The 57326-nt window shown below is 70.2% G+C and carries 53 protein-coding genes, 1 tRNA gene and 2 pseudogenes (2 of these 56 running past the window's edge); 26 read left to right on the top strand and 30 right to left on the bottom strand.

Annotated features, from left to right (window positions below; translation table 11 throughout):
- Together OG504_RS31385 and OG504_RS31380 are read right to left on the bottom strand one after the other, a co-directional pair.
- A protein-coding gene (locus tag OG504_RS31385) for an SUKH-4 family immunity protein (RefSeq protein ID WP_405992811.1) crosses the window boundary here: on the bottom strand, positions 1-1215 show its 5' portion. It extends 1623 nt beyond the left edge of the window; only the first 1215 of its 2838 coding nucleotides appear in the window; its start codon is at positions 1213-1215; the stop codon falls past the left edge of the window.
- Positions 1216-1222: 7 nt separating this feature from the next.
- Positions 1223-2227, bottom strand: a complete 1005-nt coding sequence (locus OG504_RS31380; RefSeq protein ID WP_405992810.1) for an SMI1/KNR4 family protein — start codon at positions 2225-2227, stop codon at positions 1223-1225.
- 384 nt (positions 2228-2611) lie between these two features.
- Between OG504_RS31380 and OG504_RS31375 the strand changes: the two genes are divergently transcribed.
- Both OG504_RS31375 and OG504_RS31370 read left to right on the top strand, forming a co-directional pair.
- Complete coding sequence (locus OG504_RS31375) at positions 2612-3151, top strand: YwqJ-related putative deaminase (protein WP_405992809.1); 540 nt, start codon at positions 2612-2614, stop codon at positions 3149-3151.
- A 121-nt stretch (positions 3152-3272) separates the two neighbouring features.
- On the top strand, positions 3273-3767 hold the full coding sequence (locus OG504_RS31370; protein WP_405992808.1) for an SUKH-3 domain-containing protein: 495 nt from the start codon (positions 3273-3275) through the stop codon (positions 3765-3767).
- Between the two features lie 262 nt (positions 3768-4029).
- Here OG504_RS31370 and OG504_RS31365 read toward each other — a convergent pair whose 3' ends face one another.
- On the bottom strand, positions 4030-5352 hold the full coding sequence (locus OG504_RS31365; protein ID WP_405992807.1) for a sensor histidine kinase: 1323 nt from the start codon (positions 5350-5352) through the stop codon (positions 4030-4032).
- Between the two features lie 217 nt (positions 5353-5569).
- On the opposite strand from OG504_RS31365, the gene OG504_RS31360 reads away from it, so the two are divergent.
- From OG504_RS31360 to OG504_RS31335, 6 genes are all read left to right on the top strand, one after another.
- Positions 5570-5641 (top strand) — tRNA-Gln (locus OG504_RS31360).
- Positions 5642-5795: 154 nt separating this feature from the next.
- Entirely contained in the window at positions 5796-7241 is a 1446-nt protein-coding gene (gene glmU, locus OG504_RS31355; RefSeq protein ID WP_405992806.1) for a bifunctional UDP-N-acetylglucosamine diphosphorylase/glucosamine-1-phosphate N-acetyltransferase GlmU, read from the top strand.
- 77 nt (positions 7242-7318) lie between these two features.
- Complete coding sequence (locus tag OG504_RS31350) at positions 7319-8299, top strand: ribose-phosphate diphosphokinase (protein ID WP_019064636.1); 981 nt, start codon at positions 7319-7321, stop codon at positions 8297-8299.
- Between the two features lie 337 nt (positions 8300-8636).
- Positions 8637-9221 (top strand): 50S ribosomal protein L25/general stress protein Ctc, encoded by a 585-nt coding sequence (locus OG504_RS31345; protein WP_405992805.1) that lies wholly within the window; start codon positions 8637-8639, stop codon positions 9219-9221.
- 103 nt (positions 9222-9324) lie between these two features.
- The gene (pth, locus tag OG504_RS31340) at positions 9325-9927 is read left to right on the top strand and encodes an aminoacyl-tRNA hydrolase (RefSeq protein WP_318016797.1); all 603 of its coding nucleotides are present in this window, start codon (positions 9325-9327) and stop codon (positions 9925-9927) included.
- 105 nt (positions 9928-10032) lie between these two features.
- Positions 10033-10533 carry a hypothetical protein gene (locus OG504_RS31335; protein ID WP_405992804.1) on the top strand — a complete coding sequence of 167 codons (501 nt, stop codon included), beginning with the start codon at positions 10033-10035 and terminating at the stop codon, positions 10531-10533.
- A gap of 86 nt (positions 10534-10619) precedes the next feature.
- Here OG504_RS31335 and ppc read toward each other — a convergent pair whose 3' ends face one another.
- The gene (ppc, locus tag OG504_RS31330) at positions 10620-13361 is read right to left on the bottom strand and encodes a phosphoenolpyruvate carboxylase (RefSeq protein ID WP_405992803.1); all 2742 of its coding nucleotides are present in this window, start codon (positions 13359-13361) and stop codon (positions 10620-10622) included.
- Between the two features lie 306 nt (positions 13362-13667).
- Here ppc and OG504_RS31325 point away from each other — a divergent pair, with 306 nt between their 5' ends.
- Positions 13668-14684, top strand: coding sequence for an acyl-CoA desaturase (locus OG504_RS31325; RefSeq protein ID WP_405992802.1), 1017 nt, complete (start codon positions 13668-13670; stop codon positions 14682-14684).
- Positions 14681-15358: a TetR/AcrR family transcriptional regulator gene (locus tag OG504_RS31320; protein ID WP_019064642.1), complete on the top strand. Its 678-nt coding sequence runs from the start codon at positions 14681-14683 to the stop codon at positions 15356-15358. The genes OG504_RS31325 and OG504_RS31320 overlap by 4 nt, the downstream gene beginning before the upstream one ends.
- A 92-nt stretch (positions 15359-15450) precedes the next feature.
- Here OG504_RS31320 and OG504_RS31315 read toward each other — a convergent pair whose 3' ends face one another.
- The 3 genes from OG504_RS31315 to OG504_RS31305 form a co-directional block, all read right to left on the bottom strand.
- Positions 15451-15624, bottom strand: a complete 174-nt coding sequence (locus OG504_RS31315) for a CsbD family protein (RefSeq protein WP_078652648.1) — start codon at positions 15622-15624, stop codon at positions 15451-15453.
- An 83-nt stretch (positions 15625-15707) separates the two neighbouring features.
- Entirely contained in the window at positions 15708-16070 is a 363-nt protein-coding gene (locus OG504_RS31310; protein ID WP_405992801.1) for a VOC family protein, read from the bottom strand.
- A 3-nt stretch (positions 16071-16073) separates the two neighbouring features.
- Positions 16074-16877, bottom strand: coding sequence for a trans-aconitate 2-methyltransferase (locus OG504_RS31305; RefSeq protein WP_405992800.1), 804 nt, complete (start codon positions 16875-16877; stop codon positions 16074-16076).
- Between the two features lie 104 nt (positions 16878-16981).
- Here OG504_RS31305 and OG504_RS31300 point away from each other — a divergent pair, with 104 nt between their 5' ends.
- Positions 16982-17479 carry a MarR family winged helix-turn-helix transcriptional regulator gene (locus OG504_RS31300; RefSeq protein WP_019064646.1) on the top strand — a complete coding sequence of 166 codons (498 nt, stop codon included), beginning with the start codon at positions 16982-16984 and terminating at the stop codon, positions 17477-17479.
- Here OG504_RS31300 and OG504_RS31295 read toward each other — a convergent pair.
- The 3 genes and pseudogenes from OG504_RS31295 to OG504_RS31285 form a co-directional block, all read right to left on the bottom strand.
- Positions 17438-17554: pseudogene (locus tag OG504_RS31295) on the bottom strand (DNA-binding response regulator); the annotation flags it as partial. The gene OG504_RS31300 and the pseudogene OG504_RS31295 overlap by 42 nt on opposite strands.
- A gap of 49 nt (positions 17555-17603) precedes the next feature.
- Positions 17604-17726: pseudogene (locus tag OG504_RS31290) on the bottom strand (DNA-binding response regulator); the annotation flags it as partial.
- A 210-nt stretch (positions 17727-17936) separates the two neighbouring features.
- Positions 17937-18704, bottom strand: a complete 768-nt coding sequence (locus tag OG504_RS31285; RefSeq protein WP_405992799.1) for a LuxR C-terminal-related transcriptional regulator — start codon at positions 18702-18704, stop codon at positions 17937-17939.
- Between the two features lie 261 nt (positions 18705-18965).
- Here OG504_RS31285 and OG504_RS31280 point away from each other — a divergent pair, with 261 nt between their 5' ends.
- The 4 genes from OG504_RS31280 (at position 18966) to OG504_RS31265 (ending at position 22177) form a co-directional block, all read left to right on the top strand.
- On the top strand, positions 18966-19436 hold the full coding sequence (locus OG504_RS31280) for a GNAT family N-acetyltransferase (protein WP_405992798.1): 471 nt from the start codon (positions 18966-18968) through the stop codon (positions 19434-19436).
- Positions 19437-19498: 62 nt separating this feature from the next.
- A complete protein-coding gene (locus tag OG504_RS31275) occupies positions 19499-20410 on the top strand; it encodes a sulfotransferase family protein (RefSeq protein ID WP_405992797.1) in 912 nt (303 codons plus the stop codon).
- A 55-nt stretch (positions 20411-20465) separates the two neighbouring features.
- Complete coding sequence (locus OG504_RS31270; RefSeq protein ID WP_405992796.1) at positions 20466-21695, top strand: MFS transporter; 1230 nt, start codon at positions 20466-20468, stop codon at positions 21693-21695.
- Positions 21692-22177, top strand: coding sequence for a hypothetical protein (locus OG504_RS31265; protein ID WP_405992795.1), 486 nt, complete (start codon positions 21692-21694; stop codon positions 22175-22177). The genes OG504_RS31270 and OG504_RS31265 overlap by 4 nt, the downstream gene beginning before the upstream one ends.
- Before the next feature lie 42 nt (positions 22178-22219).
- Here OG504_RS31265 and galK read toward each other — a convergent pair whose 3' ends face one another.
- From galK to galT, 3 genes are read right to left on the bottom strand one after another with little or no spacing between them, the layout of a single operon-like run.
- On the bottom strand, positions 22220-23362 hold the full coding sequence (galK, locus tag OG504_RS31260; protein ID WP_405992794.1) for a galactokinase: 1143 nt from the start codon (positions 23360-23362) through the stop codon (positions 22220-22222).
- 10 nt (positions 23363-23372) lie between these two features.
- Positions 23373-24338: a UDP-glucose 4-epimerase GalE gene (galE, locus tag OG504_RS31255; protein ID WP_405992793.1), complete on the bottom strand. Its 966-nt coding sequence runs from the start codon at positions 24336-24338 to the stop codon at positions 23373-23375.
- Complete coding sequence (gene galT, locus OG504_RS31250; protein ID WP_390166055.1) at positions 24338-25396, bottom strand: galactose-1-phosphate uridylyltransferase; 1059 nt, start codon at positions 25394-25396, stop codon at positions 24338-24340. Before galT ends, galE begins: the two co-directional genes overlap by 1 nt.
- A 157-nt stretch (positions 25397-25553) precedes the next feature.
- On the opposite strand from galT, the gene OG504_RS31245 reads away from it, so the two are divergent.
- From OG504_RS31245 to OG504_RS31235, 3 genes are read left to right on the top strand one after another with little or no spacing between them, the layout of a single operon-like run.
- On the top strand, positions 25554-27242 hold the full coding sequence (locus OG504_RS31245; protein WP_405992792.1) for a sodium:solute symporter family protein: 1689 nt from the start codon (positions 25554-25556) through the stop codon (positions 27240-27242).
- Between the two features lie 21 nt (positions 27243-27263).
- Entirely contained in the window at positions 27264-27593 is a 330-nt protein-coding gene (locus tag OG504_RS31240) for a hypothetical protein (protein ID WP_405992791.1), read from the top strand.
- 5 nt (positions 27594-27598) lie between these two features.
- Positions 27599-27778: a hypothetical protein gene (locus OG504_RS31235; protein WP_405992790.1), complete on the top strand. Its 180-nt coding sequence runs from the start codon at positions 27599-27601 to the stop codon at positions 27776-27778.
- Between the two features lie 61 nt (positions 27779-27839).
- On the opposite strand, the gene OG504_RS31230 is transcribed toward OG504_RS31235, so the two are convergent.
- Positions 27840-28934, bottom strand: a complete 1095-nt coding sequence (locus tag OG504_RS31230) for a MerR family transcriptional regulator (protein WP_405992789.1) — start codon at positions 28932-28934, stop codon at positions 27840-27842.
- 150 nt (positions 28935-29084) lie between these two features.
- Entirely contained in the window at positions 29085-29498 is a 414-nt protein-coding gene (locus OG504_RS31225; RefSeq protein WP_405992788.1) for an ATP-binding protein, read from the bottom strand.
- 209 nt (positions 29499-29707) lie between these two features.
- On the opposite strand from OG504_RS31225, the gene OG504_RS31220 reads away from it, so the two are divergent.
- Both OG504_RS31220 and OG504_RS31215 read left to right on the top strand, forming a co-directional pair.
- Positions 29708-30559, top strand: a complete 852-nt coding sequence (locus OG504_RS31220; RefSeq protein WP_405992787.1) for a helix-turn-helix domain-containing protein — start codon at positions 29708-29710, stop codon at positions 30557-30559.
- A gap of 8 nt (positions 30560-30567) precedes the next feature.
- Positions 30568-30795 (top strand): DUF397 domain-containing protein, encoded by a 228-nt coding sequence (locus OG504_RS31215; protein WP_405992786.1) that lies wholly within the window; start codon positions 30568-30570, stop codon positions 30793-30795.
- Positions 30796-30980: 185 nt separating this feature from the next.
- Here the strand turns inward: OG504_RS31215 and OG504_RS31210 are convergent, their stop codons facing one another.
- The 13 genes from OG504_RS31210 to rsmI all read right to left on the bottom strand — a co-directional run bounded on the left by OG504_RS31210 (position 30981) and on the right by rsmI (position 48245).
- A complete protein-coding gene (locus tag OG504_RS31210; RefSeq protein ID WP_266857887.1) occupies positions 30981-31673 on the bottom strand; it encodes a response regulator transcription factor in 693 nt (230 codons plus the stop codon).
- A gap of 221 nt (positions 31674-31894) precedes the next feature.
- Positions 31895-33715 carry a PQQ-binding-like beta-propeller repeat protein gene (locus tag OG504_RS31205; protein WP_405992785.1) on the bottom strand — a complete coding sequence of 607 codons (1821 nt, stop codon included), beginning with the start codon at positions 33713-33715 and terminating at the stop codon, positions 31895-31897.
- 46 nt (positions 33716-33761) lie between these two features.
- Complete coding sequence (locus OG504_RS31200) at positions 33762-35489, bottom strand: PQQ-binding-like beta-propeller repeat protein (RefSeq protein ID WP_405992784.1); 1728 nt, start codon at positions 35487-35489, stop codon at positions 33762-33764.
- Between the two features lie 190 nt (positions 35490-35679).
- A complete protein-coding gene (locus OG504_RS31195) occupies positions 35680-37482 on the bottom strand; it encodes an ABC-F family ATP-binding cassette domain-containing protein (RefSeq protein ID WP_405992783.1) in 1803 nt (600 codons plus the stop codon).
- 189 nt (positions 37483-37671) lie between these two features.
- Positions 37672-38712 carry a peptidoglycan recognition family protein gene (locus tag OG504_RS31190; protein WP_405996471.1) on the bottom strand — a complete coding sequence of 347 codons (1041 nt, stop codon included), beginning with the start codon at positions 38710-38712 and terminating at the stop codon, positions 37672-37674.
- Between the two features lie 210 nt (positions 38713-38922).
- The gene (locus OG504_RS31185) at positions 38923-40920 is read right to left on the bottom strand and encodes a nitrate- and nitrite sensing domain-containing protein (RefSeq protein ID WP_405992782.1); all 1998 of its coding nucleotides are present in this window, start codon (positions 40918-40920) and stop codon (positions 38923-38925) included.
- Between the two features lie 428 nt (positions 40921-41348).
- Positions 41349-42128 carry an MHYT domain-containing protein gene (locus OG504_RS31180; RefSeq protein ID WP_033285616.1) on the bottom strand — a complete coding sequence of 260 codons (780 nt, stop codon included), beginning with the start codon at positions 42126-42128 and terminating at the stop codon, positions 41349-41351.
- 192 nt (positions 42129-42320) lie between these two features.
- Positions 42321-43250: a 4-(cytidine 5'-diphospho)-2-C-methyl-D-erythritol kinase gene (locus tag OG504_RS31175; protein WP_405992781.1), complete on the bottom strand. Its 930-nt coding sequence runs from the start codon at positions 43248-43250 to the stop codon at positions 42321-42323.
- Entirely contained in the window at positions 43247-44140 is an 894-nt protein-coding gene (rsmA, locus tag OG504_RS31170) for a 16S rRNA (adenine(1518)-N(6)/adenine(1519)-N(6))-dimethyltransferase RsmA (protein ID WP_405992780.1), read from the bottom strand. Before rsmA ends, OG504_RS31175 begins: the two co-directional genes overlap by 4 nt.
- 112 nt (positions 44141-44252) lie before the next feature.
- On the bottom strand, positions 44253-45554 hold the full coding sequence (locus OG504_RS31165) for a ubiquitin-like domain-containing protein (protein ID WP_405992779.1): 1302 nt from the start codon (positions 45552-45554) through the stop codon (positions 44253-44255).
- 132 nt (positions 45555-45686) lie between these two features.
- Positions 45687-46595, bottom strand: a complete 909-nt coding sequence (locus OG504_RS31160) for a TatD family hydrolase (RefSeq protein ID WP_405992778.1) — start codon at positions 46593-46595, stop codon at positions 45687-45689.
- A 47-nt stretch (positions 46596-46642) separates the two neighbouring features.
- Positions 46643-47080, bottom strand: coding sequence for a hypothetical protein (locus tag OG504_RS31155; RefSeq protein ID WP_405992777.1), 438 nt, complete (start codon positions 47078-47080; stop codon positions 46643-46645).
- Positions 47081-47384: 304 nt separating this feature from the next.
- Complete coding sequence (gene rsmI, locus OG504_RS31150) at positions 47385-48245, bottom strand: 16S rRNA (cytidine(1402)-2'-O)-methyltransferase (RefSeq protein WP_019057513.1); 861 nt, start codon at positions 48243-48245, stop codon at positions 47385-47387.
- A gap of 62 nt (positions 48246-48307) precedes the next feature.
- On the opposite strand from rsmI, the gene OG504_RS31145 reads away from it, so the two are divergent.
- Positions 48308-50047 carry a dolichyl-phosphate-mannose--protein mannosyltransferase gene (locus OG504_RS31145; RefSeq protein ID WP_405992776.1) on the top strand — a complete coding sequence of 580 codons (1740 nt, stop codon included), beginning with the start codon at positions 48308-48310 and terminating at the stop codon, positions 50045-50047.
- On the opposite strand, the gene OG504_RS31140 is transcribed toward OG504_RS31145, so the two are convergent.
- Positions 50044-50937: a calcium-binding protein gene (locus OG504_RS31140; protein WP_405992775.1), complete on the bottom strand. Its 894-nt coding sequence runs from the start codon at positions 50935-50937 to the stop codon at positions 50044-50046. The genes OG504_RS31145 and OG504_RS31140 overlap by 4 nt on opposite strands.
- Before the next feature lie 233 nt (positions 50938-51170).
- Between OG504_RS31140 and OG504_RS31135 the strand changes: the two genes are divergently transcribed.
- A complete protein-coding gene (locus OG504_RS31135) occupies positions 51171-52802 on the top strand; it encodes a penicillin-binding transpeptidase domain-containing protein (RefSeq protein WP_405992774.1) in 1632 nt (543 codons plus the stop codon).
- A 131-nt stretch (positions 52803-52933) separates the two neighbouring features.
- A complete protein-coding gene (locus tag OG504_RS31130; RefSeq protein ID WP_405992773.1) occupies positions 52934-54613 on the top strand; it encodes a penicillin-binding transpeptidase domain-containing protein in 1680 nt (559 codons plus the stop codon).
- Positions 54614-54718: 105 nt separating this feature from the next.
- On the opposite strand, the gene OG504_RS31125 is transcribed toward OG504_RS31130, so the two are convergent.
- Complete coding sequence (locus OG504_RS31125; protein WP_405992772.1) at positions 54719-55072, bottom strand: SsgA family sporulation/cell division regulator; 354 nt, start codon at positions 55070-55072, stop codon at positions 54719-54721.
- A gap of 170 nt (positions 55073-55242) precedes the next feature.
- Here OG504_RS31125 and OG504_RS31120 point away from each other — a divergent pair, with 170 nt between their 5' ends.
- The 3 genes in view from OG504_RS31120 to OG504_RS31110 are tightly spaced (at most 1 nt apart) and all read left to right on the top strand, a layout consistent with a single transcriptional unit that may run on beyond the window.
- Positions 55243-56277 (top strand): energy-coupling factor ABC transporter permease, encoded by a 1035-nt coding sequence (locus OG504_RS31120; protein ID WP_405992771.1) that lies wholly within the window; start codon positions 55243-55245, stop codon positions 56275-56277.
- A 1-nt stretch (position 56278) separates the two neighbouring features.
- Entirely contained in the window at positions 56279-57040 is a 762-nt protein-coding gene (gene cbiQ, locus OG504_RS31115; protein ID WP_405992770.1) for a cobalt ECF transporter T component CbiQ, read from the top strand.
- Positions 57040-57326, top strand: the 5' end (the start) of a protein-coding gene (locus OG504_RS31110) for an energy-coupling factor ABC transporter ATP-binding protein (RefSeq protein WP_405992769.1). The gene runs 475 nt beyond the window's last position; only the first 287 of its 762 coding nucleotides appear in the window; the start codon lies at positions 57040-57042; its stop codon lies beyond the right edge, outside the window. Before cbiQ ends, OG504_RS31110 begins: the two co-directional genes overlap by 1 nt.

Raw genomic sequence — 57326 nt, 5'->3', positions numbered from 1 at the left:
CGGCGGAGGCGACGCAGGCGCACCGCCCGGCCGCGCACCCGGCGTCCCGGGCGCACCCGGCGGAGGGGGCGTGGTCGACCCACCGCCCCGGCGCGGCGGAGGCGCCGCCTTGCTGGTCGCGGCGTCGGCGATGTCCCCGGCGTTGGGCGCGAGGGCCCGCCCCGGCACCCCGGGCCCACCAGGAGGCTGAGGCGCGTTGCCGGCCCCCTGGGGATACCCGTACGACGACGGAGCCGGCTGAGGCGCACCCGGAGCACCGGACCCTTGCGGGTAGCCGTACGAGGGCGGAGCCGGCTGAGGCGCACCCTGCGGATACCCGTACGACGGCGGTGTGTTGCCCTGAGCCGCACCACCAGGTCCGCCAGGCCCCTGCGAACCCCCCACCCCACCACCGGAGTTGGAGTTTGAGTTGGACTCGTCCAGCGCCGGAGACAGTGCCGTACGCGGAAGTTGGCTGCCCCCCGAGATCAGCGCGGTCTTGGCGTCGGACGGGGTGTTGTCCTCGGCCTCCCGCAGCGGCGGGGCGAAGACGGTGGCGGGCAGGGGTACCGAACGGTCCTCGCCGGCATCGGCGTTGGTGTCGGTCCCCGCCCAGGGAGTCGCCCCGGCAGGCACGGCGGGCGCGTCGTCCGGCACCCCGGATCCTCCGGCATCGGGCCAGGCCGAAGCGGCCGGCACCCCCGCCTGGGTCTCCGGAAGCGCACGCCGCGACGAACCGTGGACCGACGGCCCCGGAGCGCCAACTCCCGCACCCGCACCCGGAGTTGACCCTTGCGCCCCAACTCCCGCGCCGGCGGCCGGAGTCGAAGCCGAACCCGACTCCGCCCGCCGGTCCGGGATCCCCAGCTTGTCCGCCGCCTCCTGCAGCCACTCCGGCGGACTCAGCAGGAACGAGGTCTGGTTGAGGTCCACCCGGGCAGCCGGAGCCGCCGGTACCGCGTCGGCGACCTCGTCCGGGCGGCCGTACTCCTCCTCGTAGCGGCGGACGACCTCACCCACCGGCAGCGCGGGCCACAGCGTGGCCTCGCCGCTGTCGCGGGCGAGCACCATGCGTTGCGCGCCGCCGTCCGAACGCGGTCCGTCGGCGCGGTCCTCGGCCCAGATCACGAAGCCGAGTTCGAACTCCCGCACCCGCACCTCGCGATGCTGGTACGACGGCACGTCGCCGTTGATCCACTCCTCGGCGCGCTCCTGCGCCTGTGCGAAGGTCACCATGGTCAGCTCACTCCCCCACCGAGGACGCGGAAGACGCCGGCACCGGAACCACGGTCGCGAACCCGCCGTCCACCATCAGATTCGCCACCGTCTCCAACTCCGGGGGATTTCCCGCGAGTCGGGCCAGGAACTGGTCGAAGTCGTCCCCGGCGGACAGCAGCAGCCGTTCCACACGGTCGGCCGGTGCCTGGGACGGGTCGACGTCGCGGGCGTCGTCATAGGCACAGAACCACACGGAACCGATCTGCTGCCCCTTCACCTTCACGGCGAGCAGGCCGCCCTGGACGAAACCGACGGCCAGGTAGTCCTTGGTGAGGTGGTCGCGCAGGCATTTGTTGATGTAGACGAGGTCGTTGACGGCGGCCTCGTCGCGGACCGTGAAGAACGGCTGGTCGATCAGCAGGCCCAACTCGGCGTCCAGGGCGGTGCCGATGGGCGCGGAGCCGCCGGCCGCCTTGAGGAACGAGCGGTAGGCGCCCGGGAGTCGGTAGCCGAGGTCCTCCTCGACGCCCTGCACCTGCGCCTCGGTCACCGCGACCGTCGACTTCGGCAGTCCGAAGTGCGCGGGGCGGGTCTCCTGGAGCGGGCGGGTGCCGCGCTTGTCGTGGGCGACCGCGGCCGTGGCGATCCCGCCGTGGTGGCGCAGCAGCGCCTTCACGTCGACGGGGACGAGTTCGAGGCGCCGGGTGCCGACCACGTGGTGCCAGGTCCAGCCGTGCGGGGTGGCCACCGCGGGCACGGTGTCCCACAGCTCGTGCCCGGTCGCGGCGAGCGCCGCGTTCGCCGACACGTAGTCCGTGAGGCGCAGTTCGTCGACGCCGAAGCCCTCCGGGGGCTCGGCGATCTCCGCGGCCGCGCGCGCGTACGGCGAGAAGTCGGGGTAGCCGTGCTCGTCCATCCGCACCCCTCTGGGGTGACGGGCCGCCCGGACCGGGTCCGGGAAGTGCACGACCTGCCCGGCGTAGGCCGCGTTCGGTGGCGCGGCTCGCTGCCCGAGCCGACCTGTCGTCATGGCGGTTGCCCCCTGCGGCATTCAGTACGATTCACAGCGGCCGAATGTCCAACTCGCCCCACTGTGCCCCGTATCGACTGTCTCGTCTTCTTGACGTCTTAGTTCGACCGTCTCCCCGCGTGTCTCCACGCGTCGACCGCGTGGATCGCGGTGCGGACAGCCTATGCGGTACGGCGACACCGGTCACCGGCAGCGGTCGGCCGCACCCGCTCCCCGCACCCATCACCGAACGCACCGCACCCGTCACCGAACCCTCACTTCCGTGACCTGCCGTCACCCCGCCGTGACAGCCCGCCGAAGCCCTGGCGTGTCGCACCGCCCCAGCTACCGCACCAGCCACGGCATTTGGCACTCTGTGACCCGCCGGGGGATGCTCGGGAGGGGATGACGATCATGAACGCGACGCAGACGGGACCGCACACCGGGGCGCACACCGGACCTTCAGGCGACCCCCGGGTCGGCTGGAGCGCCACCGAGACCCGGCAGTCGCCGGCCCTCAACCACCGCCGTGACGGCATACTTCCGACCGTCGCCGCCGCCCTCTCCGTGCGCGGCGCCACCACCCTCACCGGCACCGCCGCCCGCGGCGACCAGGCGCCCGCGCTGCACCCGCTCGTGCAGGACTTCCTCGACACCCTCACCAGCGCCCAGCGCGACCGGTTCACCGGCCGCTGCGCGGAGGCGATCCTCATCTCCCGGCACATCACCGCCGCGGACGAGGCCCGCAGCAAGCGCGCCGCGCGCAAGCCGATGACCAACGGCGAGGCCCGCAAGACCCTCAAGCAGGCCAAGCTCACCGCCCGCCGCATCCGCGAGGACGGCGACCCCCTGCACGGCAGCTTCGCGACCCCCTGCCGGGCCTGCACAGCCCTGAGCGCCCACTTCGGCGTCCGAGTCGTCGACCTCGCGACGGAATCCGGCTGACCCCACCCCCGCAGCACCACAGGACTTCAGCACCACCGCACGACATCACCACCGCACCACCGCACCACCGCACCACCGCACCACCGCACCACCGTCCCTGACGCCGACGATCGAAGGGCAGATGCACGCCGACCGCCACTCCACCACGCGCTTCTCCGTACCCGTGGACGCCGCCCTGCGCGCCGCAGGCTGGCAGCCCGGCCGCTGGGACATAAAACAGGCCGAGATCTGGGCGGACACCCTGCGCGACCACACCTCGCCCGCGGGACACCAGCACGCCGTCTTCCCGGCGGCGGTGGAGGCCTGGGCCGAGTTCGGCGGCCTGCACATCACGCCCACCGGCCCAGGCCGCCAGATCTCCCCCGTCGCGCTCCACCTGGACCCCCTGCACGGCCTCCACATGGCCCGCACCCTCGGCGACCTCGGCCGCGCCCTGGACACCGACGTCAGCCCCCTGGGCGAGGAACCGGACACCCAGTCCCTCCTGGCCATCGACTCCGAGGGCCGCGTCTACGCCCTGGACCACACCGGCGACTGGTACCTGGGCGGCGACATCGACCAGGCCCTCGCCACCCTGGTCTCGGGCACAGAGCCGGTCCGACTCACAGCGGGCTGACGGACCGCAGGCCGCGTACGGCGGCAAGGCGACGTGTCGGGGGGTGTCCGCCCGCAGCGGTTGGCGCGTCAAGCACGGTCGAGCCGGTGAGCAACGGCTCCCGCGCCAATCCGAGGACGGACATCCCCCGGCGCGGCGCCGCCCCACAACGACCGCGGGCAAACCACAACGCACCGGCACCCACCCACAAAGCCGCACCCCAAACCCCCCAGGGGCGCGAGGAACTGCGCGACCAGCCCCCACCGGGCCCGCACCCGACGACTCAAGCCGCCGGAATCACCGCAGACACCCGGAACCCCCCGGCATCCGTGGGACCGGAAACAAACACCCCGCCCAACGCAAGCACCCGCTCGCGCATCCCCACCAACCCGTTCCCCCCAGAGGGCAACCGCGCCGCAGACGCGGACGCCAGCTCGGGCGGCGGCTCGTTCTCGACCTGCATCGCGATCTCCGACACCCGATGCGCGAGCCGTACATGCGTCTTCGCACCGGCCGCGTGCTTGTGGACGTTCGTCAACGCCTCCTGCACCACCCGGTACGCCGTCTGCTCGATCTCCGCCGCGTACGAGCGGGTCTCCCCCTCCACGGACAGGTCCACGGCCATCCCCGCCGCCGCCGACTGCCCGAGCAACTCGTCCACGTCCGACAGACAGGGCCCGTCACCCGCACCCTCGTCGTCGACGGCCCGCGAAGCCGCCGCCGCGGCCGCAGCCGCCACCCCCACCGCGACGAGCGGTACGGCCGCCCGCTCGCGCGCGTCCCGGCTGTCGCCGCTCCTCAACACCCCGAGCATCTCCCGAAGTTCGGTGAGTGCCTGGCGACCCATGTCCCCCACGAGCGCCGCGTTCTTGACCGCCTTCTCGGGATCCTTCCGAGCCACCGCCTGAAGCGCCGCCGCGTGCACGACCATCAGACTCACCCGGTGCGCGACGACGTCGTGCATCTCCCGCGCGATCCGGGTCCGCTCCTCACCCCGGGCCCACTCGGCACGCTCCTCGGCGCGTTCGGCAAGCAGTTGAAGCTCCCGCTCCAGACTGTCCGCGCGCTCCCGGAGGCTCTCCATCAGGCGGCGCCGGGCGCCGACGTACATCCCGAGCAGCACGGGCGGCGCGGTCATGCCGACCGCGGTGGTGATGGAGGCGAAGGGGAGGAACCAGTCCCCGAGTTCCCAGGTCCCGCGCTGCATGTCCTGCCGTACGCGGACGAACATGACGATGAGCATGCCGAGGAAGGACATCCCGGCGAGCGATCCGATGATCCGGCGCGGCAGTTCGGACGCGGCGAGGGTATAGAGGCCGACGATGCCCATCAGGTAGCCCATCTGGGCCGGGGTGATGGCGATGGAGACGAGGACGACCGCGATCGGCCACTTCCGCCGGACGATCAGCGCCGAGCCGGCCAGCACCCCGAAGACGACTCCCACCGCGGCCGGGATCCCCGCGTCGTGCGCGAACCGGACCCCCTCCGCCCCGCACTCCGCGGCGGACCCCGCCGCGAGCCCTGTGTCCAGCACCGCACTGCGCCACCTGGTCCACCACCACGGCCCTCCCCGGGCCGTGGCATGGTCTTCCCCCGTCGTGGTCATGCCTCCAGCCTACGGGCGCCGGGGCCGGGTTTTCCGGTGAGTTTCCGACGACCGGCCCACACCACAGCAGGTACCGACCCACACCACGGCCCGTAATCGAACAGCCACGAAACCGATCACCCGGGACAAGTCCCGTCGCACGGAGGGCATCACGTACGGCATAGTGTTCTGTGCCCACTCGGCGACCAGGCTAAATGTCCGGTTCTCACGAGTTTGATCCCCCGTGGTGTAATTGGCAGCACCGTGGCTTTTGGTGCCATTTGTCCGGGTTCGAGTCCTGGCGGGGGAGCAAAAAATGAGCAACAACTGAGCAACCCCCTCCCCCAGCAATCCTGTTCGGGCCCTGACAGCACTGTCAGGGCCCACTCTCATGTCACCCATGAAACGCCCCGGTATCCTGCGAATGTCCACCCCCCAGCATTCCGAAGCCGAAGGGCAAACCCGTGAGCGCCATTCGCCCGGCAGCCGTCGTCGTCCTCGCAGCGGGTGAGGGCACCCGTATGAAGTCGGCCACACCGAAGGTCCTGCACGAGCTCTGCGGCCGGACCCTCGTCGGTCATGTGCTGGCCGCCGCCCGCGAGTTGGAGCCGGAGAACCTGGTCGTCGTCGTGGGCCACGCCCGGGAGCAGGTGACCGCCCACCTCGGCGAGACCGACCCCGGCGTACGCACCGCGGTCCAGGCCGAGCAGAACGGCACCGGGCACGCCGTACGCATGGCGCTCGAAGAGCTCGGCAGCATCGACGGGACCGTCGTGGTCGTCTGCGGCGACACCCCCCTCCTCCGCGGCGAGACCCTGCGCGCCCTCACCGCCAACCACTCCGCCGACGGCAACGCGGTGACCGTCCTGACCGCCGAGGTCCCGGACGCCACCGGCTACGGCCGCATCGTCCGCGACGGCGCCTCCGGCGCGGTGACCGCGATCGTCGAGCACAAGGACGCCTCCGACTCGCAGCGCGCGATCCGCGAGATCAACTCCGGAGTCTTCGCGTTCGACGGGCAGTTGCTCGCCGACGCGCTCGGCAAGGTGCGCACCGACAACAGCCAGGGCGAGGAGTACCTCACCGACGTCCTCGGCATCCTGCGCGAGGCCGGACACCGCGTCGGCGCCTCCGTCGCGGGCGACCACCGCGAGATCGCCGGCATCAACAACCGCGTCCAGCTGTCCGAGGCCCGCCGCATCCTGAACGACCGGCTGCTGACCGACGCCATGCTCGGCGGGGTCACCGTCATCGACCCGGCGACCACCTGGATCGACGTCGCCGTCACCTTCGACCAGGACGCGATCGTCCACCCCGGCACCCAGCTGCACGGCACCACCCACATCGGCGAGGGCGCCGAGGTCGGCCCCAACACCCGCCTGACGGACACCACCGTCGAGGCCGGCGCCCGCGTCGACAACACCGTCGCCGTCAGCTCGCACATCGGCCCGCAGGCGTCCGTCGGCCCGTTCGCCTACCTCCGCCCCGGCACCCGGCTGGGCGCGAAGGGCAAGATCGGCACGTACGTCGAGACGAAGAACGCCACCATCGGCGAGGGCACGAAGGTCCCGCACCTCTCCTATGTCGGTGACGCGACGATCGGCGAGTACACCAACATCGGTGCCGCCAGCGTCTTCGTGAACTACGACGGCAAGGACAAACACCACACCACCGTGGGATCGCATTGCCGCACGGGTTCGGACAATATGTTTGTGGCACCCGTCACGGTCGGGGACGGCTCGTACACCGCCGCCGGCTCCGTGATCACGAAGGACGTACCGCCCGGTTCGCTGGCCGTGGCCCGTGGCCAGCAGCGGAATATCGAGGGCTGGGTGGCCCGCAAGCGTCCCGGCAGCGCGGCGGCGAAGGCCGCGGAAACGGCTTCCCGCCAGGGCGAGAGCGAGAACTGACCGGAAACGGGCGCGTCGAACACGGCGTACCGTGATAAACGCACACCCAGTTGAATGACCTCTGAGGAGACAGTGCTGTGACCGGGATCAAGACGACCGGCGAGAAGAAGATGATGTTCTTCTCCGGCCGCGCCCACCCCGAGCTTGCCAAGGAGGTCGCCCAGCAGCTGGGTGTCGGGGTAGTCCCGACGAAGGCCTTCGACTTCGCGAACGGCGAGATCTACGTCCGCTTCGAGGAGTCGGTGCGCGGTGCGGACTGTTTCGTGATCCAGAGCCACACGGCTCCCATCAACCAGTGGGTCATGGAGCAGCTCATCATGATCGACGCGCTGAAGCGCGCGTCGGCCCGCTCCATCACCGTGATCGTGCCCTTCTACGGCTACGCCCGGCAGGACAAGAAGCACCGCGGCCGTGAGCCCATCTCGGCCCGCCTGATCGCTGACCTGATGAAGACGGCGGGTGCGCACCGCATCCTCACCGTCGACCTGCACACCGACCAGATCCAGGGCTTCTTCGACGGGCCCGTGGATCATCTCTTCGCCCTCCCGCTCCTCGCGGACTACGTGGGCTCCAAGGTCGACCGCAGCAAGCTGACCGTCGTCTCCCCGGACGCCGGCCGCGTGCGCGTCGCCGACCGCTGGTGCGACCGCCTGGGCGCGCCCCTGGCGATCGTGCACAAGCGGCGCGACAAGGACGTGGCGAACCAGGTGACCGTCCACGAGGTCGTCGGCGAGGTCAAGGGCCGCGTCTGCGTCCTGGTCGACGACATGATCGACACCGGCGGCACGATCTGCGCCGCCGCGGACGCCCTGTTCGCGCACGGCGCGGAGGACGTCATCGTGACGGCCACCCACGGCGTGCTCTCCGGCCCCGCCGCGGACCGCCTGAAGAACTCCCGCGTCAGCGAGTTCGTCCTCACCGACACCCTCCCCACCCCGGGCGAGGTCGGCGCCGACCTCGACAAGATCACGGTCCTGTCGATCGCCCCGACCATCGCGAGCGCGGTCCGCGAGGTCTTCGAGGACGGCTCGGTCACGAGCCTCTTCGACGAGCACTAGGCGCTCCGCTGGAAGGGCCGCGATGTGCCGTCGATCGTCTGCGGCTTCGTCGTGGCTGGTCGCGCCCACGCGGCGGAGCCGCATATCGACACGGCCCCGCGCCCCTTCAGGGCGCTGACCGACCGGCGCTTCTAAAAGATCGATTTCTGTTACGGCCTCCCCGCCGAGTAAGCTGCCACAGTTGCTCGGCGAGGGAGGCCGTACCGGTTTCGGTACGGCGGTCCGTTATCGACGCGCTCTTCGTAGCAGGCCGATGTTCGGCCGGGTGACCTCCCCCACTCTCGACTTCGCTCGAGCGGGGGGACCCCCACCCCCAACTGTTCTACGAGGAGTGACCATGGCCGACGTCAAGCTCGCCGCCGAGACCCGCACCGAATTCGGCAAGGGTGCCGCCCGCCGTATCCGCCGTGACAAGAAGGTCCCCGCCGTGGTCTACGGCCACGGTGTCGACCCGCTGCACATCACCCTGCCGGGCCACGAGCTGCAGCTCGCCCTGCGTACCCCGAACGTCCTGCTCACCCTGGACATCGAGGGCAAGACCCAGCTCGCGATCCCGAAGGCCGTCCAGCGCGACGCCATCAAGGGCTTCCTCGAGCACGTCGACCTGCTCACCGTGAAGAGCGGCGAGAAGGTCACCGTCGAGGTCTACGTCCACACCGAGGGCGAGCTGGCCCCGGGCTCCTTCCTGCTGGAGCACGTGCTGAGCACGATCACCGTCGAGGCCGAGGCCACGCACATCCCCGAGTCGGTCACCGTGTCCATCGCGGGCCTGGAGGCCGGTGCCTCCATCGCCGCCAAGGACATCCCGCTGCCCAAGGGCACCACGCTGGCGATCGACGAGGACGCGGTCGTCCTCCAGGTCCTGGCCGCCCAGGCGGAGGAGGCCTCCGCGGACGCCGAGGCCGAGGCCACCGAGGCCTGATCCTCACCGCTCACCGTTTCGTCAGCCGCTGTTCCCACCGGGAGCAGCGGCTGGCTGCCCGGGGGTCCGGGGGGTGTCCCCCGACAAGCACAGCGATGGAGACATGGACGTGACGACCGACGCCAACGCCCCCTGGCTGATCGTGGGACTCGGCAACCCCGGCCCCGAGTACGCCAACAACCGGCACAACGTGGGCTTCATGGTGGCCGACCTGCTGGCCGAGCGGATCGGCGGCAAGTTCAAGCGGGCCGGCAAGGCGCAGGCGCAGGTCCTGGAGGGCCGGATCGGAGCGCCGGGTCCGGCGAGCCGCCGCGTCGTCCTCGTCAAGCCGACGTCGTTCATGAACCTGTCGGGCGGCCCGGTCAACGCGCTGCGCGACTTCTACAAGGTGCCGCTCGCGAACGTCGTCGCCGTGCACGACGAACTCGACATCGACTACGGCACCCTCCGCCTCAAGCTCGGCGGCGGCGACAACGGCCACAACGGCCTGAAGTCGATGACGAAGGCGATGGGCCCGGACTACCACCGGGTGCGGTTCGGCATCGGACGCCCCCCGGGCCGGATGCAGGTCGCCGACTTCGTCCTGAAAGACTTCTCTTCTACGGAGCGCAAGGAGCTGGACTTCCTGGTGGACCGCGCGACGGACTCCGTGGAGTGTCTGGTGAGCGAGGGCCTGGAGCGGGCGCAGAGCGCGTACAACTCCTGAGCCGTCCAGCTTGCCCGGCTTGCCTGAATTAACCGGCTTAACCGGCTTAACCGGCTTAACCGGCTTGTCCCGCGCGGGAGTTGACCGCGCGTGCGGGTATGGCCAATGATCCCCGCCATGTCACCCGAAGCCTCCGCATCCCCCGGCGCCTTCGCCGCCCTGAACTTCGGACGGCTCGCGGCGATGGGCACGGTCACCGTGCTGATCCTGATCGCCGGGGTGTGGGGCTCGTGGCCGACCGCGCACAACGTGATGCTCACCAAGGGCCGCGAGAGCGGCACGATCGAGGTCACCGCGTGCGGCGACGACACCTGCACCGGCCCGTACACACCGGTCTCCACGGGGTCGAAGGCCCGCGCCGAGGTCGTCATCGAGCACACGGTCGCGGTGAAGAAGGGCCAGACGTACACCGTGGTCGTGAAGCCCGGCACCGACGAGGTGATGCGGTCGGGTCCCGCCGGTGTCCTGTACGCCTGGGTGCCTCTCGGCGGCGCCCTGTTGCTCGCCTCGGTGGTGGTCGCGGGCGGCCTGCGGCTGACCCGGGCCGCGTGGGTGCTGGCCGGGTCGGGGATCGCCTTGCTGACTGCCGCGTTCCTGGCCCTGTGACGCCAGTCCGCCGTACGACATGAGAGTGCCCCCGAGCTTCTACGACAGCTCGGGGGCACCCCTGGTTCTACTGATCGGCCGGTGGGTCAGCCGGTGTTGCGCAGGCCCGCGGCGACACCGTTCACCGTGAGGAGCAGGGCGCGGCTCAGCAGCGGGTCGGGCTCGGCGCCGGCCGCCGCCTCGTCGCGCTGGCGCTTCAGCAGCGTCACCTGGAGGTACGAGATCGGGTCGAGGTAGGCGTCGCGGATGGTGAAGGTCTGCTTCAACACCGGGGTGGCGTCGAGGAGTTCGGCCTCGCCGGTGACGCGGAGGACCTCGGCGACGGTCAGGTCGTGCTCGGCCCTGATCGTGTCGAAGACGTGCTTCAGCTCGTCCGGGACGAGGGTGTCGACGTAGTGCTGGGCGATCCGCAGGTCCGTCTTCGCGAGGGTCATCTCGACGTTGGAGATGAAGTTGCGGAAGAAGTGCCACTGCCCGTGCATCTCGTCGAGCACGGTGTCGAGGCCGGCCTCGCGCAGCGCCTTCAGGCCGGAGCCGACGCCGAACCAGCCGGGCACGATCTGCCGGGACTGGGTCCAGCCGAACACCCACGGGATGGCGCGCAGTCCGTCGAGCGAGACGCCCGAGCCGGGGCGGCGGGAGGGCCGCGAGCCCAGGTGCAGGTCGGCGAGCTGGTCCACCGGCGTGGAGGCGAGGAAGTACGTCGGGAGGTCCGGGTCCTCGACCAGCCTGCGGTAGGCGTCGTGGGCCGCGTCCGAGACCAGGTCCATGGCCGCGTCCCAGCGGGCGAGCGCCTCGTCGGACTGACGGGGCGAGGTGTGCAGGGCGGAGGCCTGGAGGGTTGCCGCGACGGTCAGTTCGAGGTTCTCGCGGGCCAGTGACGGCACGAGGTACTTGTCGGAGATGACCTCACCCTGCTCGGTCACCTTGATCTCGCCCTCCAGGGTTCCCCAGGGCTGGGCGAGGATCGCGTCGTGGGACGGGCCGCCACCGCGGCCGACCGTGCCGCCGCGACCGTGGAAGAGCCGGAGCCGGACGCCGTACCGATGGGCCACGTCACGCAGGCGCCGCTGCGCCCGGTGGATCTCCCACTGCGAGGTCGTGATGCCACCGAACTTGGAGGAGTCCGAGTAGCCGAGCATGACCTCCTGCACATCCCCGCGCAGCGCCACGAGCCGCCGGTAGGACGGGTCGGAGAGCATGTCCTCAAGGATGGTGTCGGCTGCCTTCAGCTCGTCCGTGGTCTCAAGGAGCGGCACGATGCCGACCTTCGCCCACCCGGCGTGCAGATCGATCAGCCCGGCCTCGCGGGCCAGCACGGCGGCGGCGAACACGTCGTCGGCGCCCTGGCACATCGAGATGATGTACGACTCGATGACCTCGGGCCCGAACACCGCGAGGGCCTTCTTGACGGTCTCGAAGACGCCGAGGGTCTTCTCACCGGCCGCGTCGACGGGCGCCGGAGTCGGAGCCAGCGGCCTGCGCGACCGCAGCTCCTTGGCGAGCAGCTTGGCGCGGTACTCGCGGGGCATGTCGGAGTACCGCCAGGACTCCTCACCGAGCCGGTCGAAGAGCTGGCCGAGCGCGTGGTGGTGGGCGTCCGCGTGCTCGCGTACGTCCATGGTCGCGAGCTGGAGGCCGAACGCGCCGAGCGTGCGGATCGTACGGTCCATGCGGCCGTCGGCGAAGAGGCCGCCGCGGTGGGCGCGCAGGGAGGTCTGGATCAGGGTGAGGTCGTGCAGCAGCTCGGCGGTGCCGAGGTAGTCGCGGCCGTCCTCGTGCGGGGTGCCCTTGGCCAGGCGGGTCTTGGTGTTCTCCAGCTTCTGCCGGATGCAGGTGGCCTTGAGGCGGTACGGCTCCTCGGCGTTGAGGCGCTTGTAGCGGGGGCTGATCTCCGGCAGCCGCTCCAGGTCGGTCTGGAGGGAGCCGAGCAGCTCCTCCGTCGCGCCCGTGTAGCGGATGGAGTTGGAGAGGAAGCCGCGCAGCTCGTCGATCGTCTCCAGGGCGTCGTTGATGCCGTGCTCGTGCTGGAGGATCAGGACGTCCCAGGTGACCTGCGGGGTCACGTTCGGGTTGCCGTCGCGGTCGCCGCCGATCCAGGTGCCGAAGGTGAGCGGGCGGGTGTCGTCGGGGAGCTTGACGCCGACGCGCTCCAGCTCGGCCGTGAGGTCCTCGAGGACGTCGCCTACGGCGCCCGCGTGCAGCTCGTCCAGGTAGTAGATGGCGTTACGGGCCTCGTCGGCCGGTTCCGGGCGTACGACGCGCAGCTCGTCGGTCTGCCACACCAGGTCGATGTTCTCGGCCAGACGGGTGTCGTAGCGACGGCGGTCGGACTCGATGACCGGGGTCTCCAGGAGCGTGGCGATGCGCCGGAGCTTGTTGAGGACCGACCGGCGCGCGGCCTCGGTGGGGTGCGCGGTGAAGACCGGGCGGACGTTCAGGTTCTTGACCGTCTCGCGCAGGTGGTCCGGGTCGGCGTCCTTGAGGCGGTCGGCCGTACGGGCGAGGAGACCGCCCTCTGCGGCACGCCGGGCGCGCAGCTCGCGGCCGCGGTGCACCTGCTCGGTGACGTTGGCCAGGTGGAAGTAGGTGGAGAAGGCGCGGACCAGCTTCGCGGCGGTCTCCAGCTCTATGCCGCGCAGCAGCTCGGCGGCGGCCTCGCCGTCCTCCCGGGTGAGGCGGCGGACCTTCTCGACCAGTTCGAGCAGCTCGGGGCCCTCCTGCCGGACGAGGGTCTCGCCCAGAAGATCGCCCAGGCGCCGGATGTCGGCGCGCAGCGCACTGCCGGTCGAGGTGGTGCTCGTGGTCAGGTCGTCGGCACTGCTCACAGGTGCGGCTCCTTGCAGTGTTTGAAGCTCGTCTGGAGGGAACCCGGACGGCGGTCCCGCGGCGGCTGCCGCATAGGGGACGGACATCCGGGAAGAAACAGAGCGGACCGCGCTGTCCGACCGACACCCAGGATAGGTGTCCACTCTGACGCGCGGTCTCACGGGCTTCGTCCACCGGTCGACGCGCTGCCATACTTACGTCGCCGTAGGTTACGGAACCGTAGGGAAGTCCATGCTGAACTGTTGCTGCCCGGCTCCCGCCGTCCGACGCTCCGCCTCCACCTCCGAACCCCACAGGGGACGCCCATGACCACGAGCTCCGATGTGATCGACGACGCCCCGCGGGCGAACGACGACGGCACTCCGCTCCCCGCCGCCACCCTGGGCGGCGAGAAGAAGGGGTCGCTGGAACAGATCACTCTTCTCCTCTTCATCACCGTCCCCTTCCTGGCCCTGCTCGCGGCCGTGCCGCTGGCGTGGAGCTGGGGCGGGGTGAGCTGGCTGGACCTCGGCCTGCTGGTGTTCTTCTACTACCTGGGCTGCCACGGCGTGACGATCGGCTACCACCGGTACTTCACGCACGGCTCCTTCAAGGCGAAGCGCCCGCTGCGCATCGCGATCGCCATCGCCGGGTCGATGGCGGTCGAGGGGCCGCTGGTGCGCTGGGTCGCCGACCACCGCAGGCACCACAAGTTCTCCGACGCCGAGGGCGACCCGCATTCGCCGTGGCGCTACGGCGAGACCGTGCCGGCCCTGATCAAGGGCCTGTGGTGGGCGCACATCGCGTGGATGTTCGACGAGGAGCGCACCCCGCAGGACAAGTACGCGCCGGATCTGATCAAGGACAAGGCGATCCGGACGATCTCCCGCCACTTCATCTACTGGACGATGCTGTCGCTCGCGCTGCCGGCGCTGATCGGCGGGCTGGCGACGATGTCCTGGTGGGGCGCGTTCACCGGCTTCTTCTGGGGCTCGCTCGTCCGGGTGGCCCTGCTGCACCACGTCACCTGGTCGATCAACTCGATCTGCCACGCGGTCGGCAAGCGCCCCTTCAAGTCCCGTGACCGCTCGGGCAACGTGTGGTGGCTGGCGATCCTGTCCTGCGGCGAGTCCTGGCACAACCTGCACCACGCCGACCCGACGTCCGCGCGGCACGGTGTGATGCGCGGCCAGCTGGACTCCTCGGCGCGGATCATCCGCTGGTGCGAGCAGCTCGGCTGGGCCTATGACGTGCGCTGGCCGTCACGCTCGCGTATCGATTCGCGCCTTATCTCCGGTACGGACGGCTCCCAGCCCCGGAAGGAGTCGACGGAGGCGGCATGATTGACGCCGTGGCGACCGATCCCAGCAGCACCCCGAGCAACGAGAAGCCCCGACGCGCGCGCCGCACCCGGATGACGGGAGCGGAACGCCGGGCGCAGTTGCTCGAGGTCGGTCGCACGCTCTTCGCGACGAAGGGCTTCGAGGCCACGTCGGTGGAGGAGATCGCGGCGAAGGCCGGGGTCTCCAAGCCAGTGGTCTACGAGCACTTCGGCGGCAAGGAGGGCCTGTACGCGGTGGTCGTGGACCGCGAGATGCGCCGCCTCCTCGACATGGTGACCAGCTCGCTGACGGCCGGCCACCCCCGCGAACTCTGCGAACAGGCGGCCTTCGCCCTCCTCGACTACATCGAGGAGTACACGGACGGCTTCCGCATCCTGGTCCGCGACTCCCCCATCCCCCAGTCCACCGGCTCCTTCGCGTCCCTGATCTCGGACATCGCGACCCAGGTCGAGGACATCCTGGGCCGCGAGTTCAAGAGCCGGGGCTTCGACGCCAAGCTCGCCCCGCTCTACGCCCAGGCCCTCGTCGGCATGGTCGCCCTGACCGGCCAGTGGTGGCTTGACGTCCGCCGCCCGAAGAAGGCGGAGGTCGCCGCCCATCTCGTGAACCTCGCGTGGCACGGTCTGGACGGGCTGGAGTCGAAGCCGCATTTGATAGGGCGCCGGAAAAGCTGAACCCGTAAGTACAGAGCCCGCAAGTGCGGACACAGTGGCGGGGCCCCTGCTTCTCAGCAGGGGCCCCGCCACTGTCGTCCACAGGCGGCACATCAGCGCTTGAAGGCGTCCTTGGCCTTCTCCTTGGCCTGCCGAGCGTCTCCCTTGGACTTCTCGGCCTGGCCCTTGGCCTTCATGGTCTCGTTCCCCACGGCCCGGCCCACGGTCTCCTTGGCCTTGCCCTTGGCCTGTTCCTTCTTGGCCTTGGCCTTCTCGTCCTTCGCCACGGTTCATCAACTCCCGGTCGGATCGGAACTCGGTACTCGGCGCCACCGACCGGGTAGCCGCGAGGGCGAGGGGCAAACACCGATCAGGCTTCCGGCTCCAGGAACTCCAGCCGGTTGCCCACCGGATCCTCGGAGTAGAAACGCCGGTGCCCAGGCAGGTCGTAGTCCCAAGTGACGGACGCCCCAAGGGACTTCAGCCGGTCCGCGTACGCCTCGATGCCGGTCACGCGGAGCCCGGGGTGCGCCTTCTTCGCCGGACGAAAGTCGTCCTCCACGCCCAAGTGAAGCTGCACCGCCCCCGCCCCGAACCAGCACCCGCCCCGCGCGGCCAGCACAGGCGGCTTGGGGATCTCGACCATCCCGAGGATGTCGACGTAGTACGCCCTCAGCGCGTCCTCCGCCCCCGCCGGAGCCGCCAACTGCACGTGGTCCACGGCCGCGAGCACCCCTCACACCTCCTTGCGGGCCACCGCGAACAGCCGGCGGAACGGGAGCACCGTGCCGTAGTCGGCCGTCGGGTACGCCTCGCGGAGGAGGTCGCGGTACTCGGAGACGAACGCGTCCCGCGCCTCCGGGTCGTCCGCCAGAGCGGCCAGGGCGGGGCGCAGGCCCGTGCCCTTGACCCAGTCGAGGACCGGGTCCTCGCCGGGGAGGATGTGCTGGTACGTCGTCTGCCAGACGTCGGGCGGGCAGCCCAGGCGGGCCAGGTGGTCGAGGTAGACGCCGGGTGCGTGGACCGAGTCCTCGCGGCGCAGCACCTCGCCCAGCCGTGCCTTCCAGCGGGCGCTGGCCGCCAGTTCGCGCATCAGGGCGTGCAGGGGTGCGTCGATGTTGTCCGGCACCTGGAAGGCGAAGGTGCCGCCGGGGGCCAGCGCGGCCACCCAGTCGCCGAACCGGTCCAGGTGACCCGGCACCCACTGGAGCGCCGCGTTCGACACGATCAGGTCGTACGTCTGGGCCGGTGTCCACTCCGTGGCGTCCGCGTGGGCGAAGTCGAGCCGGCCGCCGCCGGGGGTGGGACCGGCGTAGGGCTCGGCCTTGGCGAGCATCTCGGGCGAGTTGTCGTAGCCGGTGATGTGCGCGGTGGGCCAGCGGTCGGCGAGGACGGTGGTCACGTTGCCGGGGCCGCAGCCGAGGTCGGCGATGCGGGGCGCGGCGCCGGGGAGGTCGGTGACGCGGGCGAGGAGGTCGGCGAACGGGCGGGCGCGGTGGCCGGCGTGGCGGAGGTACTGAGCGGGGTCCCAAGTCGTCATGGCTTCTACCTTCCCCGCCCGCATATCTTGACGTCAAGAGACTTCGAGCCAAGAGGCTTGATATCAAGAGACTTCATGTCGACACAACCACTACACTGATCGTCATGGAGGACGAGGTCGATCGGCTTGTCGCAGCGTGGCGCCGGGAGCGCCCCGACCTCGACGTGGAGCCACTTGAGGTGCTCAGCCGGGTGAGCAGGCTGGCCCGCCATCTGGACCGGGCCCGTCGGCTGGCGTTCGCCGAGCACAGCCTGGAGCCCTGGGAGTTCGACGTGCTGACGGCGCTCAGGCGAGCGGGCAGCCCCTACCAGCTCTCCCCCGGCCAGCTGCTGACACAGACCCTGGTCACGTCCGGCACGATGACGAACCGTATCGACCGCCTGGCACAGAAGGGCCTCGTCGAGCGGCTCCCCGACCCCAGCGACCGCCGGGGCGTGCTGGTCCGCCTGACCGAGGAGGGCCAGGACCGCGCGGACCAGGCCCTGGCCGGACTGCTCGCGCAGGAGCGCGCGATCCTCGCGGAACTCTCCCGCGCCCAGCGGGGCGAACTAGCGGGCCTGCTACGCCAGTTGACCGCCCCGTTCGACAACATCCCCGGCTAGGTCGACCGGACCACCCCCCGCGCGCCGGGCGAGTGCAACTGCGGCGAGGGTGGAGTGGACGCCCACCCTGCCCAACGCGTGCGGAACCGTCCCGCGCGCCCAACAAGGCGAACCGGCAGGTCTCCTACGCCAGTTGACCGCCCCGTTCGACAACATCCCCGGCTAGGTCGACGGGCCCCACGCCCGCGCGGCGCGCCAGTACGACCGCGGCGAGGGTGAGGTGGACGCCCAACCGGCCCAGCACGTGCGGAACCCTCCCGCGCGCCCAACAAGGCGAACCGGCAGGTCTCCTACGCCAGTTGACCGCCCCGTTCGACAACATCCCCGGCTAGGCCGACCGGACCCACACCCGCGCGCCGGGCGAGAGCCACCGCGGCGAGGGTGGAGTGGACGCCCACCCTGCCCAACGCGTGCGGAACCCTCCCTCGCACCCCAACAAGGCGAACCAGCAGGTCTCCTACGCCAGTTGACCGCCCCGTTCGACAACATCCCCGGCCAGGTCGACCGGACCCACACCCGCGCGCCGGGCGAGAGCCACCGCGGCGAGCGTCGAGTGGACGCCCAGCTTGCCGAGCACGTTTTGCATATGCGTCCGGACTGTGTGCGGGGAGAGGTAGAGCCGCTCGGCGACCGCCTTGCGCCCCAGCCCGGCCACCATGCAGCGCAGTACTTCCCGTTCCCGCGGAGTCAGCGACTCCACGAGCCGCTCGCTCTCGGTGCGGTGCTTGCGCGCGGCCGTCAACTCCCGCAGGACGCCGGTCAGCAGCGCCGGCGGCAGGTGCGTCTCGTCGCGCAGGACACCTCGGATGACGGTTAAAAGCCTGGACAGCGAGCAGTCCTTGGCGACCCAGCCGGACGCCCCGGCCTGCAGGGCCAGAGCGGCCCGGCGCGGATCGTCCTTCTCGGCCAGCACGACCATCCGTACGCTCGGCTGGGCGGAACGGACCCCGGCGACCAGAGAGATCCCGTCCACCAGCCCGTCCTCGTTGCCCGCCTGAACAGGCACGGCGGGCCGTACACCTGGCACGTTGCCGCCCAGGTCGGCGTCCACGAGCAGGACGTCGAATCTGCGGCCCTCGGCGTTCGCGCGCTCCATGCAGCGCAGCGCGGCGGGACCGCTGCCGGCCGCGGACACGTCGACATCGGGCTCGGCCGCCAGTGCCGCGGCGAGCGATTCGGCGAAGATGCGATGGTCGTCGACGACCAGGACTCGGATGCGAACCACGAAACCCCCTTCCCCAGGCTCCTGGTGGAGCAGGGGATACCTCATCGTCGGGAGACGAAGCGATGATTGCGGGTACGACGCCCGGGAGCGGCCTGCGTCGCACGGCCGCCGCCGTGCAGACACTGCTACCCCCACATCGGGCGTCGTACCCGACTTGTCTCGCCCCCTGAACAGCACCGGCCCCCACCGGTGCTGTTCACAGCGTACGGCCGGGGCGCAGCAGGGGAACCCAATTTGCAGAACTGACTGTCCGGCGCGTTTATGGTGAGCCGCATGTTTCGTATTGAGACGGAAGTCGACAAGGAGCGACGCGATCTGCTCCGCGCCCGGCTGCTCGAAACCAACACGGCCGCCTCCCCGGTGCTGCGCGCCCTGCGCGGAACCCCTCGCGAACGTGAAGTTCCGCTCCAGGTGTGGGCGTTGGACGCCGCCGGTGATCTCGCGGGCGGACTGGTCGGGCACAGCTGGGCGGACTGGCTGCATGTGACGTACCTGTGGGTGGACGGCCGGCACCGCGGTACGGGCCTCGGCTCCCGGCTCCTCGCCGAGGCGGAGCGCATCGCCCGCGACGAGCGCGGCTGCGGGGCGGCCCGCCTGGAGACGTGGAACTTCCAGGCTCCGGAGTTCTACAAGAAGCAGGGGTACGAGGTGGTGTGCGTGATCCCGGACTACCCGCCGGGGCTCACCGAGTACACCCTGACGAAGAGGCTGGGCCGAGCGAACCTCGGGTGAACACATCCGGGGCGAACGAGAAGCTCAGCCCAGTCTCATACTCTCCTCTTACCGTGCCCCGCATGAGCATGCTGCGGAAGCTGAACTCCAAGCTCGCCGAGACGACCGGCTACCAGATACGCCGGGTGCCCCCGCCGCCCGGTGCGACGACCGCGGGCTCCCTCGGGGTGATCCCCACGCCGCGCGGTTCCCGTCCCGCGCGCCCCGATCCCGTGGTGCCCCGGACGCCGGCGGTGGATCCGGCGGTCGACCGGTTGCTGGAGCGACCGGTGTTCATCCTGACCTCGGTGCGTTCCGGATCGACGCTGCTGCGCATGATGTTGGGGGCGCACTCCCGGCTGCACGCCGCGCACGAACTCCATCTCACCGGTATCGAGGTCTACTTCAAGCCGGGCACCCCCACGGAACGTTCGCTGCGCACCCTGGGCCTGGGCCACGAACAGCTGGAGGGCCTGCTCTGGGACCGCGCCCTGCACCGTGAACTGGTCAAGTCCGGCAAGCAGTTCATCGTGGAGAAGACACCCGGCAACGCCTTCCAGTGGCAGCGCATCGCCGAGACCTGGCCCGACGCCCGCTTCGTCTTCCTGCGCAGACACCCGGGCGCGGTGGCCCGCTCCTGGCACGAGGCGGTACCGGACCGCACCCGCGAGGAAGCGGCCGAACGCGTCCTGAAATACATGGAGTCCATGCAGGAGGCCCAGGCCGAACTCGGCGGCCACACCCTCCGCTACGAGGACCTCACCACCGACCCGGCCGCCGAACTCCGGTCCCTCTGCGCCTACTTGGACCTCCCCTACGAACCCGGCATGACGGACTACGGCAGCAGCCTGGAGGGCGCGGTCCTCGGTGGCGGCTTCGGCGACTGGAACGAGAAGATCCGCTCCGGCCAGGTCCAACCGGACCGCCCGGCACCGGCGTCGGAGGAGATCCCGGAGGTGCTGCGGCCGATGTGTCGGGCGTGGGGGTATCTCTAGGTGAAGTGGCCGGTTGTGGACGCGCGTTGACGTGCTTCGCCTAAAGTCCCTGGCCGTGACAGTCACTTCAACGCAGGGCGCCGGAAAACCAGCACTGTGGCGTGAGCGGCCGTTCGTGCTGCTCGCCTCCGCCCGCACCGTCTCCGTACTCGGCAACGGATTCGCCCGGGTGGCCCTCGCCTTCGCGGTGCTGGCGCTGCCCGGCGCGGGACCGGGCCGGCTCTCGCTGGTCCTGGCCTGCCAGGCGTTGCCGCAACTGGTGTTCATCCTGGTGGGCGGGGTGATCGCGGACCGGATGTCACGCGCCCGTCTGATGGCGCTGGCGGATGTGCTGGGGGCCGGGGCCTACACCGCCCTGGCCGCGATGGTGCTGACCCGGCACGCCCCGCTCCCGGCGATGTGTCTGCTGGCGGTGGCGGCGGGCACGGCGACCGCGCTGTTCGCCCCGGCGATGAACGGCATCATGCCGCTGGTGGTCCCCACGGACCGCTTGCAGCAGGCGAACGCCCTTCTGCGGGTGGGCACCAACAGCGCGTTGCTCCTGGGCCTGTCGCTCTCGGGCGTGACGGTGGCCCTGCTCGGCCCCGGCTGGGCCCTGGCCCTGAACGCCGCCTCCTTCGCCGTCAGCGCGGCCCTGACCGCCCGCCTCCCGGTCCCGGCACGCCCGCCCAGGAAGTCCACCGGCTGGGCCGATCTCCGCGAGGGCTGGCGGGAGTTCGCGTCCCGCCAGTGGCTGTGGGCCGTGGTGGCCCAGTGGTCGATCGTGGTGGCGGCGCTCAACGCGAACGTAGGAGTCCTCGGCCCCCTGACCGCCGACCGCTACCTCGGCGGGGCCCGCGCCTGGTCGGTCATCGTCGCCGCGCAGGCCCTGGGCACGATCGCCGGCGCGGGCCTGGCCGCCCGGGTCCGGGTCCACCGCCCCATCCTGGTGGCCGTACTCGCCACCTTCCCGACGGCCGTCCCGATCGCGCTCCTCGCCGTGCGGGCCCCGGTCTGGCTGATCGCCGCCGCGATGTTCACCGCCGGGATCTCCAGCGACGTCTTCGGCGTCCTGTGGGCCACCACCATCCACCGCGAGATCCCCGAGGAAGCCCTCTCCCGGGTCAGCTCCTACGACGGTTTCGGCTCCCTGGCCTTCGCCCCGCTGGGACTGCTCATCGCGGGCCCACTGGCGGCGACGGTGGGCCTGGGTCACACCCTCGCGGGGTGCGCGGCACTGGTGGTCCTCGCCACGGTCGCGGCACTGTTGGCTCCTGGGGTACGGGGGCTGCGCAGCACCCCGTGACGGAGGAGGCCGGCGCCGTGGACATCTGGTCGGACTGCTCCACGTGGAGCCGCCGCATCCTGACCGCCGCCGACCGGCTCTCCGGCTACCGTCACGACCGGCAGCGACGCCACGAGGACTGGTGGGTGCACCCGGATTCGGCCGATGCGGTGGTGCGGACGCTGCTCACGCTGAGCATCCATTCCCTCGTACTGGACTCCGTGGCCCAGGGGCAGCCGTACACACCGGCCATGATCGGTCGGTTCCGGCTGGCCGCCGTGGCGCACACGGTGACGAAGCGGCCCGATCACGAACTCCTCGCCGGCCTCCCCGCCCTCGGCGAGACCGACCGACTGCAGGTCGACGTGGTGCGGATCCTCACCTACGACGACGCGTCCACGCTGACGGCGGCACGGCTCCGCGCACTGGCCCACAGCGCTCTGCACCGACTGGTCGAGAGCGTCACCGCCGACGATCCCGTCTGCGACGACGTCCCCGGGTGAGCGGGACGCCCCGGCAGCCCGGGGCGTCCTCGCCGTGACCCGTCAGCTCAGGCGCCGCGCCCCCGCCGAAGGCACCGCAGGGAACACGCGCGGAGCGGTGTAACCCGCCGCCGCGAACGCCTCCTCGACCGCCTTCGTCACCGTGTCCGCGTCCGAAGCCTCGACCAGGACGACCGCCGAGCCGCCGAAGCCGCCGCCCGTCATCCGGGCGCCGAGCGCACCCGCGCCGACCGCCGTGTCGACCACGAGGTCCAACTCCGGGCAGGAGATGCGGAGATCGTCGCGCAGGGAGACGTGACCCTCGGTCAGGACCGGGCCGATCGCCCGTACGTCGCCCGCGTCCAGCAGGTTGATGACCTGGTCGACCCTGTGGTCGTCCGACACCACGTGGCGGACGTAGCGCTGGATCCGTTCGTCGGAGAGGCGTGCCAACGACGACTCCAGGTCCTCGTACGCCACGTCCCGCAGGAAGGGGACGCCGAGTTGGCGCGCGCCCTCCTCGCAGCCCTCCCGGCGTTCCGCGTACGCGCCGTCGCCCAGGGCGTGCTTGACGCGGGAGTCGACGACCAACAACGACAGCCCCTCCGACGCCAGGTCGAAGGGGATCTGGCGGATCGACAGATCCCGGCAGTCGAGGTGGAGCGCGTGGCCCTCCTCGCAGCAGGCCGAGGCCGTCTGGTCCATGATCCCGCAGGGGACGCCCACGAAGTCGTTCTCCGCGCGCTGCGAGAAACGCGCCAACTCCGGTCCCGTCAGGCCGAGTTCGAAGAGGTCGTTCAGAGCGAGCGCCGTGACGACCTCCAGCGCCGCCGACGACGACAGGCCCGCGCCCGTCGGGACCGTGGACGACAGGTGGATGTCCGCGCCTGTCACCTCGTGGCCCGCCTCGCGCAGCACCCACACCACGCCCGCCGGGTACGCGGCCCAGCTCGTGTTCGTGCGCGGGGCCAGCTCGTCCACGTGCAGTTCCACGACCGGGCCCTCGATGTCCGCCGAGTGGAGGCGGAGGACGCCGTCCGTGCGGCGGGACACCGCCGCCACCGCCGTGTGCGGCAGGGCGAGCGGCATCACGAAGCCCTCGTTGAAGTCGGTGTACTCGCCGATCAGGTTGACCCGGCCCGGCGCCGCCCAGACGCCCTCGGGAGCGGTGCCGTACAGCTCCTCGAAGCCCTCAAGTACACCCACGTGTTCTCTCCTAACCCTTCGATACGTTCTGCGCGAACGCCCACGCGTCCGCGACGATGCCCGCGAGATCCGCGCGGGACGGGTTCCAGCCGAGGCGCTCCTTGGCCCGGGTCGCCGAGGCCACCAGGGTCGCCGGGTCGCCGCCGCGGCGCGGGGCCACGACCTCGGGGATCGGGTGCCCGGTGACCTGGCGGACCGTCTCGATGACCTGGCGGACGGAGAAGCCCTCGCCGTTGCCGAGGTTGCAGATCAGGTGCTCGCCCGGGGTCGCCGCCTGCAGCGCCAGCAAGTGCGCGTCGGCCAGGTCCGCCACGTGGATGTAGTCGCGGACGCAGGTGCCGTCCGGCGTCGGGTAGTCCTCGCCGAAGACCGAGATGGCGTCCCGCTTGCCCTGCGCGACCTGGAGCACCAGCGGGATCAGGTGCGACTCGGGGGCGTGCCGCTCGCCGCAACTGCCGTACGCACCCGCCACGTTGAAGTAGCGGAGGGAGACGGCGGCCAGGCCGTGGGCCTCCGCCTCGCTCGTGATCATGAAGTCGACCGACAGCTTCGACGCGCCGTAGGGGTTCGTCGGGGAGGTGCGGGCGGTCTCGACGATCGGGACCTCGTCGGGCTCGCCGTACGTGGCCGCCGTGGAGGAGAAGACGAGCTTGCGGACACCGGCCTCGCGCATGGCGGCGAGGAGGGCCATCGAGCCGCCGACGTTGTTCTCCCAGTACTTCTCCGGCTTGACGACGGACTCGCCGACCTGGGAGAACGCGGCGAAGTGGAGCACGGCGTCGAAGGACGAGTCCAGCCACTTGGCCGCGTCGCGGATGTCGCCCTCCACGAACGTGGCACCCGCCGGGACGCCCTCGCGGAAACCCGTCGAGAGGTTGTCCAGGACGGTGACCTCGTGGCCCGCCTCCAGCAGGTGCTGGGCGACCACGCTGCCGACGTATCCCGCGCCGCCCGTGACCAGGTACTTACCGCTCATCAACTCGCTACCTCTCGCAGTCGCTGTGCCGCGAACTCCGGCGGCACGTCGTTGATGAACACGCTCATGCCGGACTCGGAACCCGCGAGGAACTTCAGCTTGCCGGACGTACGGCGGATGGTGAAAAGCTCGAGGTGGAGCGCGAAGTCGTCGCGGCTCACCCCGTCGAACTCCTCCAGCGTGCCGAACGGCGCCTGGTGCCAGGCGGAGATGTACGGCGTCGGAGGCTCGCCCTCACCGAAGATCCGGTCGAAGCGCCTCAAGAGTTCCAGATAGACCTTGGGGAACTCTGTGCGGGCCGCCTCGTCGAGACCGAGCAGATCGGGCACCCGGCGCTTGGGATACAGGTGGACCTCGTACGGCCAGTGCGCGGCGTACGGCACGAAGGCCGCCCAGTGTTCACCCTCAAGGACGACCCGCTCGCCGGCGAGTTCGCGCTCCAGGACCGAGTCGAAGAGGTTCTCACCGCCCGTCGCCTCCTTATGAGTTGCGAGTGAACGCAACATCAGCGCGGTGCGCGGGGTGGTGAAGGGGTAGGCGTAGATCTGGCCGTGGGGATGACCGAGCGTCACGCCGATCTCCTCGCCGCGGTTCTCGAAACAGAAGACCTGCTCGACGGAGGGAAGATGCGACAGCTCCGACGTCCGGTCGGTCCACGCGTCGAGGACGAGGCGCGCCTGCTCCTCGGTCAGCGAGGCGAAGGACGCGTCGTGGTCGGAGGTGAAGCAGACCACCTCACAGCGCCCGGAGTCGCCGGCCAGCGAGGGGAAACGGTTCTCGAACACGGCGACGTCGTACGACGAGTCCGGGATCTCGCTGAGCCGGTCGCCCGTGGTCGGGCAGAGCGGGCACTGGTCGGCCGGCGGGTGGTAGGTGCGGCCCTGGCGGTGCGAGGCGATCGCCACCGAGTCGCCGAGCAGCACGTCCCGCCGTACCTCCGAAGTGGTGACCGTGCGCTCCAGCGGGCGTCGGTCCACCGCGTCGCGCACGGTGTCGTCCCGCAGGTCGTAGTAGATGAGCTCACGACCGTCGGCCAACCGGGTCGAGGTCTTCTTCACGCCGGGCTCTCCATCCGTACGTACATCCACGCCGCATCCGGGCTTCACACAGAACTAAACACATCAAACCACCAATCCCCCCAGTCGTCACCATCAAAATCAAACAAAGAACACCAACCAAAGACATCAACCAGACATCAACCAAGGTGAGCGCTTGATGCAGACCCTGCAGACCCCCACCTCTCTCGCCGCGGAGCTACGGCTCCCCACCAACGGGCTCGACTACACGATCCTGGCGATCTACTTCGTGGTCGTCCTCGGCATCGGCCTGGCCGCCCGCAGATCGGTGAAGACGAGCCTCGACTTCTTCCTCTCCGGGCGTTCGCTGCCCGCCTGGATCACCGGTCTCGCCTTCATCTCGGCCAACCTGGCCGCCACCGAGATCCTCGGCATGGCCGCCAACAGCGCCCAGTACGGCGCCTACACCGTCCACTGGTACTGGATCGGCGCCATCCCCGCCATGGTCTTCCTCGGCCTGGTGATGATGCCCTTCTACTACGGCTCGAAGGTCCGCTCGGTCCCCGAGTTCCTGCTGCTGCGCTTCGACAAGGCCGCACACCTGCTGAGTTCGATCCTGTTCGCCTTCGCCGCGATCCTGATCGCGGGCGTCAACCTGTACGCCCTCGCGATCGTCGTCGAGGCGCTGCTGGGCTGGCCGCAGTGGGTGGCGATCGTGGTCGCCGGCGCCTTCGTGCTCGCGTACATCACCCTCGGCGGGCTGTCGTCGGCGATCTACAACGAGGTCCTCCAGTTCTTCGTGATCCTGGCCGCCCTCATCCCGATCTCCTACCTCGGCCTGAAGAAGGTCGGCGGCTGGGACGGACTGACCCACAAGCTGGACGCGGCCCACGGCCACAACTTCACCACCGCGTGGGGCGGCACGGGCATCGGCAGCGTGAACCCGCTCGGGGCGAACTGGCTCACGATCGTCCTCGGCCTGGGCTTCGTCCTCTCCTTCGGCTACTGGACGACCAACTTCGCCGAGGTCCAGCGCGCCCTCTCCGCGAAGAACCTGTCCGCGGCCCAGCGCACCCCACTCATCGCCGCGTACCCGAAGGTCTTCATCGTGTTCCTGGTGATGATCCCGGGCCTGGTCGCCGCGGCGCTCGTCCCGAAGATCGGCACCAGCGGCTCGGACCTGCAATACAACGACGCGATCCCGTACCTGATGCAGGAGTTGCTGCCCAACGGCGTGCTGGGCATCGCGGTGACGGGCCTGCTGGCCGCCTTCATGGCAGGCATGGCGGCCAACGTGTCGTCCTTCAACACGGTGTTCACGAACGACATCTGGGCGAAGTACGTCGTGAAGGACCGCGAGGACGCGTACTACGTGCGCTTCGGCCGCCTGATCACGGTGATCGGCGTGGCGGCGTCGGTGGGCACGGCGTTCCTGGCCTCGTCCTTCTCGAACATCATGAGCTACCTCCAGACGCTCTTCTCCTTCTTCAACGTCCCGATGTTCGTCGTCTTCATCGTCGGCATGTTCTGGAAGAAGGCCACGCCGAAGTCCGGCTTCTGGGGCCTGCTCGCGGGCACGGTGACGGCGATGGTGAACTACTTCTGGATCTACAAGCAGGGGATCATCTCCATCCCCTCCGACCAGGGCGCGAACTTCGTCTCCGCGATCGCGGGCTTCGTCGCCGGCGCGGTGGTCATGTTCGCCGTCTCCCTGTTCACCCAGCCGAAGTCGGCGGAACAGCTCCAAGGGCTCGTCTACGGCACGACGTCACCCGGTATGACCGAGGCGCCGGCCGCGGGCGACGACGCGTGGTACCGCCGGCCCGCACTCCTCGGCTGGGGCGCGGTGATCCTGGCCGCCCTCTGCTACATCCCGTTCTCGTTCTAGCCGCGGGAGGATTGAGAAACCATGTCTGAACACTCAGGACACTCCGAACACTCAGGGCACGACGTCCAGCGCGAGGTCAGCGACCTGGAGGGCAAGTCCACGACGGCGTCCCGCCTGTTCGACCTCCGGCTGATCATCGGCGGCCTGTTCGTCGTCTACGGCGTCATCGTCACGATCGCCGGGATCAGTCCGTCACAGGCCACGCTGGACAAGGCCGAGGGCGTCAACATCAACCTCTGGACCGGGATCGCGATGCTGCTGCTCGGGATCTTCTTCCTGGGGTGGCTGAAACTGCGGCCGACACCTCCGGTGGAAGTGGCGGAGGTCGCGGAGGAGGAAGAGGGGGCTTAGGTCGAGTGCCGGGTGCGGGTGGACTGTGGCTGGTCGCGCCCGCGCGGCGGAGGCCCCAGCTGGCCGCCGCGCACGTCCGCCACTGCGGCCAGTTCGCCCACGTGGAGGGCGAACTGGCCGCCGGCGAAAGCATCAGGCTCATGCGCCTGCACTACGGCGGCTCCGTTACCACCTGGGGCGTCTGACCAACGCCACACAGCACCCGGCTCCGGAGTCAACCCTCGAAGGACTTCCGAAGCCGACCGGTTAATTTTCCAGGCGGACAGGCATCAGCATCGAAAAGGTGCCCTCGCCGTCGGTCCGGCGGATCGCCAGGGGCGCTGTAGGGGCGCCGAACTCCAGAATCAGTTGGTCCCGGGCTCCGGCGGCGAGGGCATGCAGCAGGAACTCGCGATTGACGGCGATGTTGCCCTGGCCTTCGTCACCGTCTTCACAGACGCACACCGTGCCGTCGCCCGCCACCTTGAGCACGCTGAGGTCACAGGACAGGCCGTCCTGCTCGCGCACCTCGCTGACGCGGACGGAGCCGGTTTCCACCGCCGCCCGGAAAGCCGGGACATCGACGAGGGCACGGTGCCCTGCCGGCAGGCGGACGAGGCGACGGTAATCAGGAAAGTCGTGATGGAGACGCTGCCCAACGGCCTGACGGTCCCCTGCCTCCAAGGCCACGCGGTCACCGTCCACAGTGAGCTGGACGGATGCATCGTCACTCAGCAGCGCCCGCATCGCGTCGGCGAGTGGGGACGGCACGATGACCTGCACACGGGGCCCGCCATGTCCGGTGGTACCGGCTTGTGCGACTGCCATCCGGTACCGGTCGGTAGCCACGACATGGAGCGTCTCCCCCTCGATGTCGAACAGGACACCGCCGAGCATCGGCAGCTCCGGGTCGGTACTGGCGGCGAAGCGGACCGCGTCCAACGCCGCGGCCAACTCAGGCGCGGAGACAGCCAACCGGACGGTGGCGGTGCGGAGCGAAGCCATGGGATTCTCCCTGCGTTCGAGTAGCGCTCGGACCGTGGAGAACTCGATGCGGGCATCGGACAGCCCCAGTTCAAGACGACACAGATGCGCCTGAAGCAGCTTCCGCACCAGGTCGGTGTCCTCACCGGACCAGCCGGCCAGCACCAGCCGAATGTCCGCCAAGGGCATACCGGCCCGGCGCAGCCGGGCCAGCAACCGGGCCTCTTCAAGCTGCTCGGGGCCGTACCAGCGGTAGCCGCTCACCGGATCCACCCAGGCCGGGACCAGCACGCCGGCACCGTCGTAGAACCGCAGGGCGCTCACGCTCAGTCCACTGTCCCGAGCCATCTCACCAATACTGCGCATCTCGCTCTCCACACCCGGAACTCTGAGCCCTCCACCAAGTCGAGGGTCAACCGCCGGCCAAGGGAGCCATCTGACGAACGTCAGCCACGGCACCGGCTCCGGAGTCGACCCCCGAAGGACTTCCGGAGCCGACCACTTAGTTGGTCAGGGACGAACTGGTCGCTACGCCACCCCCAGTTCGCACCACACGTACTTGCCGCGCTGCCCGTTCCTCGACAACGGCTGCCAGCCCCAGAGGTCGGCGCAGGCCCGCACCAACGCGAGGCCTCTCCCCGCCTCGGCGTCCAACAGGTTCGCCAACTGGCCTGGGGGCTGGGGAGGTTCGGGGTCCGCGTCCCACGCCCCGACCCTCAGCACCCCCGCCGAAAACCGCACCCGGAGCATCACCGGCCCCTCGGTATGCAATACGGCGTTGGCCACCAGCTCCGTCGCGAGGAGTTCGGCGGTGTCCACGACCCGGATGAGGCCGTGCGCGGTGAGGACGAGGCGGAGAGTGCGGCGACAGACGGTGACGGCACGGCGATCGTGCGGGACGGAGAGGGAGTACTCCCAGGGTTCGGCTTCGGTTTCGGGCATGCGTGAACTCCGTTGCTGGTGTGGGGAGTTGATGCGGTTCACGGGCAGTGGCCTGCCACGCCGTCATGGCAGGACGGGGTGGTGCGCTTCCGGGGCCCCGGGTTCCGCAGCGTGTGCGTCGCATCACCAACGGTAGGCCTTTATTTACAGGTTCAGCAAGTCGATCGCGTAATCTGACTCCGCAAGCGCGTTGAACCGAGGAGCAGTTCATGGCATTGAGGCGCGAACCAACGGCACGTCAGATGCGCCTGGGCACCGAAATGCGCAGGCTTCGTGACGCGGCAGGCCTCACCGGCCGCGAGGCGGCAGCGCTACTCGGGGTGAGTTCCGTCCAGATCAATCAGATCGAGTCCGGCCTCAGCGGCGTGAGCGAGAAGCGGCTGCGCCGCCTGGCGGCCCACTACATGTGCACGGACGAGGCATTCATCGATGCCCTGGTCGCGATGGCCACCGATCGGACACGCGGCTGGTGGGAGGAATACCGGGGCCTGCTGCCTACGTCGTTTCTGGACCTCTCCGAGCTGGAGCATCGCGCCACCTACCGCTGGGACGTGGACTTCCTGCATGTCCCCGGCCTTCTCCAAACGCCGGACTACGCCCGCGGGATTCTCGGGTACAGAGTGCCCGAACTCCCCAAGAACGAACTCGACTTGCGGGTCCGGCACCGACTCGAACGGCGCGTCATCTTCGAGGGACGCCAGCCCACCCCGTACGAGGCCGTGATACATGAGTCGGCGCTGCGCATCCGGGTCGGCGACCGCACCGCGTCCCGGGTTCAGCTCACCCGTCTCCTGGAGTCCTCGGAAGCGGATCACATCACCGTACGCGTCATTCCGTTCGACCTCGACGGTTTCGCCGGCGCCGACAGCGCCATGGTGTACGCGGGCGGCAACGTACCCAAACTGGACACGGCCGTACGCGACACACCCCAGGGGACGGGCTTCATCGACTCCGAGGCCCAACTCGGCTCGTTTCGAACACTCTTCCGTAGAATGGAGGCCGCGTCGCTCGATCCTGAACGATCGCGCGACTTCATCAACCGATTGGCGAAGGAACTGTGAGGCGCACCGTGACCACCCCCGTGAACTGGCAGAAGTCGTCCTTCTCGGGAAGCGGCGACGGCAACGCCTGCCTCGAACTCGCAGCAGCCCCCACCACCCTCCACCTCCGCGAAAGCGACGCCCCCACCACGCACCTCACCACCACCCCCACGGCCCTCGCCGCCCTCCTCGACGGCATACGGTCCGCCGGCCTCTCCCTAGAGGGGCGTGGCGCCCGCCTGCCCGACTCGCCCTGAGAGAAGCCCAGTTGAACGCCGCCGTCCCCTCCCGCGTAAGCGCGGCCTCTGCAGGACGCTGTCGGCGAACCCACCCCACCCAGACCACCCACCCGAAAAAGTGTGACACTCTCCCCAAAAGTGTCACACTTCCTCAGCGATACCCGGCACCCCAAGCCCACTGACGGGATTGGCGACAGCATCCCCTACAGGTCCGGCCCCGCCGAATGGTTCACCGGCCCCGCCCTGTCGAGCAGCCCCGTCCGCGCCGCCAGTGCCGCCGCCTCCAGCCGCGACCCCACGCCCAGTTTCATCAGCACCCTCTGCACATGGGTGCGAGCCGTGGACGGGGCGATGCCCATGCCCGCCGCGATCAGGCGGGTGTCCTCGCCGTCTGCCACCCGGACCAGGACTTCCACCTCCCTCGGCGTGAGCATCTGCAGCAGCCGTTGGCCCTCGTCGTCCGGCTGGGCTGCCGGGTTCAACAGCTCACTGAAGGCGCCCTGTAGCAGCTGCGGGGCCACCGCCGCCTCGCCCGCCCTCGCCTTCATGATCGCCCGCTCCACGCCCTCGATGCGCTCGTCATGACGGACATAGCCCGAGGCGCCGGCCGCGAAGGCCGCCGCGATGCCTCGGGGGCTCGGAACCGGGCCCAGGACGAGGACCGCGACCTGTGGACGCTCACGCTTGATCTTCACCACCGGGTCGAAGATGCCCGGTTCCGCCGGTGTCGCCGTGCCGATCAGGCACACCTCGGGGGCGCGCGTGATCACCAGCTCCGCCGCGCCCGCCGCCGGTGCCGCCGCTGCCAGCACCCGGTGTCCCCGCAGCTTCAGTGCCGAGGCCAGTGCCTCGGCGAGCAATCGGTGGTCGTCGACCACCATCAGCCGCACTCCCATTGAGCAACCCCCCAGTCCCCCCAATGGATGCCCACTATGGATGCCCACCGGTCCCCAAGAACAGAGGGCCCCCAGCACCCCCGCTCTTCATGCCCCCGGAAGCTACACGCTTGTTCGACGTTGCGCTGCCCCTACTGGAGAGAAGTGCCCCAGATCGACGGAGTTTTTCGCATTCCTGGCATTCGGGAGTGATGGGGGTGGTGGGGGTAATGGGGGTGAAGTCAGCTCGTTGTGCCGAAGGCGATCGCCAAGTCCTTGTCGCCCGTTGACGACGTCGACGCCTTGTCCGCGTAGACCGCCGACATGTAGAGGTGGCCCTCCCCGTAGAGGATCTCCGCGTAGTCCGGGAGGAAGGTCGTCTCCGTGCTCCGTACCGTCTCCGTGCTCGGGTTCTCCAGCAGCTTGGTCTCCTTGAAGGAGGTGCCGTCGATGCTGACGATCTGGCCGCCCTTGTTGTACGGCGGGGACTTGTACGCGATGACGTTGCTGCCGTCCATGCGCAGCGGGGTGATCGTGTAACCGTCGCCCGCGTCGGCGCGCTGCCCGGTCTGCTTGCCGGTGGCGAGGTCGAAGGCGACGATCTCGTTGGTCTGGCTGTAGGAGTCGCCGGAACCGTCGTGTTCTTCGGTGGGCACGTACAACCGGTCGTTCCCCACGGCCAGTTCGGTGCAGTACTCGACCCGGGTGATGCCGTCGCAGCGGGCCGCGTACTGCTTGCCCGGTGCCGGGATGTGCGAGCGCAGGGCGCCGGTCTTGTTGTCGATGGAGAAGAAGTCCGAGATGCCGCTGCCGTCGCCCGCGCTGTCGCCGACGTCGGCCGCGACGACCAGCGGGTCGGTCGACACGATGCTCGCGTACTCGATGCCCTGGGCCATCTTGTAGTCGGAGAGCACCTTCCCGGAGACCGGGTCGATGGTCTGGATGTGGAGCACGGGCGAGTCGTACGTTCCGCACCGGCGCACCGCGACCAGCTTGGCGCCGCCGCCGTAACCGGCGTCGTAGCAGTCGGCGACCTTCGGGCTCCACAGGACCTTGCCGGTGGAGATGTCGAAGGCGGCACCGCCGTCGGTGCTGCCCACGGCGACCGTGTTCGCGCTGACGGTCACGTTCCCGAAACTGATCGGCTGGTCACCGGAGTCGGCGGTCTTCGTCCACAGCTTGGTGCCCGCGTTGAGGTCGATCGCGGCGATCTGGCTGCAGCCGTGCGAGGGCTTGTCCTTGGTCGGCATGGCGGGCTCGTAGAGGATGGCCGTCTTGCCGTCGGTGGTGGTGTGCTTCGTCGCCTGGCAGACCGGGCCGGGGAGCTTGATCGTCCACTGCTTGGCGCCGGTGTCGCGGTTGTAGCCGACGACCTCGGCGCTGCCGGTCTTGGCGTACACCTTGTCGGTGAGCCAGGAGCCCGAGGTCACCATGGTGTCGCTGACCTTGGGCATCGGGACCTCGAAGAGGACCTTGGAGGCCGGGTCGGCCGGGACCTTCTCCTTGCCGCCCGACGTCGTGCCGCCGGTGCCGCCCTTGCCGTTCGTGCCGCCCGTGGTGCCGCCGGCGGTCGCGGTCTTCTTCGTGTCGTCGTCCTTGTTGCCGGACGAGGACGCGTACCAGATCCCGCCGCCGACGATCAGCGCGATCGCGACGACAGCGGCGGTGATGATCACCGCGGGTGCCCCGAACTTCCGCCCGCCACCGCCTGGTTGGCCCGGCTGCGGGTGCAACGGCATGGTCGGCTGCCCCGGGTAGCCGTAACCCGGCTGCTGGCCATAGGGGTTGGGCTGTTGACCGTACGGCGGCTGCGGTTGCTGCTGCGGCTGGGCGTACGGGTTCGGCTGCTGGCCCGGGTAGCCGTAGCCGGGGGGCGGGGCCTGCGGGGGTCCCTGGGGCGGCTGCGGGGTTTGGGGTGCCTGGGGGTAGCCGTAGACCGGCTGCTGGGGCGGAGGCGACTGCGGGTAGCCGTAGCCCGGCGGGGTCTGTGGGGGCTGGTCCTGAGGTGGGCCGAAGCCGCCCTGCGGGGGCTGGTTCGGCGGGGGCGGCGGGGGCTGGGTCATGACGAGTACCTCGGGGAGGACGGCGGGACGGGAAGAAGTCGGGGTCTCACTTGCCGTACGCGAGCATCAACTTCTCCTTCGTGTCGTCATTGCCGTTCAGCCGGGTCGACGAGATGTAGAAGCGTCCGTCGACGTAGTCGATGTCCCGGGAGTAGAAGCTCGACTCGATCTGCGCGGTGCCGGACGGCATCTGCAGCAGCTTCGTCGGGGTGTGCGCGGAGCCGGTCGTGGGGATGGACACGACCTGGCCGCCCGCACCGTAGGAGGCCTCGACATAGGCGAGGAGCTTGCCGCCCTGGAGCTTGATCGGGAGCATCGACACGGACGCGGGCGACTTGACGCGCCACTCCTCCTTGCCGGTGGCGAGGTTGATCGCCACGATCTGGTTGGCGCCGGTCGTCACGTCCGTCGGGAGGTACAGGGTGCTCGCGTCGACCGCGACGCCCTGGCAGCCCTGGAGGTCGCTGTCGACGAACGACGAACCGCAGGTGGGCGCGAACGCGGCCTTGGAGTCGACCTGCGAGCGGACCGAACCGTCGTTCTTCAGCGTCGAGATGTTCCAGTGCTTGTGGTCGGAGTCGGTCATGTAGAGGACGACCGGGTCCACGGAGTAGACGTGGTCCACCGTCCAGCCCTTGGGTATCGACTTGGTCCACCTGGCCTTGCCGGTCGCCGGGTCCAGCTCCTGCACCTCGTCGTGCTCGGTGGAGGAGCCCGCCCCGCAGGACGCGACCGAGATCAGCTTCGCGCCGCCCGCGAACGCGCCCGGGAAGCAGGCCGCGCCGTACTTCTTCTTCTCGTAGAGCTTCTTGCCGCTGTCGATGTCGTACGCGATCCCGGACTCCGAGCGGCCCACCATCAGCGTCTTGCCGGTGACGGACAGCCCGATGCTGAGCGCGCTGTCGAAGAGGTCGCCGTCCGGGACGACCGCCGTCCAGCCCTTCGCCCCGGTGTTCAGGTCGAGCTGCTGGAGCTGGTTGCACTTGGCGTTGTCGCTGACACCGCTCTCGTACGCCACGACGATCTTGCCGTCGGACGACTGCTGCGAGGTGACCGCGCAGATCTTCTGCGGGAAGGTGACCGTGGGCCAGGTCGGGTTGCCGTTGCCGACGTCGTAGGCGACGAGTTCCTTGTACGCCGCCTTCACCGCCGTCTTGCCGGTGATCCACATGCCGGGGGCGTCGGCGCCGGAACCGGGCGCGTCCGGCGCCTCCTTGTACCAGAGCACCTTCGCCTCACCGGACTTGCGGCCCTCGTTGAGGTTCTCGGGGTCCTTGGCGCCGTCGCCGCTGCCGTCACCGGGGTTGGCGGGGTCGTCGGCCGTACCGCTGGCGGAGGGCGACGGGCTGTCACTCTGCTCCGCCACCGGCTTCTTGTCGTCACCGCCGCTGGTGACCGCCCACACCGTGCCGCCGACGACGAGCAGTCCGGCGACCGCGGCCGCGATCACCAGCGCCGGCTTCCCCTTGAAGGGGCCGCGACCGGAGGGGGGCGGGGTGAACTGCGGCGGCGCGGGCGGCGGGTATCCGTACCCGCCGTAGGGCGGCTGCTGACCGTACGGCCCCGGCTGCTGCGGCTGGCCGTAGGGGCCGGGTTGCTGCGGCGGCTGTTGGGGATAGCCGTAGGGGCCGGGCTGTTGTGGTGGCTGCTGCGGATAGCCGTAACCGGGCTGCGGCGGAACAGGAGCCCCGAAGCCGCCGGACGGTGGCTGTGGCGGTTGGTTCGGCGGCGCTCCGTAACCGCCGGACGGCGGCTGTTCGGGCGGCTGAGTCATCAGCGGCTCCCCCTCGTTCACTGATTTTTAGCCACGCCCCGAGGTTCGCGAAGGATCCGGAGGCGCGTTCAAGCAGGTCTCAGACGGCTCTTTCTATCACCCGGCTGTCCATGAAGAACGGGCCGGTTCACCCCTGTTCCCAAGGGAGGACCGGCCCGTGATACCGCCGTTATGCGCCTTCACTCACCCTTCACGCGTCCTCGGCGAGTTCCAGCCACCGCATCTCCAGCTCGTCCCGCTCGCCGCTCAAGTCCCGTAGCTGGGCGTCCAGTTCGGCCACTTTCGCGAAGTCCGTGGCGTTGTCGGCGATCTGGGCGTGCAGCTTGGCCTCCTTCTCGGAGACCTTGTCCAACTGCCGCTCGATCTTCTGCAGTTCCTTCTTCGCGGCCCGCTGGTCGGCGGCGCTCACCGCCGCCGCGGTCTTCTCCACCACGGGGACGGCAGCGGCGGCGACCTCCTCCATACGGTGGCGCCGCTCCAGGTACTCGTCGATGCCGCGCGGCAGCATCCGCAGCGTCGCGTCGCCGAGGAGGGCGTACACCTTGTCGGTGGTGCGCTCGACGAAGAACCGGTCGTGGGAGATCACGATCATCGACCCCGGCCAGCCGTCGAGGACGTCCTCCAGCTGGGTCAGGGTCTCGATGTCGAGGTCGTTCGTGGGCTCGTCGAGGAAGAGGACGTTGGGCTCGTCCATGAGCAGCCGCAGCAGTTGCAGCCGTCGCCGCTCACCACCGGACAGGTCACCGACCGGCGTCCACTGCTTCTCCTTGTTGAAGCCGAACGTCTCGCACAGCTGCCCGGCGGTCATCTCCCGCCCCTTGCCGAGGTCGACGCGCTCGCGCACCTGCTGCACGGCCTCCAACACCCGCAGCGTGGGCTTGAGTTCGGCCACCTCCTGCGAGAGGTAGGCGAGCTTCACCGTCTTCCCCACGACGACCTTGCCGGCCGCGGGCTGGGTGTCGCCGTCGCTGCGGGCGGCCTCGGCGAGGGCACGCAGGAGAGAGGTCTTACCGGCGCCGTTGACGCCGACCAGGCCGACGCGGTCACCGGGGCCGAGGTGCCAAGTGATGTGCTTCAGAAGGACTTTGGACCCGGCCTGGACGGTCACGTCCTCCAGGTCGAACACGGTACGGCCGAGGCGCGACGACGCGAACTTCATCAGCTCGCTGGTGTCGCGCGGCGGCGGTACGTCCGCGATCAGTTCGTTGGCGGCCTCGACGCGGAAGCGCGGCTTGGACGTACGGGCGGGGGCGCCGCGGCGCAGCCAGGCCAGCTCCTTGCGGACCAGGTTCTGCCGCTTGGTCTCCTCGGTGGCGGCGATGCGCTCGCGCTCGGCGCGGGCGAAGACGTAGTCGGTGTAACCGCCCTCGTACTCGTAGACGTCGCCCTTCTGCACGTCCCACATCCGCGTGCAGACCTGGTCCAGGAACCAGCGGTCGTGGGTCACGCAGACGAGCGCGGAACGCCGCTCGCGCAGGTGCTGGGCGAGCCAGGCGATGCCCTCGACGTCGAGGTGGTTCGTGGGCTCGTCCAGGACGACCAGGTCCTGGTCCTCGATGAGCAGCTTCGCGAGGGCGATACGGCGGCGCTCGCCGCCGGAGAGCGGGCCGATGACGGTGTCGAGTCCCTGCGGGAAGCCCGGCATGTCCAGGCCGCCGAAGAGTCCGGTGAGTACGTCGCGGATCTTGGCGTTGCCCGCCCACTCGTGGTCGGCCATGTCCCGGATGACCTCGTGGCGGACGGTCGCCTCCGGGTCGAGGGAGTCGTGCTGCGTGAGGACACCGAGGCGGAGTCCTCCGGAGTGGGTGACGCGGCCGGTGTCGGACTCCTCCAGCTTGGCGAGCATCCGGATCAGGGTGGTCTTGCCGTCACCGTTGCGGCCCACGACCCCGATCCGGTCCCCTTCGGAGACACCGAGCGAGACGCCGTCGAGCAGGGCACGGGTGCCGTACACCTTGCTGACGTTCTCGACATTGACCAGGTTGACGGCCATTTCTCTCCTGACAGGGGGGACGGTCAGCCTCCCAGGGTAATGCGCGGGGGGAGGCTGACGATCCGGGCAGGTCAGGTGGGGTGCGTTGGTCGTCTGCGGCGCCGTTGTGGCTGGTCGCGCCCACGCGGCGGAGCCGCAAATCGATACAGCCCCGCGCCCCTAAAAGCATCGCGTCCCCCCGTTGCCAGGTCAGCGGGTTGCTGCTGCCGTCCTGACCTCTCCCAGCAGGTCGTACATCGTCTGGCCGGGGCAGTCCGTCTGGAGCCAGTCGCGGTGGCCGCTGATGGTCTCGTTGTCCTTCTTCACGCCGTTCACGGGGTTGGTGTAGGTGATCTTCGCCTGGGGGTCGAGGCCCTTGAAGCGGGTGATGACCTTGATGAGGCGGATCAGGGAGGCCTTTGCCGCATCGGTCGGGGGCTGGGCCACGAGGTTGCCGATGAGGGCGATGCCGAGGTTGCCGGAGTTGAAGCCGGCGGTGTGGAAGGCGGTGACGAGGTTGCCGTTCTTGTCGAAGGCCGGGACGAGGTCGTCGCCGGAGTAGCGGCCCTCGTAGATCACGCCCGCCTCGTCGATGAGGAAGTGGTAGCCGATGTCACCCCAGTCGAGGGTGATCGCGTGGTACTCGTAGATCCCGCGGACGGTCGCGGCCGGGTCCGGGTCGGCGTTCGGGGTGTCCGTGTGGTGGACCGTGATCGACTGCAACGGGTAGTACGCCTCGGGCGAGTTGACCTTGCCGTCCTTGTACCGCTTCGACTCGTCGGCGCCCCACGCCGGGCGCGAGAGGTAGCGGACGCCGCGGACGCGGGTCGCCTCGGACGGCACGTGGAAGGTGTGGCCCGGGCCGCGGGTGCAGTCGATGGCGACCGAGCGTACGTCCGTCGCGCCGGCCGGTGCCTTCACCTGGTAGCCGGTGGCCTCGTCGGCCGCGATCAGGGCCGTACCGCCGTTGTCCACGGTCGCGCAACCGGTGCCGGTCTGCTGCCAGTCGCCGTCCGCGAGGCGGATGCCGACGCCGTCCTGGGTGCCGGTCCAGCGCAGGCCGACGTAGGACGCGGCGAAGGTCGTGGTGGCCGGGGTGGTGCCGGTGGCGGTGGCGGTGCGGGTTGCCGGGAACGTCTCCGGCTTGGTGCCGGAGGGGGCGGCATCGGTGTTCGTGGCGTCGGAGGCGGAGTCCGAGCCCGAGTCGGTGGCCGCGAACACGACCGGGGTCAGGGCGGCCCCGGCGGCCACGGCTCCGGCGGCGCCGATCGCGCCGCGACGCGAGAGGGAGCGCTTCCGGCGGTGGGACGGGGCGGGGGAGGACGGTGTGGGGGCGTCGGACACGGAACGGACCTTTCCAGCAGTGCACTTGAAGTATCAAACGAACCTATCCGTCCCATCCGCCCCACCTGTACAGCGATTGCGGTACATCTGTGTGGAGATGGTGCGAAGAGTGCAATCTCAGGCGCCGGCTCCGCGCAGTCGCTGCTTCGGGACCAGGGCCGACGCGGGCGCCAACCCCCGTCCGCCGGGCGCCTGTTGCTGATCCCCCACCGGCATGTCGTCGCGCATCAGGGTCTCGGGGATGAGCACCGCGGCCGTGACCCCGCCGCTCGACGAGTGCCGTACCTCCACGCGCAGGCCCTGCCGTTCCCGCAGCCGGTTGACCACGAACAGGCCGATCTGCTTGGCGTCGAGGAGGTCGACCTTCTCGGACTGGATCTTGCGGTTGGCGTCCGCCATCGCGTCGTCCTTCATGCCGAAGCCGCTGTCCTCGACCTCGATGAGGACGCCCTCCCGCATCCGGGCCGCGCGTATCTGCACCTGAGTGCTGGGCGGTGAGAAGGCCGTCGCGTTCTCGACGAGTTCGGCGAGCAGATGGATCACGTCGGCGACGGAACCGCCGGACAGCGACACCTTCGGTACGGCCCAGATCTGGACGCGGGCCGAGTTCTCGATCTCGGCGACGGCCGCGCGCAGGATGTCGGACAGCGGGATCGGGTCCCGCCAGCCGCGCCCGGGCGCGATCCCCGACAGGATCAGCAGGCTCTCGGAGTGCCGGCGCATCCGCGTGGCCAGGTAGTCGACGCGGTACAGCTCCTGGAGTTCGGCCGGGTCGCGCTGTCTGCGGACCATCGCGTCGAGGAGGTCCAGCTGGCGGTGGAGCAGGACCTGGCTCCGGCGGGCCAGGCTGACGTAGACCCCGGAGATCCCGCTGAGGAGTTCGGCGCGCTCGGAGGCGGCCTTGAGGGCGGCGCGCTGGACGGCGGTCAACGCGGTGCCGACCTGGGCCAGTTCGTCGCCGGCGAGACGGCGCATGGGAGCCTCGGCGTCGATGTCGACGCCCTGGCCCGCGTGCAGTCGGCGCATGGCCTGCGGAAGGCGGCGGCCGGCGACTTCGAGGGCGGAGTTGCGCAGGTCGAGGAGTTCGACGATGAGGCCGCGGCCGACGAGCACGGAGACGAGCAGCGACAGCAGCACGCCGACCAGGCCGAGCACGACGGCGACCCCGGAGGCGCCGAGCGTGTCCCAGCCGAACGGGTCGGCGGCGGCCGTGGCTCCCGTACCGGCCTCCGTCTCGGCCGTACCGAGCCCCTTGAGGACTCCACCCACGGTGGCGTCCCAGCCCTTGAGGAAACCGGCGGACGCGGCCGGGGTGCCGGGGCCCGCGCTGCTCACCCGGTTCTCGATCGCCTGGAGTTGGCTGTATCCGCTGCCGTCGAGGACCGTGCGGTACGCCGTCCGGTGCTCGGCCCTGAGGTCGGCGACCGCGGGGGCGAGCAGTTCGCGCTGGGTGGCGACGGCGCCGACGAACAGCGCGTACTGCTCCTTCGTCAGCTCGCCCCCGGTGCGGGCGGCGCCGAGCAGCGCCTCCTCGCGGGCGACGGCCTCGCGGGCCCGGGACAGTTCGAGCACCACGCGCGCCTCGGAGGCGTCGGCGGCGGTCTTGTCGCCGGTGAGCGCGCCGGTGACGGAGAAGCCGTGCTCGACGATCGCCGAGTAACCGCTATACGTGGCCGTCGACTTGGCGCCCTTGGCGGTGGCCTGTGCGCGCAGCGCCGCGAGGCCGTTGGCGTCCGTCTCCAGCTTGTCGATACGGCCGGGCAGCGTGGAGTCGATGAGCGCCGCGTCGGAGCTGGACGCGTTGACACCGTCGAGCAGCGCGGCGGCGGCCCTGTCGGTGGCCTTCGTGGCGCTCGTGAAGGCGCCCGGTGCGTCCGCGTGCCGCAGGGCGGCGGCCCGTTCGCCCTGTACCGCGGTGACGAACTCGGCCACGGGAGTGAGGAGTTCGGAGTTGACGTCCTTGGCGGTCTCGGTGGCCGCGATGCTCGACGCGGTGGTGACCGCGGCGAAGCCCCACAGGGCCATCAGGGACACGACGGGCAGCATCAGCAGGGCGACGATCTTCGCGCGGACCGATCTGGGGCGCAGTCGGGCGGGCGTGCGGAGGACACGCATGGGGACCTCGTTCGGGGGAGTGCGGGGTGAGTGCCGGGGGGTGCGGGGGTGTTCGTACGGCGGCCGTGGACCGGGGTGCCGCGTGCCGCAGCGGTGCGGGGAGTGGCGAAGTCGGCTCGGGTCACGCGGAGTTCGGCCTCGCGCGGGGGTTCGGTGCCTGGTCCCGGGGAGTCGGGGGGCGGCGTCCTGGGGAGAGCGGCGAGTCGATGTCGGCCTGGACCGGGGTGGGGGTGGGTGGTTTGGGTTGTGTGCGGGGTGCGGGTCGGTGGGGGCTGGGTGCGCAGTTCCCCGCGCCCCTGGGGAGTGGGGGTGGGCGGGGTGGGAGCCTGCGCCCGGGCGTCGGGTGGGGGTGGGGATCGGCGGGGTGGGAGCCTGTGCCGGGGTGTCGTGGCGGCGGGTGTGTTCGCCGTGGGGCGGCCGAAGTCGGTTCAGACCGTGGCGAGTTCGACCTCGCGCAGCAGCTCCGCCGCGAAGGCCGACTCGTGGCGCTTGCCGGTCGGGGACAGGGCGACGTACGCGGAGGCCAGGAAGAGGAACGAGCCGAGCACGACCGCGAGCGGGAAGATGAACTCCGTGGCGGTGGCGCCGGACAGGGCCGCGCCGCTGGGCGCGAGGGCGACGCTCACGGCGTACATCCCGGTGTAGTGCATGCTGCTGACCGCGAGCCCCATGACGAGGGCGGCGAGGGTGGCCAGGACCGGGCCGCGGACGACCAGGGTGAGGGTGAGTGCGGCGGTCGCGGCGACGACGGCGATCGCGACGGAGGCGATGACGAGCCGGGGGTCGTAGTCGATCGTGCCGTGCAGGTCGAGCGCGGCCATGCCGGTGTAGTGCATGGCGGCGACGCCGAGGCCGGTGCCGATGCCGCCGAAGGCGACCGAGGTGACGCGGGAGCGGCCGTAGCCGGCGGTGAAGACGCCGGCGGCGACCACGCCGATGGACATCAACAGGCTGAGGACGGTGAGCGGGACGTCGTAGCGGATGGGGGTGCCTTCGACGCTGAAGCCGAGCATCGCCACGAAGTGCATGGTCCAGATGCCGGAGCCGATGGCGACGGAGGCGAGGGTCAGCCAGTTCCGTTTGGAGGCGCCGTCCGCCTCAAGTGCCCTTACGGTGCAGCGCAGTCCGAGGGCGGCGCCGACGCAGGCCATCGCGTAGGAGAGGACCGGGGTGACCCAGCCCGCGCTGAAGTGATCCATGTGGCCCATGGGGAGGTTCCTCTCGGGCGTGGCGCGGCGAGACCGCGCGCGCAGGGAGTACCGCCGGTAACGAGGACCGGGGTCGGCTGATCATGACAGCCCTTTCCCTGTGACATAGGGCGCGAAAGGGACCTTGAGGTCGATTGGCGAACAATAAATCCATGTGGTTTGGATAACACCGAACATGCGCATTTTTGCAGGTCAGGCGGGTGTTCCGTGGACCTCGTGTGAAGGTCGGTCGATCACGGTCGCCCCGGCCGCCGGACCCGCCGCCGTACGTACCGTTCGGCATGTTCCGGAGCCCGCCAATGCCTCGGCCACCTTCGCCGCCGAACCGGGGTCGCGGACGAGGAACGCCGTCGTCGGGCCCGAGCCGGAGACGAGCGCGGCGAGGGCGCCCGCGGTGCGGCCCGCGGCGAGGGTGTCGGCGAGTTCCGGGAAGAGCGAAAGGGCCGCGGGCTGAAGGTCGTTGGAGACGGCGGCGGCGAGTGCGTCCGGGTCGCCCTTCGCGAGCGCGTCGAGGAGTGACCGGGAGGCGACGGGCTCGGGGACGCCGGTCCCCTCCCCGAGCCGGTCGAACTCCCGGAACACCGCCGGAGTCGACAGCCCGCGCTCGGCCATCGCGAACACCCAGTGGAAGGTGCCGCCGGTCTCCAGGACGGTCAGCTTCTCGCCGCGCCCGATACCGAGCGCCGCCCCGCCGACGAGACTGAACGGCACATCGCTGCCCAACTCCGCGCAGATGTCGAGCAGTTCGGCCCGCGAGGCCCCGGTCCCCCACAACGCGTCGCACGCCACCAGCGCGCCCGCGCCGTCCGCACTGCCGCCCGCCATGCCGCCGGCGACGGGGATGTCCTTGGCGATGTGGATGTGCACGGCGGGGCTACGGCCGTACCGCTCCGCGAGTGCTACGGCCGCCCGCGCCGCCAAGTTCGTTCCGTCCAGGGGGACTTGGGCCGCGTCCGGGCCCGCGCAGGTGATGCGGAGTTCGTCGGCGGGGGTCACGGTGACCTCGTCGTGGAGGCCGACCGCGAGAAAGACGTTGGCCAGGTCGTGGAAACCGTCGGGGCGCGCGGCCCCCACCGCGAGCTGGACGTTGACCTTCGCGGGGACGCGGACGGTGACGCTCACTTGCCGGGCTCCTTGTGCTGGACCTCTTCGGCACCCACCTTGTTCTCCGCGATGCGCGTGAACTCCTCGACCGTGAGTGACTCGCCGCGTGCCTGCGGGGACACCCCGGCGGCCACCAGTGCCGTCTCCGCCGCTGCCGCCGAGCCCGCCCAGCCCGCGAGTGCCGCCCGCAGGGTCTTGCGGCGTTGGGCGAAGGCCGCGTCGACCACGGCGAAGACCTCGCGACGGGTGGCTGTCGTCTTCAGGGGCTCGGGCCTGCGGGTGAGGGCCACGAGGCCGCTGTCCACGTTCGGGGCCGGCCAGAAGACCGTGCGGCCGATGGAACCGGCCCGCTTGACCTCGGCGTACCAGTTCGCCTTCACCGACGGGACGCCGTACACCTTGGAACCGGGCGGGGCGGCCAGGCGGTCGGCGACCTCCGCCTGGACCATCACCAGGGTGCGTTCGATGGTCGGGAAGTGTTCCAGCATGTGGAGCAGGACCGGTACGGCCACGTTGTAGGGGAGGTTGGCGACCAGCGCGGTCGGGGGCGGGCCCGGCAGCTCGGTCACCTGCATGGCGTCCGAGTGCACCAGCGCGAAACGGTCCGCCCGGTCCGGCATCCGCGCCGCTACCGTCGCCGGGAGCGCGCTCGCGAGGGTGTCGTCGATCTCCACGGCGGTGACGCGGTCGGCTACCTCGAGCAGCGCGAGTGTGAGTGAGCCCAGGCCGGGGCCTACCTCCACCACCACGTCGTCGGGGCGGACGTCTGCGGTGCGGACGATGCGGCGGACCGTGTTCGCGTCGATCACGAAGTTCTGGCCGCGTTGTTTTGTGGGGCGGACGTTCAGGGCTGCCGCCAGTTCGCGGATCTCGGCGGGGCCCAGGAGGGCGTCGGGGTTGCTGCTCACGTTCCTAGGTTACGGGGCCGTTTTCGGCTGCCGCGCCGTCGTGGCTGGTCGCGCAGTTCCCCGCGCCCCTAAGGGGTGGGGGCTGCGCCCCCTACCCCTTGTCCCTCATCACTCAGCCGTGCAGCCTTGTTCCGCAGTGTGGCCACGGGCTTGAGCCCCGCCGCACGTACAGCCTCTTCGCTCTGAACGTCTGTTCCTCCGCGCTTGCGTCCTGTGGACGGCCACTCCCGCCCAGGCTGTGCCAGGTGTGGGTGTCGAACTGGTAGAGGCCGCCGTACGTGCCCGAAGGGTCCACCGCGCCGGGACGGCCGCCTGACTCGCAGGTCGCCAGGCCGTGCCAGTTGAGCTGGTCGGCGCCCTGGACCGACGTGGGCATCGGTTTTGTGCCCACCTTCACCAGCTGCGAGCGGGGTTCGCGGACCAGCTGGTCGTCCACCCGTCGCGGTTTCTCCTTGACGCCGTTGACCGTGCGGAGGGTGTAGGTGACCCGGCGCATACCCGGCTGGCCCGCTCGCTCCACCACCTCCGTGCCCTTGAACAGGGTGGGGTCGTCGGTGCGCTCGACCTTGAAGGGGATCGCCTCCTCGCGGACCTCGCGCGTGCCGGTGACGCGGAGGACCGTGATCGTCTGGCCGTCGCGCGGGAAGCCGGCCGGCGGGACCGAGGTCGTGTCCTCGCCGTGGAGGCCGATGCCCGCCTCCTGGACCGCCTCGCCGACCGTCGCCGCGTTGGTGCGGATCGTGCGGGCGCGGCCGTCGGCCATGATCGTGACGGTGCGTTCGGTGCGGACGTCGAGGGCGAGTCCGGCGCGGCCGATGGGCTGGGAACGCGAGGTGGAGACGTACGCGCCCTCGGCCCGTACGCCGAGTTGTTCGAGGGCGCCGTCGACCGTGCGTGCCGTGGTCCACACCTCGCGCCGGTGGCCGTCGATGGTGAGCCGCACGGGGCGGCCGTAGCGCACCGCGACCTCGTCGCCGCTGGCGAGGGTCGCGTCGCGGCCGGGGGCGACCACGTCGTGCGCGCCTACGTCCACGCCCTGCTGGGCGAGGAGTTCGGTGACGTCGTCGGCGAAGGTGTGCAGCGTGCGCGGCTTGCCGTCGACGCTCAGCTCGATCGCCTTGTCCTTGGCGACGAACGCGGTGGTGCCGCCGGCGAGGAAGGCGACCACCAGCGCCTGTGGCACCAGCCTGCGCATCGCGGAGCCGGAGTCCGGGCGGTCCGCTCTTCGCCGCCGGCCGTGCCGTGCCGCCGGCTCGCTCTCCGGCTCGGTGGTGCCCGCCTGGCGGGGGAACACGGGTTCGTACGCCTCGTAGGCGGGGCGGTACGTGTCCCCGTACACCTCGGTGGGCCCGTCGGTGTACGCGTCGGCGCGCACACCGCGGTCGTACGTCTCGTAGGTCTCGTAGTTGCTCACGCCGACACGCTCCAGAAGGCCACGGGGGTCCGGATCGGGCCAACAGAACCTAGCGGAGTGACCGTCACTCTCCAAAGCGACGCGGCTACCCAGAGTTGTGTTCGATGAAGCCTTGAAGCGTCGTCAGGACTCTCAATAGCCGAACGCCCGGGCCGTGTTGGCCGCGAGCGCCGTCGCCAGCTCGTCCTCCTCGATGCCCCGTACGGCGGCCATCGCGCGGACCGTGACCGGAATGAGGTAGGGCGCGTTGGGCCGTCCGCGGTACGGGGCCGGGGTGAGGAACGGGGCGTCCGTCTCCACCAGGACCAGTTCCAGGGGGGCCACCGCCAGCGCGTCCCGCAGGTTCTGGGCGTTCTTGAAGGTGACGGTGCCGGCGAAGGACATGAAGTACCCGGCGCGGGCGCAGAGTTCGGCCATGTCGGCGTCGCCGGAGTAGCAGTGGAAGACCGTGCGCTCGGGGGCGCCTTCCTCCTTGAGGACGCGGAGGACGTCGGCGTGGGCGTCGCGGTCGTGGATGACCAGGACCTTGCCGTGCCGCTTGGCGATCTCGATGTGGGCGCGGAAGGACTCCTCCTGGGCCGCCTTGCCCTCGGGGCCGGTGCGGAAGTAGTCGAGGCCGGTCTCGCCGACGCCCTTGACCTGCGGGAGTCCGGCGAGGCGGTCGATCTCCGCGAGGGCTTCCTCCAGGGCCGTGTCGCCGCCCGCCACCCGTGCGCCCTGCCGGGACCAGCCGTCAGGGTCGCCGTGGACTATGCGCGGGGCCTCGTTCGGGTGCAGGGCGACCGTCGCGTGGACGGCGTCGTACCGGGCAGCCGTGTCGGCGGCCCAGCGGGAGCCCTTGAGGTCGCAGCCGACCTGCACGAGCGTCGTCACACCGACCGACGCGGCCTTGGCGAGAGCCTCGTCCACCGTGCCGGACTGCATGTCGAGGTGGGTGTGGGAGTCGGCGACGGGCACCCTGAGGGGCTCCGGGAGCGGCGGCGCCGCGTTCTTCTCGCTGCCGCGTGCGCGGGCGCCGGCGCTGTCGCTGGAGGAAGGCATGCCCCGATCCTACGAAAGGGGCATGCCCGCCCGGTCGCCGGAGCCGGTCAGCTCGCCTTGCGGTGGAACGGGTGCAGCAGGTCCGACAGATGCCAGTGGTGGTCCCTGTGCTCCGGCAGCGGGGTCACGGCGGCGTCGCCGTCCTCCGGTGCCGTGGCGTCCGCCGCTGCCGCCGCCGAGCGGGGCCGCGGCGCCTGGTACTGCCGCTGTGCCGCCTCCCGTACAGACGACACCTGGCCCGCGCGCATGATGCGGACGACATGCCCGTCGCAGTTGAGGCAGGCGGGCCGGCTGAGCGGTGACGGCACGACCTGACCCTCCGCCACGTACATCACGAACTGGTGGCCGTCGGTGTCGACGTGGTGCTCTATCTCGTACGACTGCTCCCAGCCGTGCCCGCACCGCATGCAGGCGAAGGAGTACGACTCGTTCACCACGGCTGTGGCAGCGCCACGGAGGCCGGTCTGCCCTGCGATCTCACTCATGCCAGCTCCTGCTTGCTTTCCGCTGGACAAGCGCCCCCGGCGAGGGGATTCCCCCCGGAATCCCGTTGGAGGCGAGGGACGGGTGCGTCCCTTCATCCAGTGGACGCCTCCAGCAGGGCGAATGCATCAGTCCTGTCGACTGTTGGAGGCGATTTGGACTTTCCTTGTCGAATCACCCCGTCAAGGCGGTCCGGGCTTTGCATTTCGTGACCGCGCTTTGCCCCGCCATGGGGCGCGCGCTCATAGGAACAGCTCCCCGCTCAGAGGAACCTTTCTCGCAGGTCAGAGCGGTTTTTGCGCAAGCTCACAGGGGTTTTTGCGCAGACTTCGCCGCCACCACCGCATCGAACACCTCGCGCTTGGGAACGCCCGCCTCGACGGCCACGGCCGCGATCGCCTCTTTACGCCGCTCCCCCGCCTCCTCGCGCACCCGCACCCGCCGTACCAGCTCGTCGGCGCTCAGTTCCTCGGCCTTCTCGGGGGCGCCCTCCACGACGACGGTGATCTCCCCTCTCACACCCTCCGCCGCCCACTCGGCCAGTTCGCCGACCGGGCCGCGCTTGATCTCCTCGTACGTCTTCGTCAGCTCGCGGCAGACGGCGGCCCGGCGCTCGGCGCCGAACACCTCGGCCATCGCGGCGAGGGTGTCGTCGAGCCGGTGCGGCGCCTCGAAGTAGACGAGGGTCCGCCGCTCACCGGCGACCTCCCGCAGCCGCGACAGGCGCTCGCCCGCCTTCCTCGGCAGGAACCCCTCGAAGCAGAACCGGTCCACCGGCAGCCCCGACAGCGCGAGCGCGGTGAGCACGGCGGACGGTCCCGGTACGGCGGTGACCTTGATGTCCTTCTCCACGGCGGCGGCGACCAGCCGGTACCCCGGGTCGGACACGGACGGCATCCCGGCGTCGGTCACCAGCAGCACGCGCGAGCCGCCGAGCAGCGCCTCGACCAACTCCGGTGTCCGCGCGGCCTCGTTGCCCTCGAAGTACGACACGACCCGCCCCTTGGGCTGCACCCCGAGCGCCTGGGTCAGCCGCCGCAGCCGTCGCGTGTCCTCGGCGGCGACCACATCGGCACCCGCCAACTCCTCGGCGAGCCGCGGCGGAGCGTCCGCGATGTCGCCGATGGGGGTGCCGGCAAGGACCAGAGTTCCGGGAGCAACTGTCACGTTTCCATCCTCTCAGGGGAGAGAGGCGGGACTCACACAGCCCTGTTCCCTACGATGGCGCGGTGACCAGTACCGCGTCCTCCATGGACACCCGGCAAGGGCAGGCCCCGCAAGACCAGCGGCCGTCGTGGCAGCAGCGGCTGCGCCGATTCGGCTACACGGCGGGGCCCAGAAGCGACGTACGCGACCGGCTGGTGCCGCCGTACGCGGAGCCCAGCCCCCGGCTGTGGGCGGCGCTGGGCTTCTCGCCGGGGCTCGTCGACCGCATCACCCGCTGGTCGGGCTGGGGCGGTCCGCTGCTGGTCACGCTCATGGCCGGCGTGATGCGCTTCTACCACCTGGGCAGTCCGAAGGCGGTGATATTCGACGAGACGTACTACGCGAAGGACGCGTGGGCGCTGGTCCACCGCGGCTTCGAGGTCAACTGGGACAAGAACGCCAACGACCTGATCCTCCAGCACAACGGTCACGTCCCGATCCCGACGGACGCGGCCTACGTCGTGCACCCGCCGGTCGGCAAGTACGTCATCGGCCTCGGCGAGCTGATCTTCGGCTTCAACCCGTTCGGCTGGCGCTTCATGACGGCGCTGCTCGGCACGCTCGCCATCCTGATGCTGTGCCGCATCGGCCGCCGCCTGTTCCGCTCCACGTTCCTGGGCTGCGTGGCGGGCGTCATGATGTCGCTCGACGGCCTGGCCTTCGTGATGGCCCGCACCTCGCTGCTCGACGGCGTCCTGATGTTCTTCGTGGTGGCGGCGTTCGGCTGCCTCCTCCTGGACCGGGACAGGGCCCGGGCGAAACTCGCGGCAGCACTACCGGTCGACGCGGACGGCCGGGTCCGCCCGGACGCGCACATCGCGAACACCTTGTTCCTCGGGCTGCGCCCCTGGCGCTGGGCGGCGTGCCTGCTGCTCGGCCTCGCCATGGGCACCAAGTGGAACGGCATGTTCTACGCCGCCGCCTTCGTGGTGATGACCGTGCTCTGGGACGTCGGCTCCCGCAAGGTCGCGGGCGCCAGCCGCCCGTACGTCGCGGCCCTGAGGTACGACCTGTTCCTCGTCGTGGTCATGGCCCCGGTCGCGATCTCGGTCTACGTCCTGTCCTGGCTCGGCTGGATCCTCTCCCCGGCCAACGGCACCGGCGGCTACTTCCGCAACTGGGCCGCGACCGACGGCAAGGGCGGCTTCTGGAGCCACTTCATGCCCGACTGGGCACGCAGCCTGTGGCACTACGAGCACGAGGTCTACGAGTTCAACGTCGGCCTGCATTCCCCGCACACGTACATGTCCAACCCCTGGAGCTGGCTGGTCGACGGCCGCCCGGTCTCGTACTTCTACGAGTCCCCGTCCCCCGGCTCGGACGGCTGCCCGGCGAGCGCCGGCGAGAAGTGCGCCCGCGAGGTCCTGGCCATCGGCACCCCGCTCCTCTGGTGGGCGGCCTGCTTCGCCCTCCTGTACGTCCTGTGGCGCTGGGCGTTCCGCCGCGACTGGCGCGCGGGCGCGGTCGCCTGCGGCGTCGCGGCCGGCTACCTCCCCTGGTTCATGTACCAGGACCGCACGATCTTCTTCTTCTACTCCATCGTCTTCCTCCCGTTCCTCTGCCTCGCGGTCGCCATGCTGATCGGCGCGATCATCGGCCCACCGGGCTCCAGCGACACCCGCCGGGTCGCGGGCGCGGTGGGAGCGGGCGTACTGGTCCTGCTGGTCACGTGGAACTTCATCTACTTCTGGCCGCTGTACACGGGGACGGCGATCCCCATCGACCAGTGGCGGTCGAGGATGTGGCTCGACACCTGGGTCTAGTCCTGCTGGACGAAGTCGTCGGCGGGCCCCCCGTCCAGCTTGTCCGTGCCGGGTCCGCCGTAGAGCCTGTCCTTGCCGCCGTCGAATCTGCCGCCGTCGCGGTTGTCGCCGTAGAGGGTGTCGGCGCCGCTGTTGCCGTAGAGGACGTCGGCGCCGACGCCTCCGTACAGCTGGTCGTCGCCGGGGCCACCGTAGAGCGTGTCGTCGCCCTGGTCGCCGCTCAGGCTCTGGTCGCCCGCGCTGCCGCGGAGCACGTCGTCGCCGGGGCCGCCTCTTCCGCCGGCCCCCTCGCCGACCGCGTGGATCGTGTCGTCGCCCTTGCCGCCCTCGACGTACTCGCCGGTCCGCACCGTGATGGTGTCGTCGCCGTTGTCGCCGTAGACGGCCTGGGCCTCGCGGGCGGTGCCGGTCCAGGTGTCCTTGCCGGCGCCCAGGTGGACCACGTTGTAGCCCAGATAGCCATAGGCGTCACCGGGGATGTTGTTGTGCACGACGGCGGAGTCGTTCGCGTCGCCGAGGTTCAGCAGGAGCGTGGGGTAGGGGTCCGTCGCCATCTCCTCGATCACGATCGTGCAGGCGACCTTGGTGCGGTCCTCGGCGTCGGGGGAGACGCAGCCGGGCCCCGACGGCCTGATCGGAACCACGTCGTCTATCAGGTACCTGACGACGCTCCCGCCTCTGTCCGACGTCTCGGTGACGGTCACGTGGTTGGCCTGGTGGCGGGCGGCCGTGTAGACGACTTTGCCGCGCACCGCGGCCGTCGCCGGCGGCCCTTTGTACGGCGCCGGTCCCGAGGTCATCGCGACCCGCACCACAACTCCCAGAGCCAGCACCAGAGTTACCACCACCGCGACCCGCACCACCCGGTGCCCGCCAAGTCGGGAGAACATCGCGCTACCTCCGTGAGCCGGGGTGTCGGACCCGGCACCACGACCGACCCCCGACCCCCACCCCCGGTTGCCCGGTATCCCCCACCGTTCGCCGTACGTTCACATACGTGGCCCATTGGGCGGCGCAATTCAGTCAGCTGATCTCTGTTCGGACAACAAAAGGCAACACCCCTCACAGCTTTCCCCCACGCCACCTACAGTTCGAAGGACTGATAACGGGGAGGGACAGGGGCATGCGCAAGGGGGTAAAGGCCACCGTCATCGGCAGTGTGTTCGCCGTGATGGTGGGCGGGGCGGGGTACGGGGCGTTCAACGTCGTGTCCGCGTTGGGGGGTTCGGACGGGGTGGCCGGGGTCGGTGGGCCCGCCGCCAAGAAGACCGGGCCGCCCAGCAGCGGTGAGGTCGAGGAGACGACGAAGAAGTTCTTCGCGGCCTGGGAGAAGGGGCAGGCGGTGGCCGCCGCGTCGTACACGAACAACGACGCCGCCGCCGACGCCGTGCTGGAGTCCTACAGCGGGGCCGGTCACATCACCAAGGTGAAGATCACGCCCGGTACGAAGACCGGGGCCACCGTGCCGTTCACGGTGAGGGCGACGGTGTCGTACAAGGGCATCGACAAGCCGCTCGGTTACAAGAGTCAGCTGACCGTCGTGCGCGGGGAGACGACCGGGCGGGCCCTCGTCGACTGGCAACCTGCCGTCGTGCACCCGGAGTTGAAGACCGGCGACACGTTCGTCACCGGCGAGTCCGCGAGCCCGGCGATCGAGGCCGTGGACCGGAACGGGGCCGTGCTGACCAAGGAGAAGTACCCGTCGCTGGGGCCGATCCTGGACGAGCTGCGGTCCAAGTACGGCGACAAGGCGGGCGGTACGCCCGGTATCGAGCTGGCGATCAAGCACGCCGTCGCGGACTCGGCCGACACCACGCTGGTGACCCTGGAGAAGGGCAAGGCGGGCAAGGTGCGCACGACGCTCGACGCGAGCGCGCAGGCCGCAGCCGAGAAGGCCGTCACGAAGTACTCGGAGTCGTCCGTCGCGGCCGTGCAGCCGAGCACCGGTCAGATCCTGGCCGTCGCCAACAACCGCAACGACGGCTTCAACGCCGCGTTCCTGGGCCAGTTGGCGCCCGGCTCGACGATGAAGATCATCAGCGCCGCCACGCTCATCGACAACGACATCACCAGCATGAGCGGCGCGGCGCCCTGCCCGCCCACCGCCACCTGGCAGAGCCAGACCTTCAAGAACCTGACGGGCCTGTCGCCGGACGAGAACGCGACGCTCGCCGACAGTTTCGCCCGCTCCTGCAACACGGCGTTCGTGAAGTTCGCCGACTCGGTCAAGGTGGACTCGCTGACCAAGGAGGCCGAGGACCGCTTCGGGCTCGGCCGGGACAACTGGAAGACCGGCATCCCGTCCTTCGACGGCTCGGTCCCCGCGTCCGGCGGCCCGGACACCGCGGCGAACCTGATCGGCCAGGGCCAGGTGCAGATGAGCCCGCTGAACATGGCGTCGGTGACGGCCACGGCGAAGACGGGCTCGTTCCGCCAGCCGGTGCTCGTCGCGCAGAGCCTCGACGACCGCCAACTGGCCACCGCCCAGGGCCTGTCGGCGAGTACGTCGGCCCAGCTGCGGGCGATGATGAACCGCACCGCGACCAGCGGCACCGCGGCCGGCATCATGGCCGGGCTCGGCGGCAGCATCGGCGCGAAGACGGGTTCCGCCGAGGTGGACGGCCAGTCCAAGTCCAACAGCTGGTTCACCGGCTACCGCAATGACATCGCGGCGGCGGCCATGACCCAGGACGGCGGCCACGGCATCGACGCCGCCGGCCCGATCGTCCGGGCGGTACTGGCGGCAGGTGGCTGATCTCACTCCGCGGGGAAAGTGAACTCACCCGCACAGGACGGGACTCTAGGCTGTGCCCCGTCGTTGGGGTGTGTGAGGGCTGAGGGCCAGAACGACGGGGGCCCAAAGGGATTCGCGGAGGATCGGGAACTGTGGGCACCAGGGGCAAGCGAAGGCGCGTACCCGAGAAGCGCAAGGCGAGACCGGCCGTGGTCGGCGGGGTGATCGCCGTGGCCGTCGTCGGCGCGGGCGTCGGCGCCTACGCGCTGTACGACGGCGGGGCCTCCGCCGAGGCGCGCACGTCGACGACCGCCGACCACAAGGCCATCAAGACGGGCCCGTTGTCGGCGACCGAGGTGCAGACGACCGCGAAGCGGTACCTGGCCGACTGGCAGCAGGGCAAGGTCGCCCAGGCCGCCGCGACGACGGACAAGTCGACGGCGGCCGCCGCCCTGCTCACCGGGTACACGAAGAACGCCCACATGAAGGGCATCACCGTCACCGAGGGCACCCCCACCGGCACCAAGGTCCCCTTCTCCGTGAAGTGCACGGTGTCGTACAAGGGCATCAACAAGCCGATGTCGTACGCGAGTTCACTCACGGTCGTGCGCAGCGCGAAGGACGGCAAGCCGTACGTCCAGTGGCACGCCTCCGTCGTCCACCCGGACCTCGCGGACGGCGACACCCTGGTCACGGGCGAGTCCGGCACCCCGCCGATCAAGGCGTACGACCGTGACGGCGGCGAGCTGACGGTGGCCAAGTACCCGTCGCTGGGGCCGGTGTTGGACGGGCTGCGGGAGAAGTTCGGCAAGAAGGCGGGCGGCAAGGCGGGTATCGAACTCCAGGTGATCCGGGGCAAGAAGTCCAAGCAGTCGGACAAGACGCTCGTGGAGCTGAGCAAGGGCACCCCGGGCAAGGTGAAGACGACGCTCAGCCCGACGCTCCAGGCGGCGGCCGAGACGCAGGTCGACAAGCAGAAGAACTCGTCGGTCGTGATGATGCGCCCGTCGACCGGCGAGATCCTGGCCGTGGCGAACGCCTCGCACGGCTTCAACGTGGCCTTCCAGGGCTCCCTCGCCCCCGGTTCCACGATGAAGATCGTGACGTCGACGATGCTCTTCGAGAAGAACCTGATCACCCCGGACGCGTCCCACCCCTGCCCCAAGACGTACAAGCTGGCGGGCTGGACCTTCCACAACGACGACGACTCGGAGATCAAGAAGGGCACGTTCAAGATGGCCTTCGGGGCGTCCTGCAACAACGCCTTCATCAACTTCGCGCCCAAGCTGTCCAACAGTGACCTGACGACGGAGGCCCAGCAGGTCTACGGCCTCGGCATGAACAACTGGGCCATCGGCGTCCCCACCTTCGACGGCTCGGTCCCGGTGCAGAGCGGCGCGCAGATGGGCGCCTCGCTGATCGGCCAGGGCGGGGTCCGCATGAACCCGCTGAACATGGCGTCGGTCGCCTCGACGGTCGACACGGGCACCTTCCACCAGCCGTACCTGGTCTCCCCGACGGTCGACAACCGCACGATCGCGAAGGCCTCGCGCACGATGTCGTCGACGACGCAGGCCGAGCTGAAGGAGGTCATGAAGTACACGGCGGACTACGGCACGGCGGCCGAGGCGATGTCCGGACTCGGTCCGGACTACGGCGCGAAGACCGGTTCGGCGGAGGTCGACGGCCAGAAGAAGCCCAACGGCTGGTTCACCGCGTACAAGGGCGACCTCGTCGCCGCGGGCGTCGTCCAGGCGGGCGGCCACGGCGGCGACACGGCGGGCCCGATCGTGGCGGCCCTGCTCAAGCTGGGCGACAGCCTCGGCGGCTGAACCCCGGCTTGAGCCCGCTGAGCCCCTGATCCTCTGCGGGGCTCGGCTGATCCTCCGTGGAGGTCAGCTGATCCTCCGTGGGGCTCGGCTGATCCTCCGTGGGGGTCAGCTCGCGACCGGCGCGGTGGCCATATAGGTCCGCCGCAGGAACCGCATGATCGTCTTCGTCTCGAACTGGACGACGGAGACGCCCTGTTCGGAGTGGAACTCGACCACGGCCTGCACCCGCCCGCACGGCCACACCCGCACTTCGCCGCTGCCGGCCGGGGAACGCAGCCCCTGCTCCAGCAGCTCGCGGTCGAAGGTCCATTCGTGCGGTCCGGGCAGGCCGATACGGACGGCTCGGGGATCGGAGTCGGGGTCGTACCGCAGGACGACGGGGACCGCGTCAGCATCCAGCCGGTCCACGTCCTCGTCGGTGACGATATGGGCTCGCGCGTACTGTTCGACTACGGACATCGGGCGGCCCCTTACGCTGAGTGACCTGTGTGAAAGCTATGCATCCGCTTCCACTACCCAAATGTCGCACATTTTCTCGGGAGCGCCCTCCGGGGCGACAGATCTCACATGTCGGCGCGAGACTGTCTGGCTCTTGCAAAGCAGTCGCAATAACCATCTAAAATCATCCCGTGCATGTGCCTGACGGATTCATAGACGCCCCCGTATCCGCCGCGACCGGTGTGGTCGCCGCCGGCGCCATCGCCGTGAGCCTGCGCGGTGCCCGCCGCGAACTCGACGAGCGAACGGCGCCGCTGGCGGGCCTGGTCGCCGCGTTCATCTTCGCCGTGCAGATGCTGAACTTCCCGGTCGCGGCCGGCACCAGCGGCCACCTGCTGGGCGGCGCGCTGGCCGCGATCCTGGTCGGCCCCTACACCGGCGTGCTCTGCGTCTCGGTCGTCCTGCTCATGCAGGGCATCCTGTTCGCGGACGGCGGCCTGACCGCGCTCGGCGTGAACATCACCGACATGGCGATCACGACGACGGTCGTGGCCTACGCCGTCTTCCGCGGCCTGGTGCAGCTCCTGCCCCGCACCCGCCGCTCGATCACCGCCGCGTCCTTCCTCGCGGCCCTGCTCTCGGTCCCGGCAGCCGCCCTCGTCTTCACGCTCCTCTACTCCCTCGGCGGCACCACGGACGTCTCCCTCACCAAGGTCGCCACCGCGATGATCGGCGTCCACGTCCTCATCGGCATCGGCGAGGCAGCGATCACCGCGCTGACGGTGGGCGCCGTGATCGCCGTACGCCCGGATCTGGTCTACGGCGCGCGGGGCCTGGAGCAGCGCCTCAAGCTGCGGGTGAACGGCGAACTGGTCGACGCGCCCGCGCAGTTGGAGCCGGTCGCGGCCCGCGGGACCTCGCGCCGCAAACTGTGGCTGACCGGCCTGGTCGCGTCCCTCCTCCTCGCCGGTTTCGTGAGCTTCTACGCCTCCTCGAACCCCGACGGCCTGGAGAAGGTGGCCGCCGACCACGGCATCGACCGTCAGGCGAAGGAACACACCTCGGCGGACTCCCCGCTGGCCGACTACGGAGTGCGCGATGTCGACGACGCCCGGCTCTCCGGCGGCCTCGCGGGCGTGATCGGTGTGGGTGTCACGGTCGTCGCGGGCACCGGAGTCTTCTGGGCGGTCCGCAAGCGCCGTAGTAGCACCTCGCAGGTGGCCTGACATGGGCGCGGGCCACGCCCACCGTCTCTACCGGCACGGCCACTCCCCCGTCCACGCGCTGCCCCCGCACACCAAACTGGCCGCCGTCTTCGCCTTCGTGGTGGTCGTGGTCTCGACCCCGCGCGAGGCGATGTGGGCGTTCGGCGTCTACGCCGTCCTCCTCGCGTGCGTCGCGTACACGGCCCGCGTCCCCGCCGGCTTCCTGCTCCGCCGCCTGCTGATCGAGATCCCGTTCGTGGCGTTCGCGGTCCTCATGCCCTTCGTGGCGGAGGGCGACCAAGTCACCGTCCTGGGCCTCCAGTTGAGCGTGAACGGCCTCTGGGGCGCGTGGAACGTCCTGGCGAAGGGCACGCTGGGCGTAGCCGCCTCGGTCCTCCTGGCCTCGACCACCGAACTGCGCGAACTCCTCCTGGGCCTACAGCGGTTGAAGCTCCCGCCCCTCCTCGTCCAGATCGCGTCCTTCATGATCCGCTACGGCGATGTCATCACCGACGAGATGCGGCGGATGCGGATCGCCCGCGAGTCACGAGGTTTCGAGGCCCGGGGTGTCCGTCACTGGGGCGTGCTCGCGAAGTCGGCGGGCGCGTTGTTCATCCGCTCCTACGAACGCGGGGAGCGGGTCCATCTCGCCATGGTGAGCCGGGGTTACACGGGTTCCATGCCGGTGATCGACGAGGTGACCGCGTCCAGGGCGCAGTGGTCGTATGCCCTCACCCTCCCCTGTGCCGCCCTTGCCGTATGTCTACTGGGATGGACGCTGTGATGGACGACGCTGTGACGCCTTCGCTCGAAGTGGCCGGGGTGGCCTTCGCCTACCCCGACGGCCAACAGGCCCTGTTCGGCGTCGACTTCACCGTCGCGCGCGGCGAACGGGTCGCCCTGCTCGGCCCGAACGGCGCCGGCAAGACCACCCTCGTACTGCACCTCAACGGCATCCTCACGGCCGGCGCCGGGACGGTGACGGTGGCCGGACTCCCGGTCGGCAAGCGGCACATGGCGGAGATCAGGCGCCGGGTCGGGATCGTGTTCCAGGACCCCGACGACCAGCT

The sequence above is a fragment of the Streptomyces sp. NBC_00986 genome, from assembly GCF_045162565.1.
Classification (GTDB): Bacteria; Actinomycetota; Actinomycetes; order Streptomycetales; family Streptomycetaceae; genus Streptomyces.
This window is presented reverse-complemented; position numbering and strand designations above follow the sequence as displayed.

Excerpts from the sequence above, each read along its gene's own strand:
- OG504_RS31380 (WP_405992810.1), bottom strand. The coding sequence starts at position 2,227 with ATGACGACAGGTCGGCTCGGGCAGCGAGCCGCGCCACCGAACGCGGCC.
- OG504_RS31375 (WP_405992809.1), top strand. The coding sequence starts at position 2,612 with ATGACGATCATGAACGCGACGCAGACGGGACCGCACACCGGGGCGCAC.
- OG504_RS31370 (WP_405992808.1), top strand. The coding sequence starts at position 3,273 with ATGCACGCCGACCGCCACTCCACCACGCGCTTCTCCGTACCCGTGGAC.
- OG504_RS31365 (WP_405992807.1), bottom strand. The coding sequence starts at position 5,352 with ATGACCACGACGGGGGAAGACCATGCCACGGCCCGGGGAGGGCCGTGG.
- OG504_RS31345 (WP_405992805.1), top strand. The coding sequence starts at position 8,637 with ATGGCCGACGTCAAGCTCGCCGCCGAGACCCGCACCGAATTCGGCAAG.
- pth (WP_318016797.1), top strand. The coding sequence starts at position 9,325 with ATGGACGTGACGACCGACGCCAACGCCCCCTGGCTGATCGTGGGACTC.
- OG504_RS31335 (WP_405992804.1), top strand. The coding sequence starts at position 10,033 with ATGATCCCCGCCATGTCACCCGAAGCCTCCGCATCCCCCGGCGCCTTC.
- OG504_RS31325 (WP_405992802.1), top strand. The coding sequence starts at position 13,668 with ATGACCACGAGCTCCGATGTGATCGACGACGCCCCGCGGGCGAACGAC.
- OG504_RS31320 (WP_019064642.1), top strand. The coding sequence starts at position 14,681 with ATGATTGACGCCGTGGCGACCGATCCCAGCAGCACCCCGAGCAACGAG.
- OG504_RS31305 (WP_405992800.1), bottom strand. The coding sequence starts at position 16,877 with ATGACGACTTGGGACCCCGCTCAGTACCTCCGCCACGCCGGCCACCGC.
- OG504_RS31300 (WP_019064646.1), top strand. The coding sequence starts at position 16,982 with ATGGAGGACGAGGTCGATCGGCTTGTCGCAGCGTGGCGCCGGGAGCGC.
- OG504_RS31280 (WP_405992798.1), top strand. The coding sequence starts at position 18,966 with ATGGTGAGCCGCATGTTTCGTATTGAGACGGAAGTCGACAAGGAGCGA.
- OG504_RS31275 (WP_405992797.1), top strand. The coding sequence starts at position 19,499 with ATGAGCATGCTGCGGAAGCTGAACTCCAAGCTCGCCGAGACGACCGGC.
- galE (WP_405992793.1), bottom strand. The coding sequence starts at position 24,338 with ATGAGCGGTAAGTACCTGGTCACGGGCGGCGCGGGATACGTCGGCAGC.
- OG504_RS31245 (WP_405992792.1), top strand. The coding sequence starts at position 25,554 with ATGCAGACCCTGCAGACCCCCACCTCTCTCGCCGCGGAGCTACGGCTC.
- OG504_RS31240 (WP_405992791.1), top strand. The coding sequence starts at position 27,264 with ATGTCTGAACACTCAGGACACTCCGAACACTCAGGGCACGACGTCCAG.
- OG504_RS31225 (WP_405992788.1), bottom strand. The coding sequence starts at position 29,498 with ATGCCCGAAACCGAAGCCGAACCCTGGGAGTACTCCCTCTCCGTCCCG.
- OG504_RS31220 (WP_405992787.1), top strand. The coding sequence starts at position 29,708 with ATGGCATTGAGGCGCGAACCAACGGCACGTCAGATGCGCCTGGGCACC.
- OG504_RS31210 (WP_266857887.1), bottom strand. The coding sequence starts at position 31,673 with ATGGGAGTGCGGCTGATGGTGGTCGACGACCACCGATTGCTCGCCGAG.
- OG504_RS31205 (WP_405992785.1), bottom strand. The coding sequence starts at position 33,715 with ATGACCCAGCCCCCGCCGCCCCCGCCGAACCAGCCCCCGCAGGGCGGC.
- OG504_RS31200 (WP_405992784.1), bottom strand. The coding sequence starts at position 35,489 with ATGACTCAGCCGCCCGAACAGCCGCCGTCCGGCGGTTACGGAGCGCCG.
- OG504_RS31195 (WP_405992783.1), bottom strand. The coding sequence starts at position 37,482 with ATGGCCGTCAACCTGGTCAATGTCGAGAACGTCAGCAAGGTGTACGGC.
- OG504_RS31185 (WP_405992782.1), bottom strand. The coding sequence starts at position 40,920 with ATGCGTGTCCTCCGCACGCCCGCCCGACTGCGCCCCAGATCGGTCCGC.
- OG504_RS31180 (WP_033285616.1), bottom strand. The coding sequence starts at position 42,128 with ATGGGCCACATGGATCACTTCAGCGCGGGCTGGGTCACCCCGGTCCTC.
- OG504_RS31160 (WP_405992778.1), bottom strand. The coding sequence starts at position 46,595 with ATGCCTTCCTCCAGCGACAGCGCCGGCGCCCGCGCACGCGGCAGCGAG.
- OG504_RS31155 (WP_405992777.1), bottom strand. The coding sequence starts at position 47,080 with ATGAGTGAGATCGCAGGGCAGACCGGCCTCCGTGGCGCTGCCACAGCC.
- OG504_RS31140 (WP_405992775.1), bottom strand. The coding sequence starts at position 50,937 with ATGTTCTCCCGACTTGGCGGGCACCGGGTGGTGCGGGTCGCGGTGGTG.
- OG504_RS31135 (WP_405992774.1), top strand. The coding sequence starts at position 51,171 with ATGCGCAAGGGGGTAAAGGCCACCGTCATCGGCAGTGTGTTCGCCGTG.
- OG504_RS31125 (WP_405992772.1), bottom strand. The coding sequence starts at position 55,072 with ATGTCCGTAGTCGAACAGTACGCGCGAGCCCATATCGTCACCGACGAG.
- cbiQ (WP_405992770.1), top strand. The coding sequence starts at position 56,279 with ATGGGCGCGGGCCACGCCCACCGTCTCTACCGGCACGGCCACTCCCCC.